The sequence below is a fragment of the Streptomyces sp. NPDC057307 genome, assembly GCF_042667665.1.
Taxonomy (GTDB): domain Bacteria; phylum Actinomycetota; class Actinomycetes; order Streptomycetales; family Streptomycetaceae; genus Streptomyces.
Genome location: NZ_JBHUZM010000033.1, coordinates 1 through 57,323, shown reverse-complemented (window position 1 = coordinate 57,323; position 57,323 = coordinate 1). Strand labels below are relative to the sequence as shown.

Sequence of the window (57,323 nt, the reverse complement as noted above, 5' to 3'; positions counted from 1 at the left end):
TCGGCCCGGTGGGGCATGTCCCGTCGGCCCGCAAACTCGCCGGCTACCAGACGTTCTGCGAACAGCGGACGAGCGCGGGGTCCGCCGGGCCGGGGGAGGACTGGCGCCAACTCGTCTCCCATGGGCTGTTCTCGATGGAGGGCGGCGCCACCGCACTGCCCCGGCTCCTGGCGCACGGCGCCACCGCGGTCGTCTGCGCAAGCGACGCACTCGCCCTTGGCGCGATCCGCGCCGCGCGGCGGCAGGGGCTGCGTGTACCGGAAGACCTCTCGGTCGTCGGATTCGACGACTCTCTGTACATGGTGGCGACCGACCCGCCCCTGACGACGGCGCGTCAGCCGGTCCAGGCGATGGCCGCCGCAGTGATCGCCTCGCTGGCGTCGCAGATGAAGGGGCACGCGACGGAGGGCGAGATGATGATGTTCGACACCGAACTGATCGTGCGCAGCTCAACGGCCCCTCCGCCGTCCGTCGCGAGGGGCTCCCGGGCGTCGTGAGCGTCTGACGGGCAACGCCGAAAGAAGAAGGGGTCCGGCCAACGGCCGGGCCCCTTCCCGTCGTTCGCGACCGGACTGGATCGCCTGCCCTGTCGCCCTGTCCGGTGACAATCCGTCACGCCTGCCTCCGGACCACCCCTCCCCCCAGATTTAGTTTTTGCGCACGCTCATTGACTTCTTGCGTATCCCACTTTTACTGTCGGCGCCGACGAGACGACGCAGAGGCCGAGCCGCTGCAAGTCACGCAAACCCTTTGCAGACTCCGCCAGGAAGGCATGGGATCCCCATGGACATGGATGGCATCGCACGACGTCGCGCGCTCGGCCTGGCCCTGGCCTCGGCGCTGATGCTCGGTCCTGCCGCCTGCGGCAGCCCGTCCGAACCGTCGGGCGTCGGAAAGGACGGCGTCGTGACCATCAGCGTCAACGACATGCCGCCCAAGACGCAGCCGGTGGACCGCAAGATCTTCGAGCAGGACGTCAAGGACTTCGAGAAGGCTCACCCGAAGATCAGGATCGAGCCCCACGAGGGCCAGATGGACCCCAAGACCTTCGCCGCCAAACTCGCGGGCGGCCAGCTGGAGGACGTGTACTACGTCTACTTCACCGACCCGGCCGGTCTGATCCAGCGCCGCCAGGGCGCCGACATCACGCCGTACCTCAAGGACGTGCCGTATCTGAAGGACATCCGTCCCGAGTTCCAGGACGTCTTCAAGGGACAGGACGGCAAGATCTACGGCCTCCCGAACGGGCAGTACTCACTCGGCCTGGTCTACAACCGAGCGCTGTTCGAGCGGGCGGGACTCGACCCGGACAGGCCGCCGACGACCTGGGACGAGGTGCGGACGGCCGCGAAGAAGATCAGCGCCCTCGGTGACGGCACGGTCGGATACGCCGACTACAGCAAGAACAACCAGGGCGGCTGGCACTTCACCTCCTGGGTCTACTCCATGGGCGGCGACATCGCGGTGAAGGACGGCGACCGGTGGAAGGCCGCGTTCGACGACGAGGCCGGCCGCGACGCTCTCCAGATGCTCCACGACATGCGCTGGACCGACGGCAGCATGGGCACCCGCCAGCTCCTGGAGATCGCCGACGTCCAGAAGATGATGGGTTCCGGCAAGCTCGGGATGTACATGGCCGGTCCGGACAACGTCCCCACGATCGTCAAGCAGTTCGAGCGCGAGTACGACGACTACGGCGTGGCCGCCATGCCCGGGACCGCGACCCTCGGCGGGGGCAACGGCTTCATGTTCAACCCCAAGGCGTCGCCCGAGAAGATCGAGGCGGGAGTGCGGTGGGTCCAGTGGAAGTATCTGAACCCGGACCGCACGGCCTTCAACGACCAGCGCATCGGTGGCCAGGACGTGCCGATCGGGCTGCCCCTCGACCGGCTCTACACCGACGAGGTGCAGAACAAGGTCGACGGGATCCACGCGAAGTACGCCAACGTCCCGCAGAAGAACTTCGCGCCCTTCATGGCCCGCAACGGCGAACTTGAGCAGAAGGTCGAGCCGCCCAACGCGCAGCAGATCTACACCGTTCTCGACGGCGTCATGCAGTCGGTCCTGACCAAGAAGGACGCGGACCTCGACCGGCTTCTCGGCGACGCGGCGAAGAAGGTCGACTCCCTCCTCGCCACGGTCAAGTGACATGGGCGCCACGCCACTTCACACAACGTCGCAGTCGCAGTCGCCGGGGTCGGGGCCGGCCGCCGGCGGCGGCGAGGGGGCCGGGGCGCACGCGGACGACGCGCGAGCGGTCGCGAAGACCGACGACGACCGCTCGTCCCGTTCGATCCGTTCGATCCGGTCACCCGGCTCGCCCCGTCAGGTCCGCGCGGACCGCCGGCGCCGCCGACTGCGGGAGAACCTCACCGCGTACCTCTTCCTGACCGCCGGAGTGCTCTGCTTCGCCGTCTTCTCCTGGTACCCGATCGTCCGGGGCGGGCTGCTCGCCTTCCAGCAGGTCAACTTCGCCGAACCCGCCACCTGGGTGGGCCTCGACAACTTCCGTCGCCTCTTCGACGACCCGCTGTTCGCGACGGCCTGGAAGAACACCGGCTACTTCACCCTGCTCGCGCTCGTCCTCGGCTTCGCCGCCCCCTTCGCGACGGCGGTGATACTGAACGAACTCCGCCACGGACGCGGCTACTTGAGGATGACCGTCTATCTGCCGGTGATGCTGCCGCCGATCGTCACCATGCTGCTGTGGCGCTGGTTCTACGACCCCGGCCCCGGACTCTTCAACAACACCCTGGAGATCTTCCAGCTGCCCGCCCAGCAGTGGCTGGAGTCCGAGCACCTCTCGATGATCTCCCTGGTCCTCGTCTCGACCTGGGCCAACATGGGCACCACCACGCTGATCTACCTGGCCGCGCTCGGCTCGGTCCCCGGTGATCTGTACGAGGCCGCGGAGCTGGACGGCGCGTCCATCCGGCAACGGCTGTGGCACGTGACCATCCCGCAGATGCGGTTCATCCTGATGATCACGCTCCTCCTCCAGGTCATCGGCACCATGCAGGTGTTCATCGAGCCGTACATCCTCACCGGCGGCGGACCGGACGACGCGACCGTCACCGTACTGCTGCTGCTGTTCCGCTACGCGTTCGTCTACAACGACTTCGGCCTGGCCAGCGCGATGAGCTCGCTGCTCTTCGTGGTCCTGGGCCTCTTCGCCGCCTGCTATCTGCGGCTGACCCGGAGCAGGGACTGAGAGAGCCGGGAGCACCGAGAGGACCGAGAGAGCCCGAGAGGACCGGAAAGGACCGAGAGGCACCGACATGGCCGCCGACACCCCCGTACGCACCCTGATCGCCCCCACCGAGATGACGGGCCGCAAGAGCCGGTTCCTCTACCGCTTCGTGCTGACCATGACGCTCATCGGCTTCACGCTCGCCTTCGTCTTCCCCCTCTACTGGATGGCGACCGGCGCGCTCAAGTCCTCCTCCGAGCTGGCCGATCCCGACATCACCCTGCTGCCGCAGTCCTGGCACCCGGAGTCGTACACCGGCGCCTGGACGAACGTCGGGCTCGGCAAGCACTTCCTCAACACACTCGTACTGGCCCTCGGCGCCTGGCTGTTCCAGCTGCTGGTCGCCGTGTCCGCCGCGTACGCGCTGTCCAAGCTGCGGCCCCTGCTCGGCAACGTGATCCTCGGCATGATGCTGGCCACCCTCATGCTGCCGGTGTCCGCCCTGCTCGTGCCCACGTACCTCACCGTCGTGGACATCCCCGTCCTCCATCTCAACCTGATCAACACCCCTTGGGCGATCTGGCTGCCGGCCGCCGCCAACGCCTTCAGCATCTTCATCCTGAAGCGGTTCTTCGACCAGATACCGGCCGAACTGCTCGACTCAGCCCGGATCGACGGAGCCGGACCGCTGCGGGTCCTCGTCTCCGTGGTGCTCCCGCTCTCCCGGCCGGTGCTCGCCGTGGTGTCCATCTTCGCGGTCGTCGGCGTCTGGAAGGACTTCCTCTGGCCGATGCTCGTCCTGCCCGATCCCGCCAGACAGCCCATCACGGTCGCGCTCAACCGGCTGTCCGAGTTCATGCCGGCCAATCAGCTGCTCGCGGGCATGGTCATGGCCAGTGTCCCGCTGCTCGTCCTCTTCCTGATCTTCCAGCGCCACATCATCGCCGGACTCACCGCGGGCAGCCTCAAGGGCTGAGCCCACCGCACCCCCACGGGGCCCCCGCCCGCCACGCCCCATCGCGCCCCCACCCGCTCCGTGACGACAGCCGTCGTCGCGGTAGTCCCCCCATGGCACCCCACTGCCTCATCGGTGCTCATCCCGGAAGGACAGACCGCTGTGACACCCGTACCCATAGCGCGTTCGAGAGCCGCCCGATCCGCCGTGATCCCCCTTCTCCTCGCCCTCCTCTGCACACTGACCCAGTGGTACGGAGCCCCCGGCGCCGCCGCCAGCACCTCGGTCACCGGCACGTCGGCCGCAGGCACCTCGGCCGTCGAGGCCGAGTCCGGAACCCTGTCCGGCGGCGCCGTCCGCTCCACCGAGCACGCCGGCTACACCGGCTCGGGCTTCGTCGGCGGCTACACCGACGGCAACAAGGGCAGCGCCTCCACCTCGTTCACCGTCCCCTCGGCCGCCGCCGGGAACGGGTCGCTCAAGATCCGTTACGCGAACGGCACCACGGCCACCATGACCCTGAGCCTGTACGTCAACGGCGCCAAGGTCCGCCAGATCAGCCTCCCCGCCACCGCGAACTGGACCACCTGGGCCACGCGCGACGAGCCGGTGCCGTACAAGGAGGGCAGCAACACCGTCGCCCTCACCTTCACCACCGCCGACAGCGGCAACGTCAACCTCGACAACTTCACGGCCGCCACCCCCGACGCCCCGACCGAGCCGCCCGCCGACGCCCCCGCCCAGGACGCCGAGGACGCGTACTTCTCCGGCGGCTCCGGTATCGCCAACTCCGCCTCCGGATACGGCGGAAGGGGCTATCTGACCGGCTTCACCAAGGCCGGCGCGCGCGCCGTCTTCGCGGTCGACGCGCCCGCCGCCCGCACCTATCCGGTCGCCGTCCGCTACCGCACCACCGCGTCGGCGGCGGCGAGCGTGAGCCTGACGGCCAACGGCACGAAGATCCGCCAGGTCCAACTGCCGGGCACCACGGGCGAGTGGCGGACCACCACCACCGACGTACCGCTGCGCGCCTCCCTCAACACCCTTACCCTGCGCACCGAATCCGGCGACGCGGGCGACTTCCAGCTCGACGGCATCACCGTGACCGGCGCCGGCGCGGGCGTGAGCCGGGGCGCGACCGTCCCGTACACCGCGTACGAAGCCGAGAGCGGCACCACCAACGCCACCACCATCGGCCCAGACCGCACCTTCCTCAGCGTTCCGTCAGAGGCGTCCGGCCGTAAGGCCGTCGTCCTCGACAGCACCGGCGAGTACGTGCAGTTCACGCTCACCCGGCCCGCCAACGCGCTGACCCTGCGCTACTCGATCCCCGACAACGCGGCGGGCACCGGAACGTCGGCGACGCTCAGCGTCTACGCCAACGGCACCCAGGTCAAAGACCTGGACCTGTCGTCCAAGTACGCCTGGGTGTACGGCGGTTACCCCTACAACAACGACCCCTCGCAGGGCTCCGCCCACCACTTCTTCGACGAGACACGCGCCACCGTCGGCAACTTCCCCGCCGGCACCGTCCTGAAGTTCCAGAAGGACTCCGGCGACACCGCCGCCAACTACACGCTGGACTTGGTGGAGACGGAGACCGCACCGGCCGCCGCCACCATGCCGTCCACCGGTTTCGTCTCGGCGACCACCCTCGGCGTGACCCCGGACGACGGCAGCGACGACACCGCCGCGCTCAACTCGGCGGTGGGGACGGCCAAGTCGCAGGGCAAGGGCCTGTGGCTGCCGGCCGGTACGTACAACATCTCCGACCATGTGAACCTGACCGGAATCGCCCTGCGCGGCGCGGGGGAGTGGTCGACCGTACTGCGCGGCAAGGACGGCAAGGGCGGTCTCTTCGGCCGGGGCGGCACGAACACCGTCCAGGACCTGACCATCGCCGGCGACGTCTCCTACCGGGACGACGCCAATTTCCACGCCGCGATCGAGGGCGACTTCGGGACCGGATCGACCATCCAGAACATCTGGATCGAACACACCAAGGTCGGTCTGTGGATCGACGCGCCCACCGACGGCCTGTACGTGAGCGGCCTGCGGATCCGCGACACCTTCGCCGACGGCATCAACCTGCACAAGGGCACCGCCAACACCGAGGTGTGGAACACCAGTGTGCGCAACACCGGCGACGACGGACTCGCGATGTTCTCCGAGGCCCAGGCCGTCAGCAACAGCGCCTACCGCTTCAACACCGTCCAGGTCCCGCTGCTCGCCAACGGCGTGGGGATCTACGGCGGCAACGCCAACCGCGTCGAGGACAACGTCTTCGCCGACACCGTCACCGGATCGGCCGGCATCGCCATCAGCAGCCGCTTCGCCCCCGTGCCCTTCAGCGGCACCACGTCCGTCCAGCGCAACACCCTTCAACGGACGGGCGGTTACGAGCCCAACTGGCAGAGCGAGTTCGGCGCGCTGTGGATCTACGCCGACTCCTCCGACATCACGGCGCCCGTGCTCGTCCAGGACATCGACATCATCGACAGCACCTACAGCGGTGTCCTGGTCTCGTGGCAGAAGACCGTCAGCAACCTCACCCTGAAGAACATCAAGATCCAGAACACCGGCACCCACGGCATCGAGATCAACGCCGCCGGAGCCGGCACGTTCTCGGACGTCACCGTCACGGGCGCGCCGGACGGCGGGCTCGACCTCGTGGGCGGCTTCGCCATCACCCGGGGCCCCGGCAACAGCGGCTGGTAGCCCGAACGGCGGCACGATCGCCGGTACTTCGCCCCGCACGGCGCACCGTCACCACCTCCATGATCCGGCCCCGCCCCACCCGGCGGGGCCGGACCCCTCATCCCACAAGGAGTCCCCGTGACCGACACCGCCACCCCGTCCACGACCGCCTGGTGGCGGCACGCCGCGATCTACCAGATCTACGTTCGGAGCTTCGCCGACGCCGACGGAGACGGCACGGGCGACCTCGCCGGCGTACGCGACCGGCTGCCGTACCTGCGCCAACTGGGTGTCGACGCACTCTGGTTCACGCCCTGGTACACCTCCCCGATGGCCGACGGCGGCTACGACGTCGCCGACTACCGGGACATCGACCCCCGCTTCGGCACCCTCGCCGAGGCCGAGGCCCTGATCGCCGAGGCCCACACACACGGTCTGCGCGTCCTGGTGGACCTGGTGCCCAACCACTGCTCCGACCAGCACCCCTGGTTCCGGCAGGCACTGGCCGACGGGCCGGGATCGCCCCTGCGCGACCGCTTCTGGTTCGTCCCCGGGCGCGGCGCGCACGGCGAACTGCCCCCCAACGACTGGCAGTCGTACTTCGGCGGCGCGGCGTGGACACGGGTCACCGAGCCGGACGGCACCCCCGGCCCCTGGTATCTGCACATGTTCGCCCCCGAACAGCCCGACCTCAACTGGGAACACCGCGACGTACGCGCCGAGTTCGAGGACATCCTGCACTTCTGGCTGCGCAAGGGCGTCGACGGCTTCCGTATCGACGTCGCGCACGGCCTCGCGAAGAAGCCGGGCCTCCCCGACGTCGGCCCGGACCCCGACCTCACCGACCTGCCCTACCAGGACTGCGACGACGTCCACGAGATCTACCGTGACTGGCGCAAGATCCTCGACAGCTACGACGGCGAGCGCACCTTCGTCGGCGAGGTGTGGCTGCCGACGCCCGACCAGTTCGCCCGCTATCTGCGCCCCGACGAACTGCACTCCGCGTTCAACTTCGAGTTCCTGTGCTGCGCCTGGGACGCGGCGGCGCTGCGCGACGTCATCACGGGCACGCTCGCCGCGCACCTGCCGGTCGGCGCGCCCCCGACCTGGGTCCTCTCCAACCACGACACCATCCGCCACGTCACCCGCTACGGACGCGAGGACACGTCCTTCGAGATGGGCGACAAGCGCCTGTCCGACCCGAGCGACCCCGTACTCGGCCGCCGCCGGGCACGCGCCGCGGCCCTGCTGACCATGGCCCTGCCGGGCGGTGTGTACGTGTACCAGGGCGACGAACTGGGCCTGCCCGAGGTGCAGGACATCCCCGACGCACTGATCCAGGACCCGACGTTCGCTCGTTCGCTGGGGACGGACCGGGGCCGGGACGGCTGCCGCGTACCCCTCCCGTGGACCGGGGCCACGGCCTCTCTCGGCTTCTCACCGGACGGCGCGCCGGCCGCCCCGTGGCTGCCCCAGCCCGCCGACTGGGCCGCGATGTCGGTCGAGGCGCAGCTCGACGACCCGGACTCGGTCCTCACGCTCTACCGCGAGGCGCTGGCACTGCGCCGCGCGCGGCTGGTGGGCCTGCCCGAGACCCTGGCCCTCGCGGACGCCGGCGCGGACACGGTGTGCTTCGACCGGCCGGGCGGCTTCCGCTGCCTGGTGAACATCGGCACCGAGGCGGTGGCGGTGCCGGCCGGGGCCCGCGTCCTGCTCAGCAGCGGACCTGTGGCGCGGGACGCAGACGGGGTGCTGCGGGTGCCGGCCGACACATGCGTGTGGCTCGACCTGGGTGCGGCCGGCGTGTCGTGACACGGCACGTGGCGACGTGACGCGGGATCGAGTCCGGCGGGCCCGCCGGACGGGCACAGCCGGACTCGATCCCGGGGACCGGCCTTCGTCAGGCGTCGGTACGGACCGTCCGCAGGGCCTTGGTCCAGCTCACGAGCTGGTCGAGCGTGGTGTTGAGGGCTTCCTTCTGGTGGTCGCCGGGCTTGAACGTGGAGAAGTTCTCGAAGTCGGTGAAGAGGGAGAGGGCGACCTGCGCCCGTACGGTCGCCACCTGCAGCTCGGACATGATCAGACGCAGGTGCTCGACGGCGCGGGCGCCGCCGACGCTGCCGTAGCTGACGAAGCCCGCGGCCTTGTTGTTCCACTCGCCGTACAGGAAGTCGATGGCGTTCTTCAGGGCGCCGGAGGTCGAGTGGTTGTACTCGGGAGTGACGAAGAGGTAGCCGTCGAAGGAAGCGATCTTCTCCGACCACGCCACGGTGTGGGCCTGCGCGTACTGCCCCATGGTCGCCGGAATGGCCTCGTCCAGGTGCGGAAGCTTGAAGTCGGCGATGTCGACGAGTTCGAACTCCGCGTCGCTGCGCTGGGCGGCGATCTCCTGAGCCCACTTGGCGACGGCCTCGCCGTTGCGGCCCGGACGGGTGCTGCCCAGAATGACCGCGATCTTCAGCGTCATGGTCTGCTCCTGACTTGAGATGTCAACTTACGGCCATCCTGCCCACGCTTGAAGTCTCAAGTCAAGCGGCTACGATGGTCCCATGACAGACGAGACGACCCCGGCCGGCGACACGCCGTGGCTCTCCGCGGCCGAGCTGGAGTCGTGGGTGCCGTTCAGCGGCATGCTCCTCGGTCTCGTCAGCGCGCTGGACGCGCAGCTCCAGAGCGACGCCAAGGTGAGTTTCTTCGGCTATCTGGTGCTGGCGGGTCTCTCCGAGGCCCCCGAGCGCACTCTCCCCATGAGCGACCTCGCGGTCCTGGCCCACGGCTCCCTGTCCCGCCTCTCGCACGCCGTGTCCACGCTGGAGAAGCGCGGCTGGGTCCGCCGCAGCCCCTCGCCGGAGAACGGCCGCGTGACGGTCGCGACCCTCACCGACGCCGGTTATGCCAAGATCGTCGCCACCGCGCCCGGCCATGTCGAAGCCGTCCGCCGACTCGTCCTCGACCCGATCGGCGCGGACCAGCTACGGGCGCTCGGCGAGATCTCGACCGTCATCCGCGACGCGATGGGCTCTCCCTGCGTGTGGCCGGCCCGCCCCGCCGCCGGGTAACTATCAGCCACTACAGGGTATTTGTGCACCGAACTTCATGCTTTTTGGGTCATGAGGGTTGTAATTCAGCCATGTGAGCGCCTACACATCATCTCCACAGGTGTGAGGGATAGGGGCGCAGCGCATGCAAGGCACGGTTGACGGGTTCAGCTACGGGGTCATCACGCCGATCGCGGCATTCGTGATGGCCTGTCTCGGGAGCGCGCTGGGTCTGCGCTGCGTCACCCGGTCACTCCGGGCGGAACAGTCCTTCAAACCCGGGTGGTTGTCGCTCGGCGCGGCGTCCATCGGCTCCGGCATCTGGACGATGCACTTCATCGCCATGATGGGCTTCCAGGTACGGGAGACACCGATCGGCTACGACGTCCCGCTCACGGTCGCCAGCCTCGCCGTGGCGGTCCTCGTGGTCAGCGTCGGAGTCTTCATCGTGGGCTACCGGGGCAGCGCCCCGGCCGTCCTGATCACCTCCGGAGTCATCACCGGTCTGGGTGTCGCGGCGATGCACTACCTGGGCATGGCGGGCATGAGCCTGGAAGGCCAACTCCACTACGACACCACGATCGTGACGATCTCCGTGGTGATCGCCGTCGTCGCCGCGACCGCCGCGCTGTGGGCCGCCGTCTCCGTCCACGGCTTCTTCCCCAGCCTCCTCGCGAGCCTCATCATGGGCGTGGCCGTGACCGGAATGCACTACACGGGAATGGCGGCGATCAGCGTGCACCTCGCCGGCGGCGCGCCGCGCACCGGGGCCTTCGCCGAGTCGCCGCCCTCGATCATGTTCCCGATGCTGCTGGGGCCGCTCGTCTTCCTTCTGCTGGCCGGTGTGATCGTCATGTTCGACCCGCTTCTGATCCTCGGGGACGGCGAGTGGAACGAGACCCCGGCCCGCAAGCGCGAGACGAACCGTCCGGAGCTGACGGAGGGACCGGGCGGACCCGGGGTACCAGGTGCGGCGGGCGGGACGGGCGGCGCGCGTACGGCTTCCGGTCCGCCGACCTGGACGGGGGCGGGAACGGGGACGGCTCCTGGCCGGACGGCGAATCGCGACACCGGCACCCCGCCGCCCGGCCAGGAGCCCCCGCGCTCGTACGGCTGGTGACAACCCGCCAACTCGCGGCCCCTGTGTGCCTGTTGCCGACCGCGTCAGCTGCTCCCGATTCCTTCGGTGCCCCCGGCCCCCGGCTCCAGCGTCCAGACGCGCTCGGCACGCAACGGCCCGGTGCGCGCGATCACCATGCCGTGGTCGGCTGCCAGCGCGGCGAGTTGGGAACCGTAACAGAGCACCGCGTCGCGCTTCAGGGCCCACTGGTCGTCCGTCAGTGTGAGGTCGTGTGCGAGGCGTAGCTCATGACGGCTTGTCAGGTCCTGGTAGGCGAGCCCGTACAGGTAACTGCGACTGAGCGCGTCATCGGTCTCGGGGGATCCCCACTCGTCCAGATGGCCGGTGTAGGGAAGATCCGCGTAGACGAGCGGGGGTCGGCGGCCGAGCTTCCCGAGCACCGCCAGGGCGCGGTCCCGAACCTTCTGATGGTCCGACTGATTGGTGGCGACGGGGATCAACAGCTGTGTCTCCGGCGCCAGTTCGGCCAGGAAACCGTCGATCGCCGTCAGTTCCGCCCCGTCGATGTAAGGGCCGTCGGGATGGTCCAGAACGACGCTCTCGACCCCGAGGAGTTCACAGGCCCGCGCGTCCTCCGCGCGACGGGCGCGGTACGCCTCCCGCGCGGTGGAGAACCCGCAGACGGTGTCCCACCAGGAGACGGGGTGGTGGGACCCGGGCTCGCCGCCGTACACCGTCACGATCGTGACAGGGCCGGGGAGTTGTGGAATGAGCCCCGCGAGTGAGAGCACGGCGTCGTCGAAGTGCGGCGAGAGGATCACGGTGGCGGGGGGTGGGGGAGTCATGCGAGGTCTCTCCTCGGTTGTGGGGTGGGCCAAAGAGGATCGGGCGACATCTGTACGGCGCTGAACACCTCGTCCCACTGGGCGTCGTCGCCCTCCCAGCGGCCGGGCGCCTCCGCCACCGTCCCCCACGAGATCCCCGGAGCCAGGTCCGCGGCATCGACGGGCGGCGTACGGCGCAGCCACAGCAAGGAGAACCGCTGCCCGGGGTGCGCGGTGGCGATCACATGCCGCAGCCTGGCCAGATCCCTCGCCACGGATTCGTCGAAGGCGTCGTGGTGGACGTACAGCACATGGGCCGGGGACTTGGCCAGGGCGCGCCAGCGCTCCGCCAGAGCCTCGAACTTGGCCCTGACACCGTCGAGTTGGCGGTCGATGTCGTCCTGCGTGAGGAGATGTCCGTCGGCCGGCCGGAAGTCGTGGAAGAAACGGATGTCCGAGGCGCGGTCGAGGGCGCAGAGCCCGTCGCTGAACGGTTCCACCTGCCCCGGACGCAGCACGTGGGCGAAGTCCTCGGCGATGATCTCGACCACCGCGTCGAAGTCGAGGTCGAGCCAGTCGAAGAAGTGCGCCGACTCGTTCCCGGTGATGCGGCGGAGCTGGTAGGTCGTCTCGCAGTGGTAGCCGAGCCCCACGCAGACGTCGTACACGTTCGCCCCGAGAGCCGGAACGGCCGGATTCATGTGCGTCATGGGGGCGTTCAGCCGGCGGTGCGCCGGAGGAGGAGCCCGTCACTGCCGCGTTTGATGAGATAGGCGCGGCCCGCGCAGACGGTTTCGACACGCGGCGGGACCAGACGGACGCTCTCCACCTCCCGCCAGGTGGCGGACGCCGCGAGCCAGGGCCGTACATGGCTGTCCATGGCGCCCGGTTCGAGGGCGACGAACACGTGGTCGGTGGGCAGCCGGTCCAGCAGGGCGAGATCCTGGCCGTAGTAGAGCATCTCGATGAGCAGATGGGCTCCGGCGCGCGGCCGGCCCTCCTCCTCGGTGTGCTCCGCGAGTTCCGTGTGCTCCGAGAGTTCAGCGAGTTCCGCGAGATCCTCGGCGGAGACGCGTACGGTCTCCGTGCCTCGTACGGCCTCCGCGAGACGCGCCCGGAACAGGGGATTGGGCTCGGTGGCGTGAACGGTCCGGCCCGCCGCGACCAGACGGTGCGTCAGAGCACCTTCGCACGCGCCCACTTCCACCAACGACTCGCCGGTCTCCGCGCGATGGCCCAGTACCCAGGCGGCGGTGGCGTCCAGCCGGTCCTTCTCGTACGGGGAACTGCCGAACTCCCAGGGATCCGGGATGGAGGCGGCCTCGTCGTCCAGGCTCGCCAGCAGCGCGAAGAGCCGTTCGCGCTCGTCGGCATCGGTGTGGAAGAAGCGCTCGGTGGCGGGTATGCGGGGTGTCTGGACCACGTACTCCGCCGACGGCTCCGTGAGCAGGTGCTCGCACGCCCGATTGACGAAGTCGAGCTTGGCGCCGATCAGTTCGCGGTCCAGCGAACGGTCGAGGTCGCTCACGACCTGGAGAAACGGCGAATAACCGACGGCGTGCCGCACCTCGCTTCCCACACAGCCGATCGCCGTGTCCCGGCCCACCTTTCCCCGGCTGCGCCGGTTGTCCGCCGGTGAGTGCGTCCATACGCGCGCGTCGCGGTCGCCGGCCACCTCGCGTACGAGTTCCGCCAGGGCGACGGGGCCGGGTGACGCCGACCCGTCGTCGGCCGGACGCACGTGGTGCGCGATGTCGGCGAGCCGTTCGGCGGGGCTCCGCCCGGCGGGGAAGGCGAGTGCCCGGCCGTGATCGGCGAGGACGAGTGCGGCCTCTCCGTCGGTGAGAACGGACAGGAAGTCGAGTACGGCGTCTTCGGCGCGGAGCACAACAACGATGTCGATCACAGGATCGGTCCTCTGTACGAGACGGACGGGCTGTACGAGACGGACGAGCCGCAAGTGGCACACGTTAGGTCTAGACCACTGCGCGGTGCAAGGGACGGCGACCCCTAAGGTCGTGTCTCGGCCGTCTCGGCCCCCGGCCGCTCCCGGGACCGAAAGCGGGTACTTGGCGCGCGGCGCGGGTGGCGACCAAGTGCGCCGCGCGCTCGGCGATGCCCGGTACGGCCGCGTTGGTGTTCGCCGAGACGATCGAGGGCGTCACGGAGGCGTCGGCGATGCTCAGGCCGTCGACACCGTCGACACCGTGGACGCGCGGGGCCGTGTCGACCACGGCCTCGCCGTCCGTGCCGATACGGCAGGTGCCCACCGGGTGGAAGTAGGTGCCGGCGGATGCCTTCCATGTTGACAGGCGGCGCCCGGGTGAGAGCCTTGAAGTGGTACGAGAGGAGGAGCCGCCCATGGGACCGGCACACGACGTCCGCACCGTCCCGCTCCCCTCGGGCGAACACGTCCCCGCTCTGGGCCAGGGCACCTGGGGCTGGGCACAGGACCCCGGGCGCCGGGCGAGCGAGAAGGAGTCCCTGCTGCTGGGACTGGACCTGGGGATGACCCTGGTCGACACGGCCGAGATGTACGGCCAGGGCGCAGCGGAGGAACTGGTCGGGGAAACCCTCGCCGGCCGCCGCGACGAGGCATTCCTGGTGACCAAGGTGCTGCCGTACAACGCGGGCCGGATGGACACCGTCAACGCCTGCGAACGCAGCCTGAAGCGCCTGCGTACCGATCGGATCGACCTCTACCTCCTGCACTGGCGCGGCGCCGTACCGCTGGAGGAGACCGTCGACGCGTTCGACGAACTGCTCCGCGCGGGCAAGATCCGCCACTGGGGAGTCAGCAACTTCGACCCGGCCGACCTGCGGGAGTTGGCCGGGGTGCCGGGCGGCGACGCGATGGCCACGAACCAGGTCCTGTACAACCTGACCCGGCGCGGTATCGAGTACGACCTGCTGCCCCACTGCCACGAAAACGGCATCCCGGTCATGGCCTACTCACCCGTCGAGCAAGGACGGCTCCTGCCCGCACCGGCACTCGAAGCCGTGGCCCGCCGCCACGACGCCACCTCGGCACAGGTGGCCCTGGCCTGGGTCCTTCGACGGAACGACGTGATCGCGATCCCCCGGGCGGGCCGGACGGAGCACGTCCGCGAGAACCGCGCCGCGCTCTCACTCACCCTGACCGACGACGACCTCGCCGCCCTCGACGACGCCTTCCCACCCGTCCGTGGGCCGGTGCCGCTGGAGGTGCTCTGAGCGGCGCGGACCAGGATGGCTCGGGTCGGCCGGGCGGCGGCGGCCCACAACAGCGGAGGTAGTGATGGCGGACGACATTCTGCACACGATCGACACGCTGGTCGCGGAGGAGCACCGCCTCCGCGCACAGGCTCCCGGCAAGGGCCTCGGCCCGGAGGAACGAGAGCGGCTCCAGGTGCTGGAACAGCGGCTGGACCAGTGCTGGGACCTGCTGCGCCGGCGAAGGGCCGAGGCGGACTCCGGCGCGGATCCGCAGCGGGTCGAGGCCCGTCCGGTGGCCGAGGTGGAGTCGTACGAGCAGTAGACCTACGCAGGGGCCGGACCGGCGTCCCGGGGAGGGACGTCACCCCTGTCTGCGATGATCGGCCCGAAGCCGGGACAAGCGTTCCGGGCGAGCGTGGTCAGGGGTTCTCATGCCGTACGACGACACCGACACCGATATTGACATCGACGCGTTGCGTGCGCGGTTTCCGGCGCTGCGCGCGGGAGTGGCGCACTTCGACGGTCCCGGCGGTACGCAGATGCCCACCCCGGTCATCGAGGCCATCACGAACGCGCTGAGCGCCCCTCTGTCGGTCCGGGGCTCCGTCGCGCCGGGAGAGATCAACGCCGAGACGATCGTCCGCGACTTCCGGCGGGCGATGGCAGACCTGCTGGGAGCGGACGAGGCGGGCATCGTCGTCGGGCGCAGCGCCACGCAGCTCACGTACGACTTCTCCCGCGTACTGGCCCGGAGTTGGGCCCCCGGAGACGAGGTGGTGGTGAGCCGGCTGGACCACGACGCCAACATCCGCCCCTGGATCCAGGCCGCCGAGCGGGCCGGTGCCGTGGTGCGCTGGGCGGACTTCGACCCGGCCACCGGCGAACTGCCCGTGGCGTCCGTCGGCGCCCTGCTGACCGACCGCACCCGCCTGGTCGCGGTGACCGCCGCCTCGAACCTGATCGGGACCCGGCCGGACGTACCGGCCATCGCCGACCTGGTCCACCGGGCGGGCGCACTGCTGTACGTCGACGGTGTCCACCTCGCCGCGCACGCTTTCGTGGACGTCGTGGAGCTGGGCGCGGACTTCTTCGTCTGCTCGCCGTACAAGTTCTTCGGCCCCCACCACGGCGTACTGGCCGCCTCCACACGGCTGTTGGAGACCCTGCGCCCGGACAAGCTCATGCCGTCGACCGACGCGATCCCGGAGCGCTTCGAGCTGGGCACCCTGCCGTACGAGGCCCTCGCCGGCACACGCGCCGCCGTGGACTTCCTCGCGGACATCGCCCCCGGCGCGGCGCCGGACCGGCGTGAACGCCTCCGCTCCGCCTACGCGGCGATCGAGGTCCACGAGACGGCCCTGCGCGAGAGCGCCGAAGAGGCGCTGTCCCAACTCGACGGCGTGACACGCCACTCGCGCGCAGCCGTACGGACCCCCACGATGCTGCTCACCTTCGACAACAGGGCCGCGACGGACGCCTACCACTTCCTGGCCCGCTCCCAAGTCCACGCCCCCGCAGGTTCGTTCTACGCACTGGAGGCTTCCCGCCACCTCGGCCTGGGAGCCGCGGGCGGCCTGCGCGTGGGCCTGTCCCCGTACAACAACGCGGACGACGTCGAACGCCTGACGACGGGCCTGTCGGCGTTCCTCCGCTCCTGAGACGCCGCCGGTGGGTCCCCGGCCCGGGAGGGAGGAGTCCGGACACACACCGGAGGCCGGTAAGTTGCTCCGGACCGGCCGCGCCGGGGAGTGGAGTCGCTGTGGATGCCCCTCGCTGTGGGGGCGGTTGGGGGTGTCGGGCGGGTGTACGGCCAAGAGGTGCTCGTCTGGTGGTGCGTGGCGTTCGGTGGCATCGCCGTCGTGGGATACGGGGCGTCGTTGGCCGGGGTGGCCCGGGGGCGGCGCGCGGTGCGGGTTCTCGGGCGGATGGTGGAGTTCGACATGCCCGTGCACGGCGGCAGCGACGGGAACGGCATACCGGTGGTGGTCTCCTTCCAGGACCCTTCCACCGGCGAGGAGTTCACCCTCCCTTACGAAGGCAGGTCCGGTGACTTGGTCGAGACCGCCTGGAAGGGGCGGGAGATCGGGATACGGTACCGGCCGGGCCGGCCCCAGGAGTTCGCGGTCACCCACGATCTGTCGTACGGCCGGTACGGGGTCTGCCTGCCGAACCTCGCGGTCCTCCTGGTGTATGCCGCACTGGTGACCAGTGCCGCGTTCACTTGGGGCTACCCGTGGGCGCTGCTCGGCGTCGGTGTCCCGTGGACCGTCGCGACGATGATCGCCTTCCACCGCGAGGTCCTGGTGACGAGGCGCCGGGTCGCCGAACTGACCGCCGCGCCCACCGTTCCTGGCCGTATCGTCGCCGTGACGAAGTCCGTCCACACCGACGACGACGGCACCTTCGTCGCCTTCAACCCGGTTGTCACGTTCACCACCCGCGACGATACGGCCGTCACCGCCTTCTGCCCCTTCGACCTCGCGGACCCGAGCCGCTCGCGTGGGCGCGACGTGACGGTCCACTACCTGCCCACCGACCCGGCGGTCTTCACCCTGGACCTCGCGGACAACCGCCGCGACCTCCGGTCGACCGTCCGTTTCGACGGTTCACTGCTGCTTGCCGGAGTGGCGGCGGTCGTCGTGGGAGTCCTCCAGCTGTGAGTGGCGGGTCACCGCCCGACACCCTCGGGGACCGCCGTCGCGGGGGACACCGGCCCAGATCCGCCTCGAACGAGCTGTCCGCAGACGACGAACGCGACGGCGGCCACCAGCAGGTACAGCGGGATCAGCAGGACGGCGTCCGGGCTGCTCCGATCGGCCGACCAACCGGCGTTCCGGTCCTGTCCTTCGAGGGTGATCCGGTTGACGGTGAGGAACGTCAGGTGAGTGCCGACGGCCGTCCAGAGAGGCGCCCCGCGCAGCGCGGTCCGGGCGGCGACGAGCGTCAGCCCGAACAGGAACAGCAGGATGAGGTAGTCCGCCGTGTGCTGCCCCGGCGGTGCGAGACCTACGGGCAAGGGCTCGCCGCCGGTCAGCCGCCGGATCGCGGCCGCGACCAGGCTCGCGGCGCCCGGAACCAGCATGAACACCAGGGTCGTTCCCGACGCGGCGACCGCGGCTGAGCGGTGCTCGCGCAGTGACGTCCAGGTGAGGCCGCGCAGCGTGGTCTCCTCCGGCAGGGCTTCCAGCAGGAGCGCGACCAGCCCGTTGACGGCGACGAACGCGACCAGGTCCGACAGGTCGGGGCGGCTCCAGCTCAGCAGGCCCACGGCTGTACCCGCGCCCAGCACGAGCGCGGCGGACACGGCGGTGATGCCCACGCCGACCAGCAACGCCCGTACGCTCGCGGCCGTTTCGCCGAATCCGAGGGACGTCCAGGAGCGTCGGCTCCGCCGCAGGGTCATGAGTACGAGGACGCCCGCCACCCCGCTGACCGGTATCGCGGCCACGAGTTGGGCGCCTCGGCCCGACGCGCCCACCGCGTCGGCGAGCGGGGCACCGAGCGCCACCCCGCTGCCCAGCGCGAGGGCCATGATCGCCCCGCCGGCCACCGCTCGGCCCAGCACGGCACCCCACGACGGCACTCGACCGGCCCGCCGGGCATCCTCCGTACGGCTCACCTGGCTCACCTCGAAGTAAGGCCGTCGACCGGCCGGAACGTGTGACGGAGACGCAGATATCGTCTCCTCCACGTGCGCCGCTGTTCCTCCTGACTGGGAAGGACAATGCACTGCATCGTTCGATGTACCGGCCCCGGACGAAACCCCAGCCGACCTGACCCCGCGTCAGGCGCGGCGCTGCCCAGGTCCGCCGCTCGCGGCGCGAAACTGGGCGAAGGCACCGCGCCGACCGACCGACGGACCCACTGACCCCGACTGACTGACTGACCGACCGCACAGAACGGACACCGTCGTGACCATGCCCTACCTCGCACAGCCGGATCAGCAGCAGAAGCTCGAATGGCTGGACGGCGGGCAGTTCGCCGTACTCCTGGACAGCGCCGCCACCGACGGGCAGTTGACCGTCGGACGGTTCACCGTGAACAAGGGCGAGGCGCCCCCGTACCACATGCACACCCGTGAGGACGAGGTCTTCATGCTGCTCAAGGGCACCGCCCTGCTGTGGTGCGACGACCAGGAGATGGAACTGTCGGAGGGCGGCATCGTCTACCTGCCCCGCAACGTGCCGCACGGATACCGGATCACCTCCGACACCGCCGACCTGCTGATGATGTGCACCCCGGCGGGCATCGAAGGCATGTTCCGCCACGCCGGACGCGACAAGGCGTCCCCCCGCCCCGAAGGCTTCGAGATCTCGCAGGAACGTCTGGCGGAAGCCGCCGACATGTACGGCCAGATCGTCGTCGGCCCGCCGCGCTGACGGCCCGCCGGGCGAACGGCCCGCCGGGCGAACGGCGACGTCCCCACCGAATGCCCCGGCCGACGTTGATTCTCCTCTGCGGGCTCCCGGGCTCGGGAAAGACGACGCTGGCCAAGCATCTCGCCCGGGTCGTTCCCGCCGTACGGCTGTGCCCGGACATCCTGGAGTACGGCTTCTGGGACCGCCGGGAACGCGACGAGAATCGACTGACCGCACGCGCGCTCGGCGTCGCGGTCGAGTTGCACCACCTCACGGCGTCGCTCGACGAACTGGGCGCACGGATCGAATCCCGCACGGCGGAAGGCCGTTGGGGAAGCGTCCCGGTGACCCGCGACCTGCTGGAGGAGTACGCGGAGCAGTTCGAAGCCCCGGAAGCCGATGAACTCGACCTCTTCGACCGGCCTCCCGCCGAACGCGACGCTCAAGGGCCGTCCGGCAAAGGCTAGTTGCGTCATCGGCCCCCGGGCCGTGACGTTTCCCTGACGGCGCCCGCGGCCGGGCCCGAGGCGCGGAAGGTGCGCCGGTACGCCGACGGGGCGACTCCCGCCTCCGCCGCCAGATGCCGCCGCAGCGAGGTGGCGGTGGCGAAGCCGACCTCGTGCGCGACCCGTTCCACCGGCAGGTCGCTGGACTCCAGCAGGTGCCGCGCCCGCCGCAGCCGCTGCTGGGTCAGCCAGCGGCCGGGGCTCAGCCCGGTCTCCTCCCGGAAGCGCCGGGCGAAGGTACGGGTACTCATCGCCGCGTGCGTGGCCAACTCGTCCAGCGACAGCGGCAGTTCCAGCCGCCGCAGCGCCCAGTCGCGGGTCGGCCCGGTGCCCGTTCCGCTCGCCGGCGGCAGTGGCCGCTCGATGTACTGAGCCTGGCCGCCGTCCCGGAACGGCGGCACCACGCAGCAGCGGGCGACGTGGTTGGCCACATCGCTGCCGTGGTCCTGGCGCACCAGATGCAGGCAGACGTCGACACCGCTCGCCGCCCCCGCTGAGGTCAGCACGTCACCGTGGTCGACGAAGAGCACGTCCGCGTCGAGTTCGACCTGGGGGAACAGCTCCCGGAAGTAGGCGGTGAGCGCCCAGTGGGTGGTGGCCCGCCGCCCGTCCAGGAGACCTGCGGCGGCCAGCAGGAAGGCGCCGGTGCAGATGGACACCAGACGGGTGCCGGGGCGGACGCGGGACAGGGCGGCGAGCGCCCTCGGGTCCGGGGTCGCGGCCGAGGCCGGCGAGAGCGCGTACGGCGGAATGACCACGGTGTCCGCCTCGGCCAGCACCTCGGGACCGTTCCCGGGGGTGACGGTCAGGTCGGAGTCGGTACGCACGGGCTGCCCGTCCACGCTCGCGGACAGCACCTCGTAGCGGCCGTCGGCGGACCCCAGGACCCGGTGCGGGATGCCGAGTTCGAAGGGGTAGACACCGTCGAGGGCAAGGACGACGACCTTGTGGGCGCCGGGCCGCGGGGCGGGGTGGAGCCATCCGTCCAGCTCGGCCGCGCGGGCGGCGAGGTCGCGGGCGGTCCGGGAGGGCGCGCCGGACGCGCGGCGGGCGGCGAGGTCGATGGGCATGGCCAGAATGTATCGGAGGCTGACCTTCTTGCCATCGCCCGGGGCCGGACCGTACGACCAGGATCGAGGCATGACTCCGACGGACACTCCTGAGAACACCCTCAATTTCCCGACCTCCGCCGCCCCGACCTCCGACTCGCTCGACTCCGACTCCCCGACCTCCGCCGCCCCGGACGGCCCGCCCGTGATGCTCGCCCTGCACCAGACGGCCCTCGGCGGCCCCGAGGTCCTACGGCTGACCGAGCTTCCGCGGCCCGTGCCCGGCCCCGGCGAGATCCTCGTCGCCGTGCACGCGGCCGGACTCAACCCCACGGACTTCAAGCACCGCGCCCTGACCATCTTCCTGCCGCCCCCGCCGCTGACCCTCGGCTGGGACGTCTCCGGCACCGTGGTGGAGACCGGCATCGGTGTCACCCTCTTCCGGCCCGGCGACGAGGTGTTCGGCATGCTGCCCTACCCGTACGGCGCCGGCTCCCACGCCGAGTACGTGACCGGCCCCACCCGCGCCTTCGCCGCCAAGCCCGCCGGGATCGACCACGTCCAGGCGGCCGCCCTGCCGCTGGCCGCGCTCACCGCCTGGCAGGCCCTCGTCGAGACAGCGGACCTCCGCGCCGGGCAGCGGGTGCTGATCCACGCCGCGGCCGGCGGCGTCGGGCATCTCGCCGTACAGCTCGCCAAGGAGCGCGGCGCGCAGGTCACCGGCACGGCGAGCGCCCCCAAGCACGACTTCCTGCGAAAGCTCGGCGCGGATGTCTGCGTCGACCACCGCTCGGAGGACTTCGCCGACACCGACGAGCGTTACGACGTCGTCCTCGACGCCCTCGGCGGGCAGACCGCCACCCGTTCCGTGGGCGTGCTCCGCCCCGGCGGCGTGCTCGTCTCCCTGCTGCCGGGAGCCGAGGACACCCGGGCCGCGGCCGAGAAGGCACAGGTCCGCGCCGTCTTCCTGCTCGTCGAGCACGACCGGTCCGGGATGCGAGCCATCGCCGAACTGGTCGACCGGGGCAGACTCCGCGCCCACGTCTCCGCCACCTTCCCCCTCGCCGAAGGCGCCCGCGCCCACATCCAGGGGGAGACGGGCCGCACCACGGGCAAGCTCGTCATCACCGTGCGCTGAGGAGCGCCGACGCGGAGGGCCGCACCCCGGCTGGCTGCGAAGCGTGATGTTCCGGTTCAATTCCCGGAGCGGAGCAGAGCAGAGCGGGGTGACGGAGAGCGAGGGGGGCCGGGATGATCGCGGTACCGGACGTGTTCGCGCGGAGCACTGTCGAACGCGAAGGAGAGCCTGGCGCGGCGTGGCTGGCCGAACTTCCCGGGATTGTCGGCGAGTTGCTGGGGCGCTGGGGATGCGTGCCCGACGGGGAGATCACGCACGGGGGTGTCGGAGTCGTTGTCCCGGTACGGCGGCGTGGCGAGGGGGCCGCGGTGCTGAAGGTGTCGTTTCCGCACCCCGGCAACGTCCATGAGCCGGACGCGTTCGCCGTGTGGGGCGGGCGCGGGGCCGTACGGCTGTACGCGCGGGACGACGAGAGCTTCGCGATGCTGCTGGAGCGCGTCCGCACATCGACCCTGGCGGAGGTCGAGGACGCCGACGAGGTCGTGACCGTCGCGGCCCGGATCAGTCACCGACTGGCCGTCCCCGCGCCGCCCGGCCCACCCCGCCTGCCCCGCTTGTGCGAACAGGCCGACGCCTGGGAGGAGCAGCTGCGCAGGGACGCCGAGGAACTGACGCACACCATGTCGCCCTACGCCCTGGACGCGGCTGTCGCGACCGTACGCGAACTGGGACGCGTCCAGGCGGACAGCCTCGTCCATGGCGATCTGCACGCCAGGAACATCCTGCGGGCCGACCGTGAACCATGGCTGGCCGTCGACCCCAAGGGCCGTGTGGGCGACCCCGGCTACGACGCCGGCACGCTGCTCAAGTCACGCGCGCTGACCCTCCTCGAAGCACCCGACCTGCGCAAGGCCGCCCACCGCATTCTCGACATCTTCAGCGAGGTCGCGGAACTGGACCGCGCACGCGTCCAGCGATGGTCCCAACTCCACGCCGCCCAGGCCGCGTTCTGGGCACGGCGGTACGGCTTCCGAGTCGCCCGTGGCGGACCGCGGCTGGACCGGCTCACCGATTTCGCCGACCACTTCGCGGAGTTGCTCGCGGAACGCGCCTAGCCACCGGACCTGGCGCCGCTGCACCTGCCGCTGCCGGTCTCTCCGCCCCGAACCCCCCCAACCCCCCGCCCCCGGACCCCGCCGTCGCCGAACGCGCTCAACTCGGCACATAGGAACGAACCGGATCGGCCCACCCACCGAGCCGCCGGCAGACCCCGAAACGCGGCAGGAGCCACCAGCGTCTCCGGGCGGCTCCCTCCGCGACCGCCGACCACTGAGGGCCCGACAGATCCTCCACACCCCACCATGTCTTCACCGCCTTCCGGCCCCGCAGTGTCAACAGCGGCCAACGCGGCAGATGCAGACCGACGAAGAACATCGACACGTCATCGCCGCATTTGGTCGTGTAGAAGTACCTCTCGACGTCCGTATAGCTGGCGCCCAGTCCACAGTTCAGCCCCATGGTTCCGCCGAGCCATGTCAGCGCGAGCTTGCCACCCGCCGGAATCGACGGAATGAGTACGGGGTTGAACCACCGCTCGCGGTCCGCACCACGGGTGAGCCCCGTCCGTACGGCCTGGGCCACCACGATATTGGTCGCGGGGCCGGTCCCGACGTTGACCAGCGACCACCGCGGCTCCCCGCCGCCCTGCCCGCTCTCCCACATGAACTGGAGTACGGGCATGTGGGCCCGGCGGCTGGACGCGTACGCGAGGATCAACGATCCGAGCGACACGAGCGCCGCCAGGACCGAGATCAGCAGAGCCAACACCGCGTTCCCCCCCAATGCCCACCCGCGCCGAGATATGTCTCCAGACGTACCCGCGAAGCAGCGGCCCGAGTCCCGGTCCGAGTCCCGTTCCGTGTCCCGCTCGGAGTCCCGCTCCGGTGCCCCCGCCTCGCGCGGTCCGCGGCCCGGCGCGGTGCCCTTAAGGTGACCTCCATGTCTGTCACGTTGAGTTCAACCAAGACCCGCGCCGCGCTTCGTACAACGGCCCGTGTCTCCGGCGAGACGCTGGTCGTCCTCGTCATGGCCGCGGTCGCTCTCTGGCTTCTGGGACGCATGTGGTCCATCGTCTGGCCGCTCATAGTCGGCCTGCTCCTGACCACGCTGACCTGGCCGTTGGCCCGCTTTCTGCGCAATCACGGCTGGCGTCCGGCCCTGGCCGCCTCAGTCGTGACGGTGTTGTTCCTGGTGGCCGCCGCCGGCGTTGTCGCGCTGATCGCCGTTCCGGTCGCGTCCCAGTCGGGCGAGTTGACGACGGGAGTGACCGACGGTATCGACAAGGTGCGGGATTGGGCGGCGGGGCCGCCTTTGAACATCGACGACGACGAGATCACCGGTGCGCTGGACACCGGGATGGCCCGTCTCCAGGACAGCGTCGGCAGCATGGTCACCACGGTCATCACGGGCGTGAGTACCATCGTCAACGGTGTCGTCACCGCCGTCCTGGCGCTCTTCCTGATGTTCTTCTTCCTCAAGGACGGACCGAGGTTCCTGCCGTGGCTGACCCGTCAGCTGCCCGGCCGTCTCGCCACCGACATCCCGGTGGTGGCCGCCCGCAGTTGGGACACGCTGGGCGCGTTCGTGCGTTCCCAGGCGTTCGTCGGCCTGCTCGACGCCGTCTTCATCGGGCTCGGCCTGTGGATCGTGGGCGTACCACTCGTACTCCCGCTGGCGGTACTGACGTTCGTCTCCGCGTTCGTACCTGTCGTGGGCGCCCTGTTCGCCGGACTGGTCGCGGTGCTCATCGCGTTGGTGTCGAACGGCCTGACGGACGCGCTGATCGTGCTCGCGATCATCATCGTGGTGCAGCAGCTTGAGGGCAACGTGTTCCAGCCCATGATCCAGAGCCGCGGGCTCGGCCTCCACGCGGCGGTGATCCTGCTGGCGGTGACGCTGGGGGCCAGCCTGGCGGGCATCGTGGGCAGCCTGCTCGCCGTACCGGTCGTCGCGCTGATCGCGGTGGTCTGGAACTACGTACGCGAGCAGCTCACCGACCCGCCGGAGGAGCCGGACGCCGACCGGACGCCGCCCGCCGGGGCCACCGCCCCGTCCCCGGCCTCGTAGAACCGCCGCACGTTCCGACGGCGACGGTTCCGGCGGCCAAGGCGGCCACGGCCAAGGCGGCCACGGCGGCCACGGCGCGGACGGTCACAGCCAGCCGCGCCGGGCCGCCTGCCAGGCGAGCTGCATCCGGGTGGTCGCCCCGGCGAGATCCATCATGTGCTGGATATGGCGCTGCACGGTGCGCCGGCTCAGTCCCATCTGGGTGGCGATCGCCTTGTCGGCGACACCCGCCACCAGCAGTGACAGCAGCCGCCTGTCGATGGAGGAGAGCGGGTCGGGCGCTCCGGCGCCGTCGGTCCCGGTGACCGCCCCCGAATCGTCCACGTCCAGCGGGACGGCGTCCTCCCAGTACCGTTCGAACAGCGCGATGAGGGCGGCCAGGAGGCTGCTGTCCCGGACCAGCGCGGTGGTCGGTTCGTTCGGGCTGCCGTGCGGACCGCCGGGAACCAGCGGGCAGATGGCGATGGCACGGTCGGCCACCGCGAGGCGCAACGGCAGATGGGGCACGGATCTGGCCATCTCCCCGGCGCGTACGCCCTCCACGACGTTGTCCACCGCGCCCTCGTCGTCGAAGAATGCCTTCTCGTACAGCACCCGGTAGGTCACACCGCGGCCCAGCGCGTCGAACTCCGCGTTGTTGCTGCCCGAGGGCATCGCCACGTACTGGGCCTTGCAGAACCAGAGCATCTCGTCGCGCGCGCTCGCCTGTATCTGCCGCAGGTGCTGGCGCAGGGCCTCGCCGCCGGTGATGACCTCGATGAGCCGGCCCGGGTCCTGACGGCGCGCGGTGTCCCGGTAGGTCTCCAGAAGACTGGTGACCTCGATACGCGCGAGGTCCAACGCGTCCGCGTTGCGCTTCAGTTGGGGAGTGAGCGCCACATCCGGGGGAGTCGGCCGGTACCGGCGCGGCAGTCCGTCGGTGTGGCTGGCCATCCCCTTGGCCGTGAGACCGGTCAGTACGTCACGGGCGTCCGCGACGTCCAGTCCGAGCCGGTCGGCGACATCGGCGGCGGTGAGCGGACCGGTCGTTATCAGCAGCCGGTACACGGCTTCCTCGGCTGCGGATACCCCGGCGGCCTCCAGCGCCACGGCGCCCTCCTGAGACCTCGGCCCCCATGCGCTCACATCCACGCACCTTCGAATAATTCATACCGTACTGCATCGTGTGTACCGCACACCGGTGGGCGGGTGCTTCCCGCCGCCCGCCCACCGGTGCTCAGAACAGAACCCCTCTCCCGCTATCCGCGCTGCAGGTAGGCGCGTTCGACCGTCTGCCGGACACGGTTGCCCGAGGAGTCCTCGGCCGTGACGCGCAGTGTCACGTACGCGTCGCCGCGCTGCCGCTCCGGCCTGGCGATCTTCGCCGAGAAGCCGCCGTCGCCGCTGCTCCTGACCGTGGCCCGCTCCCAGCTCTTCCCGTCGTTGTAGCTGGCCTCGACCTTGACGTTCACACCGCGTGGCGCGGGCAGTCCGTCCTGGGCGCGGACGGTGAGTCCGACCGTGTGCGCCCGGCCGCGGCCGACCGCGTTGTACGCGTCGACCGGTACGTCGTAGTCGAGTTGGAGCAGCGGCAGCGTCGCCGTCCTTCCGGTGGCGCCGGAGCGGAACGACCACGAGGTGTCGGTGGCCGTCCCGTACGCCCATTCCGGCGAGGTCCGGGACGTCGTCAGGTCCAGCCGGTAGTCGGCCGCGCCGGACGGCACGGTGAAGTCCGTCCAGGCGCCGTCGGCCTCGGCGGTCTTCTTCCCGTCGCGGTACAGCACGGCTGCCGCAGTGTCACCGGGCTCACGGGCCCCCGCCGTACCGGAACCGCCGATCCCGCCCCCACCGAGGAGCAGCCGCGACCGGTGCCCGGCCGTCGAGTCGGTGAACTCCGGGATCCGCAGCGAGAGTACGTTCCCCTCACGGACCGACGGGGTCGCGGTGCCGCGCGGAATGGACGGCCGGGCGACGGCCCCCTGCCAGGTCTCGGCCACGCGCTCGCCCGGCCGGTAGGTGCGGGGCGTGTCGCCCAGGCCCACCTTCAGCGGCGTGTCGATGTCGAAGGTGGTCTCGTAGTGAACCAGATGCTGCCAGCTGGTGTCTCCCGCGCTGACGTACTCGGTGCGTTCGAGGCCGGTCGGCACATGGCGGGTGTACTGGTTCCAGACGAAGTCCTGGTACGGGCGCCGGGCGAAGCGCTGTTCCGCCGCCCACGGCGAGCCGCCGTTGTCGGCGTACGTGCTCCGTACGACCGCGCTGTTGCGCTCGGACACCGTGTGAATCACACGCTCCGGGATCCGCTGCGAGGACACCTGCATCACGTCGTAGAAGTACGGGCTGCGCGAGGTGCCCGTGAACCGCACCGTGGTGGAGCGCTTGTTGATCCGCTTCAGCAGCTCGGCGCCCTGGCTCGCGCCGATCCGTACGGTGGGCAGGGCCAGCCGTTCCCCGTCGGGCCGCCAGCGGGTCCAGGCGATGTCGGAGGAGTGGACGACCATCAGACCGCGGGCGCCGGCGGCCGCCGCCTTCGCGACGAGGTCCCGTTCGTTGACGCCGTCCTCGTCGGTGAGGACGGCGAGCTTGCCACGCACCTTGCCCTTGCCGAACGCCGGTGCCCGCGCGTCGCCCGCGTCGACGGCCGTCAGGCGCTCGCCCCGCTCGTCGAACAGGGCCGAGGACGGCATGTAGTAGGCGCCGAGAGCGAGTTCGGTGCCCGGCACGGTCGCTTCGAGGAGAGGCGCGGTGAGCTGCCAGCGGGAGGCGAACTCGAATGTGCCGTCCGTGACGGCCGGAGTGGGGCTGACGTACAGGCGTTTGGCGACGTCGAAGTACATCGTGCCCTGGATCAGACCGTGTCCGTCGATCTTCCGGTACGTCTGGTAGCTGAGGATGCCGCGCTGCTCGGCGGGACGGGGTGTGCGGATGTCGACCAGGGTGGTGCGGCGTGCGTCGAGCGTGACGGCCATGTCCTTGGTGACCTTCACCTCGGGCAGGACGATCTGGCGCAGTTCCTCGCCGTCCCGCGCCGTGTCCAGGGTGGCGTGGTCGAGCTGGTACGTGCCCTCCTCGACCTCGGCGACGGCCGGGTCGAGGCTGGTGTACTCGACGAATCCGTCGGCGCCCCAGATCGTCGGCAGCGCCTGGACCCGCTTGCCTTCGCGGTCGTAGGTGTTGACGGTCAGCTTGTGGGTGGGGCCCTGGACGACCAGGCTCAATGTGGTGTGGACGGGGGCCGAACCGTCCGACGGCGTCGCGGTCACGTGACCGAAGTAGTCACCCCGCGCCGCACGGACGGGGTCCGCGGTGAGGGGCACCTCGGCCGTCGAGCCCGCCGGGACGCGTACGGAGTCCGCGCCCGGACGCACCGCGCCGTCGGCGGGTTCACGGCCGCCGCTGGTGGCCAGCTTCACGGCGAGCGCGAGCGTGACCTCCTTGTCCGAGGTGTTGGTGTAGCGCAGTGTGCTGGTACGGGTCTGGTCGTCACCCGCCTCGAAGGGGCCGAGGGCGACGGTGCCGGTGGCGGTCACGGCGCCGAGCGCCGCGGCGGCCACGTCGATCCGCCCGCCGCCCTGTTCGGTGACCTGCTGGCCGGCGATGACACGGGCGGTGCTGATCAGCGCGTCCTTGATCCGCGCCGCCGACCAGTCGGGATGCCGCTGCGTCAGCAGGGCCGCCGCACCGGCGACATGGGGAGTGGCCATCGATGTGCCCGAGGCCGCCGTATAACGCTCGTCCACCGGGTCACCCATGGTGGTGCCCGCCGCGCGCGCCGCCACGATCCCGACGCCCGGAGCCGTCACATCGGGCTTGACACCGTAGTTGCCGGGCCGGGGCCCACGGCTGGAGAACTCGGCCAGCGAGTCGTCCCGGTCCACCGCGCCGACCGTCAGCGCGGCATCCGCGGCGCCGGGTGAGCCGACGGTGCCCGGCGCCGGGCCGGCGTTGCCCGCGGCCACGACGAAGAGCGCGCCGCTGCTCTCGCTCAACTCGTTCACCGCGAGGCTCATGGGATCGGTGCCGTCGCTCGGGGCGTCCGAGCCCAGACTCATGTTGACGACCTCGGCACCCTCCGCCGCGGCCCATTCCATCCCGGCGATGACCTGCGACTCGCTGCCGAAGCCGTCGTCGCCGAGGACCTTTCCGATCATCAACTCCGCCGCGGGGGCGACTCCCTGGCGGGTGCCGTCCGACGCCTTTCCGCTGCCGCCGACGATCGAGGCGACGTGCGTACCGTGTCCGAACCCGTCCCCCGTTCCGGAGCTGCCGGAGAAGTCCTTGGCGGCGGCGATCCGGCCCGCCAGGTCGGGATGGGTCTGGTCGGCGCCGGTGTCGAGGACGGCGACCTTGACGCGCTCGCCCCGCAGACCGGTCTTCCATACGTCAGGGGCGCCGATCTGGGCCGTACTGCGGTCCAGATCGGCGCTGACGCGTCCGTCCAGCCAGATCCGGGGCACCGCGCCGACGGCGGCGCTGTTCATGCCCGACCCGGTACGCGTCCCGGCGGGCGCCAACTGCTTCCAGAACGCGCCGAGGTCAGCGCGGGGCACCCGTACCGCCTGGGCGTCGATGCTCGCCAGGCGCCGGGTGGGAGAATCCTCGTCGGCGAAGTCGGTGAGCCGCCGCACCGCGGCGCCCGCCTTCCCGTCGCCGCCGCCCACGATCAGCGGAAGCGCGGTGGTGTGCGCCTCGTCGTACCGCTGGGCGACGAGCGACGTCACGTCGAACAGCTTGGGGTCCAGACGGCCGGCCGAGACCAACTCCCCGGCGTCCGAGGGCAGAACGCTGAGTCGGCCGTCCTGCTCAAGAGTCCGGAAGACGACGCCCCGACGGCCCGCTCCCGGCTCGACCGAGACGATCCGGCCGCCGTCACCATCCGTACCGAGAGTGACCCGGTCACCGGTGATCAGGCGCACGGAGACGCTGCCCGAGCCGGCCGCGCCGCCCGCCGCCGACCTGTCCTGTGCATCACCGGGAGCGGCCGACACGGGCGCCACGGCGCCGGCGGCCAGGGTCAGTCCCACCGATATTGCCGCCACGAGGCGGATCCGTCTCATCTGGTCCCATGCCTTCCGTTGTGCGAAGCGAGAAGTTCATCTGCTGCACAGAATCCGTTGACGGCGCATGGGTGTCACTGAATTCCGGTGGCACAGGTGCGACATGTCCCAACCACGACACGTGCCTCGACAGCACCACAAGCCCCAGGAGTTCCTCGAATACCGCGGCCCTGGGGAGGCGTTCCGGTGCCGTCGGGTCAGTGCTCCGGGGCGGCGGGAGCCGGGGACAGCCGGCGCAGGAAGTTGTCGACGAGCAGGTCGGTGAAGGCCCGGTCGACGGGGTCCCCGGTGACCAGAACGCGGTGGTAGATCGGCCCCACGAGCTGGTCCACCTCGGCCGCCGTGTCGAGTCCGGCGGGGAGTTCGCCGCGCCGCACCGCGTTCTCCAGCGGGAGCCGGTCGCGCCTGCGCTGCTCGTCGAGATAGCGGTCGCGCAGGACGGCGGCGAAGGCGGGGTCGTGCTGCGCGTGTCCGAGCAGGGCGGTGAAGACCGCGCCCGCGTCGGACCGGGTGAGGAACTGGGCCAGTTGGTGCAGATGGGCGCGCAGGTCCTCGGCCAGGTCGCCGTGGTCGGGCGGGCTGAGGGCTTCGGCCGCGTCCTGGAGGAAGGCGTCCAGCAGGATGTCGGTCTTGGTGTTCCACCAGCGGTAGATGGTTTGTTTGGCGACCCCGGCGCTGGTGGCGATGCCCTCGATGGTGACGCCGGAGAAGCCCTTCTCGACGAGGAGGTCGTCGGCGGCTTCGAGTACGGCCTGCCGCGCCCGCTCGCTGCGGCCGTGCCGGTTGCCGTGGTGCTGCCGCGCCGCGCGGCCCGCGCTTTCGCCAGCGCCGTTGTCTGAGCCGCTGCCTGCGCCTTTACCTTCGGCGACCGTACGTCCTCGGTCCATGTCTGCGTCCACGGGGCAAGAGTAGGCCAGTTCCTTCTAGACGCAACGCAACGGTGCGTCTAGTCTAGATTTCATGACACAGACCAGCACGCTCCACGACCCCCGCGTCGTATCCGCTCTCGACTCGATGTTCGCCCGGGCCGCCGAGGACGAGGTGACCGGCGCCCGGATCGAAGCAGCACGGCCCGGCGGCTTCGCCCGCGCGACCCCGCAGGAACTGGCGGACGTCAACGCCGAGGTGTACATGCCGATCTCGGCCGAGGGCGGGAAGCTCATCTACAACCTGATCCGGGCCGCGCGACCGGCCACCGTCGTCGAGTTCGGTACGTCCTTCGGGATCTCCACGCTCCACCTGGCCGCCGCCGTACGGGACAACGGCACGGGCAGGGTGGTCAGTACGGAACTGAGCGCGGACAAGGCCGCCGCCGCCCGCCGCACCTTCGCCGAGACCGGCCTGGACGACCTGATCACTGTCCTCGAAGGCGACGCCCGCGACACCCTCGCCGGAGTGGACGGCACGGTGGACTTCCTGCTCCTCGACGGCTGGAAGGACCTCTGCCTGCCCGTACTGCGCCTGCTCGAACCGCGCCTCGCACCGGGCACCCTCGTCGTGACCGACGACGTGGACCTGCCGGCCCTGGCGCCGTGCCTCGACTATCTGCGCGATCCGCGGAACGGGTACCAGAGCGTCACCTTCCCGGTCGAGGACGGCATGGAGATCAGCTGCCGGCTCTGAGCGTGTGCTTCGACCTCGCTCCGGTAAGCAGAGCGCGGTGGGTCGCCATCTCGACCACCGGGCCTCCGACCTGCTGACAGAACCTCAATTCGCCACCTGGGCCCAGACCATGGTCAAGCCCAACTGGCTTGGTCCAGACGGCCGGTGTCGCCAGGTTCGAGATCACCTGCACCCGGGATTCACGTGTTCAGGTGGGCGAGCGCGGTGATGATCCGGTCGGCGATGTCGGTGGGCCAGGGGAGGGCCTCGGCCAGGGCTCGCTGATGTGCGAGTCCGTGCAGTCCCAGCCAGAGCGCGACGGCGTCGCTTGACGGGTCCGTGCTGGTGGACTGCCCGCCGGCGGCGCAGTCGGCGAGGGTGTCGATGAGGATCCGCATGGTTTCGTCGCCGAGAGCGGCCAGATCCTCTTTCGTCACGGAACTGTCGTCCGGATCCGGCATCCAGAGGCCGCCGAACATCGTGCGGTAGCGCTCGGGATGGACCTGGGCGAAATCCAGATAGGTGTCGCACACGGCGTACATCCGCCGACGAGGGTCGTCCCCGGCGTTCTCCACCGCGGAGCGCAGGCCGTCCCGCAGGTCCGCGAACTCTCCTTGCATGACGGCGAGCATGATGGCCGGCTGGTCGGGGAAGTGCGGGTAGATCGAGGGGGCGGCGATCCCGACCCGGCGGGCGACCGATCGCAGGGTGATGGCGCGTTCGTCGCCCGCTTCGTCCAGGAGTTCCACCGCGGCGGTGATGATCTCCTCACGCAGGCGCCCGCCCTCGCCGCGACGGTTGCGGGCGCGGCCTTGTCTCGGTGCGGCCGAGGCCGGCGTTCCGGTGGCTTCCATGCCATCACCTTACGCCGTGAAGGTTACGCTCGTATCCCTCATGTGCGTCGAGACATACGCTCGTAGTCCTCGATGCCGGCCGCCCTCGACCACGCCCACGCCGCCGGAACACTCGAACGCCGCGCAGTTCCCCGGACTGGGACGCCCGAGCGCACCTCCCGGCAAGATCGTGCTCATGACCACATCGTGCTCACGACCACCCGGAGGAGCGCCGTTCGCAGGAGGTCCGGACGGACCATCCCCGCGCCAACGGGGATGGTCGCTACGAGCGCCGGGCGCCGGGCACGGCACACGCCCGGCGCCCGGTGAAGCCGGCGGTTGTGTCAGTGGCCGGGCTGTCTGGCTCCTCGGCGCCACACGTCGCGGATGGACAGAGTGTCCGAGATGTTACGAGTGGGGTCGCCGTCGACCAGGAGGAGGTCCGCGCGCAGGTTCTCCGCTATGCGGCCCCGGTCCTTGAGGCTGAAGCGGCGTGCGGGGACGGAGGTGGCCGCCCGCAGGGCCTGGGCGGGGGTGAGTCCCGCCCGGACCAGGAGCTGCAGTTCGTGGTGGACGCTGGCGCCGTGGGCGAGTCCGCCGAGGTAGCGCACGGCCACCGAGACGTCGGTGCCGACCAGGATGTCCACCCCCGCCTTGTGGAGCGCGAGGACGCTCCCGAGGACGTCGTCGAAGTTTCCTTCCGGGTAATGGTTGAGGCTGCCGTGGCGCAGGGTGTCCAGCCACTCCTTGCTGAGCTTGGAGCTCACACGCTTGTCGGCGGCGAGTTCGGCGCCCGTCTCGCCCATGATCGACCTGTTGAGACACAGGCACGCGGTGACGAACACGTCGGCGTCCGCGATCTTGCGTACGATCTTGGCGTCGGCGGGCTGGTCGATGAAGAGATGGACCAGGCCGTCGATCTTCGCGTCGATCGCCTGCTCGAAGGCCCGCACGGACAGTGCGTGTGCCACCGCCATCTTGCCGAGCTTGTGCGCTTCGGCCACGCCGGCCACGATCGTGTCGTTGCTCAGGGCGGGCAGGTTGGGCGCGCCGAGAGTCGAACCGTCCTCAATCATGATCTTTACGTAGTCGGCTCCGTCCGCGACGACCCGGCGGACGAGCTTGATCGCCTCCTGCGGGTTCGAAACCCCCTCGTCCGGCGGCGGACCGGACCCGTCCTCCGTGTCCGCACCGGTCGGGACACCGGGCGGACCCCCTTCGGGGAAGAGTTCAGCCGGGTGGCCGCCGGGCGCCCCGAGCCCGGTGCCGGCCGACCGGACGTCCGCGAGGTCGTCGCGGTTGTCGATCTTCTTGGGGTCGTGGCCCCCGCCCTGCATTTCGAGTTCGGTGGTCACGCCGAAGAGCAGCGCGTTCTTCAACCCGTCGTCCGAGGTGTGCGTGTGGCCGTCGATCAGGCCGGGCATCAGCGTGGCGCCGGAACCGTCCACGACGGTGGCGCCGTTCGGGGTCTTGCCGCCGACCTGGACGATCTTGTGGCCCTCGATGACGACAGTACGTGCGCTGATGACGCGCTCTCCGTCGAAGATCCTCACGTTTTCGATGGAGGTCATCCCGGAGCTTTTCCGGCTTGGCGCCTTGGTGTCGTTCTCGCTGCTGCAGCCGGACGTCAGCGCCGACGCTCCGGCGACCGCGGCGCTAGCGCCGACGGTTTTCAGCAAAGTACGGCGATGGATCCCGCACATAGGACAGCCCTTTCGCTTGAGACCCCCGGCCGGATCGGGCCGGCGCCGTTCCACGCCCGGGTGGTGTGGGAACGGTGACCCGTCGGTGGGGGCGGGGGAGCATTGCAGACGCGATCGCAAGCTCTCGTGGTGAGGCATGTTCGAGCGTGTGTCCGCCCGCGGCCTTGCCCTCAGCGTAAGAAGAGGAAGCGGCCCAACCCTCGGTACCACGGGGCTGATTCGGGGCTGGGCAAGGTACCGGGGTACCGACCGCGAGGGGACTTGGGGATGACGACCCGCCGACACCGGCGGGCGCCGGGGGGACGCCGGGGGACGCAGTGCCTGAGGGTGTACGTGGGCGGAGACCGGCCGTCGTACGGGAAGGGGCGACGGGTCTCCCGGCTGCCACGGGCCGGCGCGGGAAGCGGCGGGGCAGCGGGCCGTGGGTCAGCGGGCCGTCAGGTGAACGGGCCGATGGGCCGGCGGCCCGTCAGGTCAACAGGCCGACCGGTCAATAGGCGCGCCCGGTCAGCGAGTTCCTACGAGTCCCGCCTCGTACGCGATGATGACGGCGTGGACACGGTCGCGCGCGCCGATCCTGGCGAGGACTTTGCTGACGTGCGTTTTGACGGTGGATTCGGCCAGCACCAGCCGGGCGGCGATCTCGCTGTTGGTGAGGCCCTGTGCCATGGCCAGCAGGACCTCGCCCTCCCGTTCGCTGAGTCCGGCCAGCCGGGGGTCGCTGTCCGTGCCACCGGCCCGGTCGCCCGGTTGCGGGCCTTGCCGGACGAAGGTGTCCAGCAGCCGACGGGTCAGTGCCGGCGCCGCGACGGCGTCTCCCTCGGCGACCGCGCGGATGCCGGCGGTGAGTTCACCCGGCAGGGCGTCCTTGAGGAGGAACCCGCTGGCGCCTGCGCGCAGCGCACCGTAGGCGTACTCGTCCAGGTCGAACGTGGTCACCACGAGGACACGGGACCGGCCGCCGGACGCCATGATCCGGCGGGTGGCCTCGATACCGTCCACGCCGGGCATGCGGATGTCCATCAGCACCACATCGGGGCGCAGTTCGGCTGCCTGTCGTACGGCTTCGGCACCGTTCGCGGCCTCCCCGATGACGTCCGTGCCGGGGTCGGCATTGAGAAGCATGCGGAATCCAAGGCGCTGCAGCGCGTGGTCGTCGACGACGAGGACCGTGGTCATAGGGGGTTCTCTCCGAGTGCGGGCGGCGGCAGAAGGGGCAGGGTTGCGTGCACGAGCCAGCCGCCGCTCGCCGTCGCCCCGGCGCCGGCTCGGCCCCCGCAGAGGGCTGCGCGTTCGGCGATGCCCACGAGCCCGCGGCCGGTGCGGTGAGCGTGACCGTCGCGGTCGGTGCGATGAGTGCGGCCGGCACGGTCGGCGCGGTCGGTGGTGGCAGCCACCGGTCTCGGCGCCGGGGGACCGCTGTCGAGTATGCGCAGATCCACCTCCTGGCCGGTGACGCGCAAGGCCACCTGGACGGAGGTGTCGGGTCCCGCGTGCTTGAGACAGTTGGTCAGGGCTTCCTGCACGATGCGGTAGACGGCCAGTTGGACCCCGGGCGACACGACGTGGTGATCGCCCTCCGTGCGGTAGGAGATGCGCGGACCGGCGGCTTGGGCGCGCTCAAGCAGCCCCGCGAGATCGGCGGTTCCCGGCTGCGGAGCCAGGCCCTCGGTGGCCTCCCGCTCGCCGGGGCTCTCACACCGGGCGCCGAGCGCGCGGCGCAGCTCGCTCAGCGCCTGGCGCCCGGTGCCGGCGATGATGGGCAGGACTTCCGCCCCGCGACCGGTGTCGGAGCCGGCCGCGGCGCCGTCGGCGAGGGAGATGATCACAGCGAGATGGTGGCCGACGATGTCGTGCATCTCCCGTGAGGCGCGGGCGCGTTCGGCGAAGACGGCGAGTTGCTCGCGCTGCTCGCGGTCGACCTCCCGTTGCGCGGCCCGGTCGGCCAGGGCGGTGAGTTGCCCCTCCCGTACGCGGAAGACCAGGCCGACGGCGAGGGCGGCGGTGGCGGCGCAGTACGAGAAGAAGAGCGCGTACAGGGTCTGCTCGGTGAACGGCTTGACCCAGAGGGTGATGACGCCGAGAGCTGCCGTGGCGCACAGGGCCGACCACGGCAGTCTCCTGATCCGGCCGTAGCGGGCCGTCGAGTACAGGGCGATCATGAGACTGCCGATGGCGGTCCCGAAGTCGGAGGACAGGAACCACTGGAGCAGGCAGCAGAACAGCACCGTCGCCAGCACGGCGGACGGGGCCCGGCGACGCCGGACAAGGGGGAGCGCCTGGCCCGCCATCGCGCCCGCGACCAGTACGGAGGTCCCCGGGCCCAGGGACTCCACGGACACGTCCGGCACCGGCCCGGAGCTGGGGTCGTACAGATCGAGGAGCCCGCTCGCCAGCACGAGCAGTGCCAGCAGGACGTCCAAGTGCACCGGGTGTTCGCGGCTCACCTTGCGCAGGGCGCCGGCCCAGCCCGCGGCCCGCCGCACCAGGGCACTGCCACGCAGTACGTCGAGTTCGGGCGGGAGCAGATCCCCCCGCCGTGCGTGGGCCGACTCCATCGCTTCCCGCTCTCTGTGAAGGTGACCCGCCCAGGCGGCCGGCCGCCGCGACCGCGGGGAGCGGTCGTGGCGGCCGGGATCTGTTCGCGCTCCCGCGCCGCTCACACGTCGGAACGCTTGAGTCGCCACGCGGCACAGGCCGCCGCGACGGCCACCCAGCCCACCAGGGCCACCAGGCCGATTCCGGGGCTGAGGCTGTCACTTGCCGGGTGGAGGGTGAACATCGAGGCCGCCGCGTTGCCGGGCAGATAGGGACTCACCGTCTCGTTCAGGGCGGTGGGCAGCAGATCGGAGAAGAACGGCAGCAGCATGAGGAGACCCACCAGCAGACCGATGCCACCGGCGACCGAGCGGAGCAGGGCTCCCGTCGTCACGCCCAGCACACCCATCAGGGCCAGGGACACCCCGGCGCCCAGGAGACTGCGTACCACTCCCGCGTCGGACAGGCCCACCTCGATCCCCGAGCCGCTCAGCATGGACTGGGCCGGCAGGAACGCCACGAACGCGGCGACCGTGCTGACGACGAAGGCGAGCACACCGAACACGGCGATCTTGGACCACAGGACGGGCAGGCGGGCCGGGACCGCCGACAGGGTGGAGCGGATCATGCCCGTGGAGTACTCGCCCGCCATGACCAGGACGCCGAGCACCCCCAGCGTCAGCTGCGCGAAGTTGATCCCGCCGAGAGCCACGGCGACGCCGTCGCCGATGTCCGACATCGGCCCCTCCTCGTCCGGCGCGTACGACGAGGCGAAGATCAACGCGAAGGCGATCAGGACCACCAGTGTCAGTCCCAGCGTGACCCAGGTGGAACGCAGCGAGCAGAGCTTGGCCCATTCCGAGTGCAGCACGCGGGTGCCGGTGACCCTGTGGGCGGCGGGTCGGGGCCCCGCGGGAGCGGTTTCGGTGACCAGGGTGTTCATACGGTGCTCCTGAGGGGGGTGCCGGCGGTGGTGCCGTGGTACTCGACGGCGTCACCGGTCATGGCCATGAAGGCATCTTCGAGGGAGACGGCCTGTGGGGTCAGTTCGTAGACCGGGATCGCGTACTCGAAGGCGGTCGTGCTGATCTGCCGCGCGTCCAGGCCGGTGACACGGAGTTCCCCCGAGCCCGTGGCGCCGGTGATCTCCACGTCCGGTCCGAGCAACAGGTCCCGCAGCCGGTTCGGTTCCGCGGTGACGACCTTCACGCTGTGGCCGCCCGCGTCGAGGATGAACTGGTCGACCGTGGTGTCGGCGAGAAGCCTGCCCCGGCCGACGACGATGAGGGCGGTGGCCGTCTGTGCCATCTCGCTCATCAGGTGCGAGGAGACGAAGACGGTACGTCCTTCGGCCGCGAGCCCGGTGAGGAGGTTACGGATCCACTGCACCCCTTCGGGATCGAGCCCGTTGACGGGTTCGTCCAGCATTACCGTCTGCGGGTCACCGAGCAGCGCCGCGGCGATGCCCAGGCGCTGGCCCATGCCCAGGGAGAACGCGCCGGCGGGCTTACGGGCGACCGGGGCGAGGCCGGTCAGCTCGATGACCTCACGCACCCGGCGGCGGGAGATGCCGTGGGTGAGCGCGAGGGAGTTGAGGTGGTCGAAGGCGGAGCGGCCGGGGTGGATCGACTTGGCCTCCAGCAGGCTGCCCAGCTCCCGCAGAGGTGCCCGATGCGCCGCGTAGGGACGGTCGTTGACCTTCGTCGACCCGCTGGTGGGCGTGGACAGACCCACGATCATGCGCATGGTGGTGGACTTCCCGGCGCCGTTGGGCCCCAGGAATCCTGTGACCACGCCGGGTTTGACGGTGAAGTCCAGCCCGTCGACGGCGGTCTTCTCCCCGTACTTCTTGCTCAGCCGCTCTACTTCGATCATCATGCTTCCTCTGTCGTCCGACGCGTGGACAGTCCCGGGAGTACTTCGTCCGCCGGTCCTTCCCCGACAGTAGGAAGGGCGAGCGGCCCGGCACCCGGTACCACGGGCTGATTCACGGCCGGTCGCGATACCGGGGTACCGCGGCCCAGGGGGACTTCGGGATGAGCCGCCGGCCCGTTCACACGATCCACGGCGCACGATTCGGGTCGCCGATTCAGGTCGGACGGATCAGGTCGCCGGTTCAGGTCGGACCATCAGGCTCGAACCATCCGGCTCGGTCGATCCAGGACGGTGGCCGGCGGCGTACGACCAGTGGTCAGGCGGCCAGCCGGACCCCACGACGCCAGACCGCCCGGGTGTTGAGGGTGTCGCCGATGGTGGTGGTGGGGTCCCCGTCGACCAGCAGCAGGTCGGCACGTAGCCCCACCGCGATGCGGCCCCGGTCGCTCAGGCCGAAGCGCCGGGCGGTGGTGGAGGTGGCCGCGCGCAGCGCCTGCGCCGGGGTCAGGCCCGCCTGCACGAGGTACTGCAGTTCGTGGTGGACGCTTGCGCCGTGGGCGAGCCCGCCGAGGAACGGCATCGGCATGGACACATCGGTACCGGCGAGAAGGTCGACGCCGGCGTCCTGCAAGGCGCGCACGGACCCCAGTACGTCGGTGATCCTGCCCTGCGGGTAGTGGTTGAAGCTGCTGCGCAGGGTCTTCATCCAGGCGTCGTCCAGGCGGTCGGCGACACGTGTGTCGTCGGCCAGCCGGTCGCCGGTGATGCCCATCATGGAGGCGTTCAGCACGACGCACGGTACGACGAAGGCACCCGAGTCCCGGATCAGGGTGATGATCTCGTCGGTGTGGGGGCCGTCCATGAACAGGTGGACCAGGCCGTCGATGCCGGCGTCGATCGCCATCCGGGTCGCCTCGATCGTCAGGGCGTGGGCGACGGTGAGCTTGCCGTGCCGCTGGGCTTCGGCGACACCCGCGTTCAACGTCGCCCGGTCGAGCATCGGCAGGCCCGGGTGGCCCTCGACGGAGCCGTCGTCGACCATGAACTTGATGTAGTCCGAGCCGCGTTCGATCAGCTGCGGGATGAACGAGACCGCCTCCTCGGGGGTCGTGGAGAACGGCATCAGCGGCGCCGGCCCCGACGGCTTGGCTCCGGCGTTCGCACCGGGCGGCGGTCCGGGGCGGAAGCCCTCGGGGAACAGTTCGCTGGGGTGGCCTCCCGGCGGGGTGATGCCGAATCCGGAGGAGCGTACGTCCGCCACGGTGTCGTCGTCGGTGATGTGCGCGCGGTTGTGGGCGGTGTGCGTGCCCTGCATCTCCAGCTCGGTGGTCACCCCGAACCGCAGCGCCAGGGCGAGGGATTCGGCATTGGTGTGAACGTGGGCGTCGATCAGGCCGGGCAGCAGTGTCCCGCCCGCGGCGTCGACCACCTGCGCACCTTCGGGGGCGTCCCCGCCCACCGCGAGGATGCCGGTGTCGTCGAAGACGACGGTGGTCGCCTCCAGGGTCCGGTCGCCGTCGAAGACTCGCGCGTTGACGACGGCGACGGTCGTGGCTGCTTCCCCGATACGGGGGGTGGAGGAGGTGTTCATGGTGGTGCTCCGTTCATATCTCGCGGCGCATGTCTTGTGGTGCACGTCTCGCGGCGCATGCATTGCAGCTCATGTCTCGCGGCACTGTGCTGCCGTGCGCGGGGGTGAGGTCAGTCGGCCGTGGCGACGGTGACGGTCTCGGGGGTGTTCTCGTGGGTCGTGGCGGGTGCGGGAGGACCGGCCTTCTTGAGCGGGACCTCGATGACGACGAGCGCGGCGATGAAGGCGAGGGCGCAGACGATCGCGGCGGTGAGGAAGATGTGGCTGGTGCCGTCCGTGACCGCGGTGAGGTAGGCGTCCCTGGCGCCGGCGGGCAGGTCGCGCGAGGCGTTCGGGTCGGGGTCGGCGCCGGTGGGCAGGCCCTGCTGGACGGCGCGGGTGAACAGCGAGCCGAAGACGGCGACGCCGAGGGATCCGCCCAGGCTGCGGAAGAGGTTGGCCGAGCTCATCGCGGCGCCCATGTCGCGCAGGGAGACGCTGTTCTGCGCGATGGTGCCGGCCATCTGCATCGTGAAGCCCAGGCCGATGCCGACAAGGACCATGTACAGGCCGGTCAGCGCGAATGAGGTGTCGGCGTCCATGGTGGCCAGCAGGCCGAGCCCGACGGTGAGGAACACGGTCCCGACGACGGGAAAGATCTTGTACTTCCCGGTGGCGGACATGATCTTTCCGGCGATGGTGGAGACGATCACGACGGGGATCATCATCGGCAGCATCAGCAGGCCGGAGTCGGTCGCCGAGGCGCCCTGGACGTTCTGCTGGAACAGCGGCAGATAGAGGCCCGCGCCGAACATGACCACACCGGCGGCGAGGGTCATGACCATCGCCAGCGGGTAGTTGCGGTGGCCGGTGAACACACTGAGTGGCAGCAGAGGTTCACTGACCCGCTTCTCCACGCCGACGAACGCGGCGAGCGCGATCACGGCGAGGGCGCCGAGCGACAGGATCTGCCAGGAGCCCCACGCATAGGTGCTGCCCGCCCAGGTGGCGGCCAGGACGATCGCGGTGATGGAGAGGGTCAGCAGACTGATGCCGGCCCAGTCGATCCTCGCCTTGATACGCGTGGCGGGCACGTGCAGCTTCAGCCACAGCCACACCAGGGCGACCAGGCCGAGCGGCAGGTTGATGTAGAAGGCCCATCGCCAGTCGAAGTGGCCGGTGACGAACCCGCCCAGCAGCGGCCCGCCGATGGTGCCGATCGCCATGACCGAGGCGGTCATGCCCTGGTACTTCCCGCGCTCGCGGGGCGGTACCAGCGCGCCGATCAGCGCGAAGGCGCCCGCGCCGATGCCGCCGGCACCGATGCCCTGCACGACGCGGAAGGCGATGAGCTCGCCCATGGACTGGGACGCCCCGCAGAGGGCGGACCCGACCATGAACACGGCGATGGACGCCAGATACATGGGCCTGCGGCCGAACAGGTCACCGAACTTGCCCCAGACCGGGGTGCTGACGGCGGTGATGAGGGTGTACGCGGTCACGACCCAGGAGATGTGCTCCAGGCCGCCGAGTTCGCCGACGATCGTGGGCATCGCGGTGCTGACGACCATGTTGTCGAGCATCGACAGCAGCATCGCGAGCATGACGCCGAGCAGCACCCAGCGCACGTTCTTCGGCACGGCCGGCGGGGCGGAGGGGAGGGATTCGGCCTTGGACATGGCTGATCACTCCTTTCAGGCAACAGGGAGGAGGAAGACGGGGAGCGAGGAGCGGGACGTTGTGCCGTCGACCGCTTCCCCAGAAAAGCACACCGACTCACTAAGTGCAACCGATGCACTTTTGAAGTTGCGCAACCTTTGAGGTAAAGTCGTGCGCATGCCCCAGACAGACTCCTCCACCCCGGCGGCGCCGATGGGCCGCCGCGAGCGCAAGAAGGCCGCCACCCGCCAGGCCATCGCCGACGCCGCGCTGCGCCTGTTCCTGGAGCGTGGGTACGACGACGTCGGCATCCGCGAGATCGCGGACGCCGCGGACGTCTCCACCACCACCCTGTTCAAGCACTTCCCCGTGAAGGAAGCCCTTGTCTTCGACGAGGACGCCGACCAGGAGGCCCGCCTGCTCGCCGCCGTGCGCGAGCGGCCCGAGGGCCGGTCGATCCCCGCCGCGCTGCGCGAGCACGCACTGCGCCATCGCATGGCCGCCGCGGAGAGCGACCCCCGTTTCGCCCCGTTCTTCGAACTGGTCAACACCACGCCGGCCCTGCGCGACTACGTCCAGACCCTGTGGCTGCGCCACACCGACGCCCTCTCCCGGGTCATCGCGGAGGAGAGCGGCCTGCCCGCTGACGATCCCGTCTGTACGGCCCTGGCCTGCTTCGCCCTCGAAGCCCCCCGCACCGCCCGTGGCAGCGAGGACCCCCGCCAGGCCGTCATTCGCGCCTTCGACCTCCTCGAAAGCGGCTGGGCCGCTCTCGCCTCCGACCGCTGAACGGGACCGGACTCCCGACAGCCAGGCGCGACAGCCAGCCCCGAGAGCCGTCCGGCCCGTACGGCGATCGTCACTCGCCTCGGGCGCCGAGCGCCCTGCGCGTGATACTGGCGGCGTAGTTCGGCGTCTCCCGATGGTTGTGCGCGTCCGAAGCCTCCTGACGCGCCGCCGCGGCCTGCTCGAACGTGATGCCGTTCGCCTCGTAGAAGTCCATCCCCTCCGTGGTCGGATGGGCGAGAATGCTGTTGCTCAACCGGCAGGTGCCGTCACCGTTGTCCGTGACGCGCAGTTCCCAGATCCCCTGCGACGTGGTCCAGCCGTTCGGCGTGAGCGCGTCCGACAGTGACACTAGACGCAGGTGGTGCCTCTCGAAGATGTCGTGCACGGCGTGCTGGATCGTCAGGGTCGTGCCGATCATCTCGACGTTCAACGTCTCCCGACGGCCGTCGTCGGTGATGCCTTGCGCACACGCTTTGTGCTCGCCCGGCGCGCAACGCTGGTACTCCTCGTCGGACAGATTCCCCAGCCAGTCCGCGAGATCGACCCGGTCGATGGGCGCGCTCACGGTGGCGTGAACCGTCGAGTCCGAAAGGACGAGATCTGCCAGAACCTTGTTCTCATTCATGGGGTGTTTTCCCTTCTCCGCGTTCATTGACGTCCAACTCGGCTGCTTCCGCTGGGAGCCCTGGCTTTGTGGGCGCTGCGAGGTCAGCCGCCCGGGAGCAGGACGGACGGGTCGCCGGAGAACCACGCGCTGTCGATGACGAGGCGGCTGATACGCCACGCCTCGCCGTCGCGGACCAGATCGGCGTCGTAGCGGTTCATCATCAGGGCGTGCCTGGTCCGTTCGGGCTTGGGGCCCTCACCCGCCGGGAAGTGCTGGGCCATCGCGTAACAGCTCAGTTTCGCGGTGTCGCCGTCCACGGTCGTACGGATGTTGCTGATCACATGGCTCGTGTCCAGCGGGCCCACCGTGGGGATCAGCGCCTCCACCACGGTCCTGCGGGGCGTCAGGACGGGGAACTCCAGGCCGATTTTGGTCGTGGCCGGTGTCAGGTCGACCGTGGCATCCTCGGTCAGCGACGAGACGAACAGGTCGGCATCGCCGTGATCCAGGCCGGCGGCGTAGCGGTGCACCGCGTCCGCGATGGCGGCGCGGTCGACGATGAGCTGGAGTGTGTCGTCGTTCATGGGGTCCTCCGCGGGCGGGATGTTGTGGTTGAGCCGGAACAGGTTGTGGGGGTCGAAGCGTCGCTTGACCTCGCGCAGGCGGTGGTAGGCGGCCTCGTCGTAGGAGGCGCGGACCTCCCTCGCCCCGGTGTTCTGGGCGGCGATGAAGTTGAGGTAGCGCCCGCCGGTGGACCAGGGGCGTACGCGGGCCAGGAAGGCATCGGCGTACGCGATCTGCGGTCCGAGGTCGTCGGGCATGCCGATGGCCACGATCCACAGGGCGAACAGGGCGTCCCGGTTGCCGACGGCATTGTCCGCCGGCCGCGCGAGCGCGCCGCCGAGGTGGCGCAGTTCGACGAACTGCGCCGGGCAGTCCGCGGCCGGTCCGGCCGCCGCCAGGATCTCGTCGACGGCGCCGGGTGCCATCGACGACAACAGCGCGGTGTGCTCCGAGAACGGCGCGGGGTCGACCGGGTCGGAGTGGATCCGGGCGAAGTCCTCGTACGGCATCGGGCCGAGGGTGTCCAGGAGCACCGGGGCGGCCGCGCGCAGCGGCGCCACCAGTCGCTCCCCTTCCTGGTCCGGCCCCAGGTACGAGATCCGGACGTGCACGGTGAAGTGACCGGCGAGCAGCTCGGGAACGCCCGGCAGAGGCGGCAGTCGCAGGAACGCCATGGAGGAGCTGAGGGCGTCGGGGGCCGTGGCGGTGAGATCGGCGTACGCGCGCAGGACGGCCGCCGCGTCGTCACCGGCGAAGAACAGGCCGCCGGCCCACAGCCGGGCGACGGGAAACAGCGCGAACTCCATGGCTGTGACGATGCCGAAGTTGCTCTTGCCACCGCGCAGCGCCCAGAACAGGTCGGCCTCCGTGGCGGCGTCCACGTGCCGCAGTACGCCGTCGGCCGTCACGACGTCGAGGGATGTGACGTGGTCGCTCGCCCAGCCGTGCGCCCGGCCCATGGTCGGGCTCAGTCCGCCGCCGAGCGTGTAGCCGACGACGCCCACCAAGGGGGAGGAGCCGTTGAGCGGGGCGAGCCCGTGCGGGGCGGCGGCGTCGACCACCTGCTGCCAGATGGCGCCCGCCGCCACACGCGCCGTACGGGCCTCGGGGTCGACACCGACCCCCGCCATCCGGCGGGTGGTGACGAGTACGGACCCGTCGGCCGGCACGATCGCCTGGTGACCCGTGGCCATGACGGCGACGGGCAGACCGTGCGCCGCCGCGAACCGCACCGCGGCCTGGACATCGCCGCTGCTCTCCGCGCCCACCACTACGGCGGGACGGTGCGTCACAGCGAGATTGAACGGCGCGCACTCGGCGGCGAACCCGTCGTCCTCCGGCCCCAGGACAGGGCCGGTGACCTGGGCGGCCAGTGAGGCACGCATCGGTGAACTCAGCATGGGGCCATACGACAGGAGCCCTATCGGCATGGCGCGGATGAACCGCCGACGAGTGTCAGGACGGCCGGAGAATTTTCCGGCGATCCGCCCGCCGACCACCGGGTCTGCCGCGTTCGAGCCGCGTGACGACATGGCCGGCGGCGGGTTGTCGGGCGGCGGAGCCGGAACGGTGGTCATGGTGATCCTGCCGGGGTGGGCATTCCCTTCACGCGTGGAGGAGCTGACGCGGGCGTGGCGCGGGCGGTGGAAGCGGTCCCGGTACGCGTCGCGGCGCGGGCCGCAGTGCGTCCCGCCTCAGGTCATGACGGACGGGTAGTCGGTATAGCCGTCGGCGCCGCCCTGGTAGAACGTGTCGCGATCGCTCTCGGCGAGGGGGAGCCGGCGTTCGAACCGGCGGGGAAGGTCGGGGTTGCTGATGAACAACGCCGCGAAGGACACCAGGTCGGCGAGCCCCTCACGAACGATGGTGTTGCCGGATTCCTGGTCGAGACCGGCGTTCGCGATGAGCGGTCCGCGATACAACGGCCGGAAGAGTTTCAGGGAGTCGAGCCGCTGCGCCTCGGTCACCCGCACATTGGGCCGCCGCGTCATCATCAGGTGCAGATAGGCCGGCGAATGGTCGTCGAGACGACCGGCCACGTACTCGTGAACGGCCAAGACCTCGGGCGAAACCTCGTCCGACTCGCCCAGCGCCTGGTGCGGGGCGAACTTGACGCCCACCCGATGCGGCCCCCAGACACCGACCACCGCGTCAAGCACCTCGAACAGAAACCGTGCCCGGCCCTCCGCCGAGCCGCCGTAGGCATCGGTACGCAGGTTGAGTGCCGGATTCAGGAACTGGGCGATCAGATACCCCCGTTGCGCGTGCAGCTCCACACCGTCGAACCCCGCGAGTCGCGCGTTGACGGCGGCCGACCGGTACTGCTCCACAACGTCCGCGATCTGCCGCGTACTCAGCGCGCGGGGCGTGATCGTGTCGGTGAGCCCGTTCGGTGTGAAGACCTTCCCGCCCGGGTTCACCGCCGAGGGAGCGACCGGCAGTCGTCCATGCTGGAAGTCCGGATGCGAGGCGGCCCCGGTGTGCGCGAGCTGGGCGAAGATGGCTCCGCCCTCGGCGTGCACGGCCGACGTCACCGCCGACCAGGCCCGGATCTGCTCCTGGCTGTACAGGCCCGGGACATTCACCGCGCCGATCGCCTGGGGGCTGATCCAGGTCCCTTCCGACACGATGAGTCCGGCGCCGGCGCGCTGCCGGTAGTACTCCGTGTGCAACTCCGTCGGGGCCAGCGCCGCATTCCGCGCACGGGCCCGTGTCATCGGGGCCATGACCACGCGGTTGCGCAGCCTCAGGCCGGCGCCGAGATCGTAGGGATCGAGGAGCGGCTGCTCCTCGATCCGCTGCGGGAGAGACATGCCCGCCTCCTTGGTCGTGACTGGTGGTTCAAGCTGCTCCCACCACTGTCACGCCAGGAATCCATCACGTCCAACGATACCTAGTGCTGAATGTCAGCACGGCAGGTGATAATGAGAGGCGTGGAACTACGCCATCTCGAATACTTTCTCGCGGTCGCCGACACCGCCAGCTTCACCCGAGCGGCGAAGAGGCTGAACGTCGTCCAGTCAGGGGTGTCCGCCACCATCAAGGCACTGGAAAGGGAGTTGGGCTCGGCCCTGTTCGACCGAAGTCCCCAAGAGATCGCCTTGACCGTGGCCGGACGGGCGTTCCTGCCCCGGGCGCGGGAAACGCTGGACGCCGCGCGCGCCGCCAAGGACGCCGTCCAGCGAACCCAGGGCGCCCTGCACGGCACGGTCACGGTCGGCACACTCACCTCGATCGACCTCGTCGACCTTCCAGGGCTCCTGACCGCGCTGCACGCCAGACATCCCGCGGTCACGGTCCGGCTCAGGGTCGCGGTGGCGGGATCGGCGGGCCTGCTGGAGCACCTGCGCGACGGCCGGCTCGACGTGGCCTTCCTGTCCCTGCCGGGCCCCTCACCCACCGACCTGAACACCCGCCCGCTCGCCGTCGCCCCCCTGCTCCTGTACGTGCCCAGCACCCATCCACTGGCGGGAGCGGGCCAGGTTTCGCTGACACAACTGGCCGAGTTCCCGTTCGTCGACTCCCCGCCGGGCTTCGGCAACCGCATCGTCGTGGACCGGGCCTTCGCCTCCGCGGGAGTGGAGAGGGAGGTGACTCTCGAAGTCGCCGACATCGGAACCGCCGTCAATTTCATCCGGGCAGGGCTGGGGATCGGCTTTCTCAGCGGCTTCCTTGTCCACGACCACGCGGGCCTGGACGTCCTGAGAGTCGCCGACCACGAACTGACCTGGCAGCTCAACGTCGCCACCGCCGCGACCCGCCGCCCCGCCGCGCCCACCGAGGCGTTCCTGGAACTGCTCCGCGAACGGCATCCGGCTTTGCGGCGGTTGGCGGAGAATCTGTGAGGAACGGTGGCGGCGCGCCCGAACTCGGGTCTCCCGGCGGGTCGCCCTCCGCTGTCGTTCAGCGCAGGCCGGCCCGCCGGGCCTCGCGTGTGGCGGCGCGGAAGTCGCCGGTGACGGGCCGGCCGTGGCCGGGCAACAGCAGGGCCACGTCGGTCAGCTCGTCCACCTGGTCGTGGGTGACCAGGGCGTCGCAGGTGAGAAACAGTCCGCCTCCATCGAACGCATGATGTGCGCCTGATGTACGGCGAACGCACGCGATCCGTACGCTTCATGGGATAGTGTCCCGGCCAGGAGGTGCTCCATGTCCGAGCTGTTCGACGCGGTCGACGCACTGCTCGCGTCCCGCGCCACGCTGCCGCCCCCGGCGGAGCGCAAGCGGCTGCGCGTCGCGCACGGCCTGACGATCGACGAGGTCGCCACCGCGCTCAAGGTGCGCCGGGCCACGGTGTCGGGCTGGGAGTCGGGGAAGACCGAGCCCCGCCCCCCGGAACGGGACGCCTACGCCCGGCTGCTGGAAAAGCTCGGGGAGCTCTATCCCGCCCCCGCCGACGCGGCCGCGGCCCCGCCCACCCAGGACAACGCGGAACCGTCAGCTCCGCCCACAGAGCCCACGCCTGAGCCCGTGCCTGAGCCCGCGCCCGAGGCCGTAACCACGACCACGACCCCGACCGCAGCCGAGAACACCCGCCCCGCCCCGGCCCCCGTCACCGCACCACCTGCGGCAAGCACCACCGGACCGCACTCGACATCGCGACGGCCGGTCACCAAGAAGGTGGCCCCGGCCAACACCCCGTCGGCCACGACCGACCCGCGTTTCGAGAACGGCCCGCTCGCGGTCATCGATGCCCAGGACGGGCACGTGCTGGCGTACTGCACCGGCGGTCTCGTCCTGGACGTGCCCGCCAAGTCCATTCCGGCCCTGGTCGAGTGGACCCTCACCGACGCCAAACTGGGCGCGCCGAAGCTGTCCGGTCCGGGCAAGCCGGCCGACCCGCTGCTCGTGCTCACCGAGGCCGCGCTTGAGCGCTACGGTCTGCCCGTCGTCCTCACGGACGAGGAGCGGCTCGCGGGCAGACTGCCGGAGGGCCACAAGGTCATCAAACAACTGGTCCGCGCGGACTGGAAGTTGACGAAACGCGGCCTCGGGCCGTGGGCGCGGATCTACCGCCCCGCCACCGGCTCGGAGCGGGCCTGCGTCCAACTGTGCGTCCCGTCCTGGCAGGCGCTCGACACCCGCCACTGGGGCGCGGCCGGCCAGCTTCCGCCGGCGGAACTCGCCCGGCTGCTCGGCACGTACGCGTCGAGGGTGATGACCCCACGCGGCTCCACCGCCGTCACCGGTCTGGAACTGATGACCGCACTGCACCCGCCGACCCGCGCCTCCGAGCCCGACGCGACGGGGAAACGGCACTCCGAACACAACCCCGGCAGCCTGGGGAAGGACCCGATCGACCCGGCTCCGTGCGAGGCCCCCGACGGCCACCCGCTGCTCGCGGACCTGCCGCGCTTCCACATCCGCGGCCCGGGGGAGAAGCTGTTCGAGGAGGCGTACGACTGGGCGCGCCCGTTCACCGACGCCGACTACCTGCGCCGCCACCTGGTGGGCCTGGACGTCAACATGGCCTTCGCCGCCGGCGCCAACGGGCTGGTCGTCGGCCTCGGGCCACCGACGCACGTCAAGGAGCCGGTGTTCGACCCGAAGCTCCCGGGGAGCTGGCTGGTCGACCTCTCCCATGTCGACCTGTCGCGCGTGAAGTCGGGCAAGGAGTGGGTGGAGCTGGACGGCAACCTGCTGCCGAGCCCGTTCACCCCCAAGGGCGAGCGCCCCGAGGGGCCGGCCTGGTACGCGACGCCCACCGTCGCCTACGCGGCGGAGCTCGGCTACGACGTCACGCCGATCGAGGCATACGTCCGCCACGAGAACGGCCGCTACCTGGACGCTTGGTACAACCGGCTGCGCGACGCCTACCTCGCCACCATGGCCGACCTCGGCGTCGGCACGGACCTGTCGCCGCAGGACTTCCTCACGGCGATGGACGGCTACCGCGGCCGTGACCCGGAGCTGGCGATCGTGGTGTCGGCGGTCAAGGCGACGGTGAAGGGCGGCCTGGGGAAGCTGCGCGAGCGCCCGCGCGGTGAGGGGTGGAAGCCGGGCCAGCCGTGGCGGGCGCTCTCCCGCCCGACGTGGAACCCGCACATCCGCGCGTCGGTCATCTCCCGCACCCGGATCAACCTGCACCGGAAGCTGATCAAGCACGCGGCGTTCACCGGGCAGTACCCCGTCGCGGTCCTGTCCGACTGCGTCGTCTACGCGGTCGACGGCGAGTCCCCGCTGGACTTCCTGCCCTACCGGGAGGGCAAGCCACTGCCGGGCGGCTTCAAGCTCGGAGTGAACCCCGGTCTGGTGAAGCACGAGGGCACGCAGACCGTGCTGTGGGGCGAAGGCGTACGGGAGCAGTTCGACGCTCCCGAGCTGAACCTGGCCCGGTACATCAAGGACGGCACCGTCACCGGCCAGGACAACGGGGAGTAGGTAGACGATGACCATCATCGGGGACGGCCTGGACGCGGCGGTGCAGAAGGCGTTCACCCGCCCGACGCCGAAATCGGCCGGGGCGCAGATGCGTTACCTGGTCCAGCAACTCAAGGGCACGAAAGCGGTCGCCCAGATGCTGCGGGTGTCCCAGCGCACCGTCGAGCGATACGTGAAGAACCAGATCAAGAAGCCCCGCCCGGACCTCGCCGCCCGCCTGGAGACCGAGGTCAGGAAGCGGTGGCAGCCGCAGATCCGGGCCAGGGCCAAGGAGAAGGCGGCGAGCACCGGCGGAATCGTCATCGACACCCGCGCCCGCCTCGGCTACACGGCCCCGATCGGCTCCACGGACCAGGACCGGATCCGACACCTGACCGTCGCCCTGCCGCCGCAGTACGCCGCCCGCCTCTTCGAGGCCCAGGAACAGGGCGCGTCCGACCAGCGGCTCCAGGAGATCGCGGCCGAAGCGCTCAAGGAGACCTACTTCCAGGACGGCGGCACCCGCGCCGGCTCCCTGGAGGAAGTCCGCTTCACCGACATCGAACACCTGGAGTTCGACCTCTAGCAGGCCGCGCCCCGGACGGCTGCCGGTCCGGGCGCGCCCCGCACGGTGGCCCCGCCGATCAGGCGGGACGACGGGAGGTGTCAGGATGGCTGCATGACAATCAAGGTCTACTTCGATATCACCATTGACGACGTGCCCGCCGGGCGCATCAACTTCGCCCTGTTCGAGGACGTCGTCCCCAAGACTGTGGAGAACTTCCGCGCTCTCGCCACCGGCGAGAAGGGTTTCGGTTACGCCGGATCCAGCTTCCACCGGGTCATCCCCGCGTTCATGCTGCAGGGCGGTGACTTCACCCGGGGTGACGGCACCGGCGGCAAGAGCATCTACGGCCAGAAGTTCGCCGACGAGAACTTCACCCTCAAGCACACCAAGCCGGGACTGCTGTCGATGGCCAACAGCGGCCCTGACAGCAACGGCTCGCAGTTCTTCATCACCACCGTGGTGACGCCGTGGCTCGACGGCAAGCACGTGGTCTTCGGCGAGGTCACCGACCAAGCCGGGCTCGACCTGGTCGCGAAGATCGAAGGGCTCGGCAGCCAGAGCGGACGCACCAAGTCCAAGATCACCATCGAGGCGTCCGGCCAGCTCTGACGCCCGACTACGCCCCTCACGGGAGGATGACACCCCGTGAGGGCCCCGGTCCCGGTTGACCGGCGCGGCGTGGTCGGGGTCGCGGCCGGACCGCGACGGACGTCGCTCACGGTTCGCTCACGAAGACGAACCGCTACCGCGGAGCGTGGCGTCGTAGAGCAGATCGCGGACGCACTGACCGCCGCCCGGAGTGCCGGTCCGGAAGAGACCCCGGACGCCGAAGTCGCCCGTACAGAAGGCGCGGGAACCTCGATGGGCGGGTGGTTTCGGGGCGAAGTCCGTTGCGTGCTCGGGGCGTTGGCCTACTCTGCGGTGACATGGACATCAAGCTGACTGACGATGAGCACCTGCGGGCCCTGGCCGCGCTGGAGGCCGTCGTCGGCAACGACGACGACGGCCTGGCGGTTCTGGCGGGCGGTGCGGACGAGCGCCCGCTGCCGGCCCTGCTGGCCGCGTACGGGCAGCACACGCTCCACCGCATCCTGATCTCCGCATTCGGCATCGACGCCACCACGGACTACGACGAAACCGGCCGTCTCCTCTCCGCGATCAGCTCCGATCCGATGGCCCGTATCGTCTTCCTCCTGACCGACGCCCTGCACAATCAGGCCGAACTCGCCGGCGACGACCCCGCCACCGCCGAGCGGATCGCCCGGTCCACCCTCCTGGCGATCGACGCGTTCACCGACGCCGACAACAACGACGCGCTGACCCTGCTGCGCGCTCTGCGCAACGAGGTCCTGGGAGTCGAATGAACGGGGAACTGTGCGCGGACCCGCTGAATGCCACGGCGCACAGTCAAGGACACCGACTGACACCAGCGTCAGTGTCGCCATCCACTTGACGATCGACTCTCGCTCCTCGCTCCTCATTCGGTTGCTGTCGGCAACGAGGGGCGAGGGGTGAGCTGCAGGCAAGAGGTGGTGGGCTGTTCGAGTGGCGCTGCGGGGGCGTCGGGCGCGGCGCGGACCTGCCGGTACGGAAGCGGATTCGATTCTCTCGTTCGCCCCATCCCAGTTTGGAACGAGGCCCTCACGTGCGTAGTCCATTCATTTCGGCGGCGGTTGCCACGGCCGCGGTGATCGCTCTTGCCCCTCTCGGCCCGGCCGCTGCCGCCGCCCCGTCCGGCATCGGTGACATCGTCTGCAACGGCGGCTCCCTCAACGTGCAGTACGACCCCGGCATCACGTTCAGCAAGAACACCGTGCGGCTCGCCGCCATCGGCGAGATGGGCATCTGCCGATCCGAAAGCCACCCGGAGATCACCGGCGGCACGGTCCGGGTCGAATCCGCTCTCACGGGTGCCTGCCCCGGACCGGTGGGACCCGGCTACGCCAAGGTGACGATCAACTGGAACGACGGAAGTCGCTCCGTCATCGACCAGTCGACTTTCCGCGGCGACGCGCAGTCCTTCTCCCTGGAGGGCGGCTCGATCGCCACCGGCAGCTTCGCTGGCGGCACCGCACGTGCCAACGGCCGCACCACCAGCAACCTGATCGAGCTCGGCGCCGGATGTGTCCTCGGCGGCGTCACCAGCTACGCCGCGACGATCGACCAGTTCGCCGTCGGCGACATCTAGGCCGACAGCCGCCACGCTCCGCGGCGGCCGCTGACCGACCTGGAGCCTGCCGCGCGGGCCCGGCCCTTCCCGGCCCGGGCCCGCGCGTACTTGTGCCGGTCTACAACCGGCATGGTGCCCTTCATGCCCATTGCATGCCGATGTTGGTGAGTTGCTCCACGCGTTCTGGTGTGAGTGTGGCAGCTCTGCTGCGTTGGTTGCCGACCCACGCGCCCAGGCGGAACTGCAACTCCCGGCCGTCGCTGGAGAGCACGGTCTCGATGTGTTTGCGTGGGACCTTCAGGTGTCCTTCGCGTTGGAAGTACTGCCTGGCGGCGGTCAGGTTGGCGGCCCATTTGTCTGCCTGCGTACGGCGCGGCTCCGGTTTCTCCTCCTCGGTGGCGGGTGTGATGCCGAGGACCTGTTCGCACATCCACTGCTGTACGCCGGTGAGCTGGTCCCACCCGTGCCGCACCGACGTCACCCACCGCCCGAGGTCCTCGCCCTGGCGCACGACTTCGCCGGGCGCGCTGGGCAGCGTCCCGCCCTCCTCCAGATGGAGCCGGACGAGGTGGAAGGCGCGCTGCCATGTCACCGGCCAGGGTGGGCACCAGGAGGGGTCGATGTCCTCAAGCTGTTCGCGCCGGTGTTCCGGCATGGCCCATGCCGATGACTGGACCGGCAGTCCTTCGGCGCGCCGCTGCTCGTTCTCGGCAGTCTTCCGGGCGGCGGCTCTGGCGTTCTTGAGCCAGATGCCCACCTTCGCACCCTGGTAGGTGGCGTCCAAAGGGGCCAGGAGGTGACCGTGTTCGGCGGCCCATCCACGGGCGACATCCAGGCCTTCCTCCCACGCGACATCGAGATGGCTCCAGACCATCCCGAGCTTCTCCAACTGCTCGACGCGGCCCTCGTCCATGTCACCGCGGGCGTAGAAGCGCCGGGCATCGGCGATCCACTGCCCCAGCGGAAAGTCGGCCAGGGAGGCCGGCCACCCTCGGGCTTCCACCTCCTGGTCGTCGCCGCGGGGCACGCGGTACGTGAACGGCACCTTCAGATCACCGTGTTCGCGGACGTAGACGACGGCGGCCTCGATCCCGCGCCTCCAGTGCTGATGCTCGGGGTTGACGATCCGCAGGCTGATGAACGCGGCCAGGGCGGCCGGGTCGCGCGGTGTGCTGAACTTCAGCAACTGCCGGGCAGGCTTGGACGGTTCATCGGCTCCGTTGCCCTCGCTCCGGCTTCCCTGCCCTTGCGCGGCCTCCTGGACGGGCGTGTAGGCGCTCGGGGCCTGCCGCTCCGCCAGTGCTTCTACGACCCGGGTGTCGTGTGCCCTGAGAGCTTCCAGCAGCTTCGCCAGTCCGCCGTACGCGCGGGAGGTGAGCATGTTGTCGGCCGTTTCGCCGGGTCCGAGCAGGACCGGGACGACGAGGGAGGCGGTCTTGCCCTCACCGGGCCGCATGCGCAGCGCCCGGCCGACGGCCTGGACGAGGTCGGGCATGGATCCGCGTACGTCCGCCCAGTAGACGGAGTCGCAGTTACGGGTGTCGATGCCCTCGCCCAGCACCTTCACCGAGCACAGGACGCACTTCTCGACGACCGTGCCGTCCGTGGCGACTCCGTCGGTGAACTCCCCGATGACACGCCGCCGGTGCAGGGGCTTGTGTTCACCGCACAGCCAGTCCGCCCAGATCCTCTCCGGATACAGCTCCGGGGCACTGGCGTGCAGTTGGACGGCGATCCCCGGCAGGCCGGCCGCGAACGCCTCGGCCTCCTTGACGACATGGTGGAAAACGAGCGTGCGCCGGAAGTTCTCCTCCGAGGACGCCTTGAGCAACGCGGTCTGAAGCGCGGCGAGCCGGGCTCCACGCACCTGGTCCGAGCGTCCCTCGGCTCCCAGGAGCTGCGCGGCCTGGAGCTGGGTGTCGGTGATGTCCACACACACCACCTGGTACGGCGCACAGATACCCCGGTCGATCGCCTCCGACAGCGTCAACGTGAACGCCCGGCTGCCGAAGGAGGAGTCCGGGTCGTCCTCCATGGACGCAACCAGCTCACCGGGAGCCCCACCCTGCTGCTCCTGGTCCTCGTCCACCTGCCACAGCCGGGGTGTGGCGGTCATGTACAGCCGGCGCAGGGACGGGATCTTCCGGTTGTCGTGGATCACCGCCCACGGCTTCCCGATCCGGCCGGACGTCCGGTGCGCCTCGTCCACGACGATCAGGTCCCAGCCCGCGAGACCGGCGGCGTGTGCCCGCTCCAGCGTGCCGAGCCCGAGCGAGGCGTACGTGGCGTACACGGTGACCTTCTCCAGTCCCCGCGTCCACTCCACCAGCTCGTCCACGTCTGTGGTGTTGGGGAAGGACACATCCTCGCCCCGCAGCGAGGACACCCCGATCACCGGCCCCCGACGGCCCGCCTCGCGCCACGCGGACTCGGTCTGCGTAAGGAGGTCCAAGCTGGGGACGAGGACCAGCACACGGCCCGCACGGAGCTCTTCTGCGCTGCGGGCCGCGACCCTGGTCTTCCCGGACCCGGTCGCCATGATCACCTGTGTCCGAAGCCCTCGTTCGGGAACAAGTGATCTTGCGGGGATTTCGAGGGCGCGGAGTACCGCATCAATGGCCTCTCGCTGAGCGGCCTCCCGCTGATCGGCGCGGCTAGTGGTCGACATATCCGTCTGCCTTCCCCAGGGCTTCGTCTGGTCGTTCAAGTGGTGAGATACGAGAAACCTGCATGTTCGCCCGCAGGACACCAGTAGACCCTTCGATCGCCACGACATTCCTCGACAGAGTCCTGGAGTGGTGGACTCTGAATCCAGAGTCTATCTCGATTCCAAAAAGAAGCACGTGCACCAATGGTGCGTCACGTTTGCTGAGACCCCGTCAGGGCACTCGGGGTGCATGACTCGCAATGCGGTAGTGCAGGCCGCGTCCGACGGCGGCGGCAATCCAGCTCTCATCCCGGTCCTGTGCCTCTTCCTGATCATGGGACTGATCCAAGTGCTACGCCCACAGTTGCTCTGGAAGCTGAACAGAAACCTGCAGCGGGGTTGGGTGAAGAACCCGGATGCGACCGAACCCACCAGCAAGGGTTACGCATTGCAGCGAGTAACAGGAGTGCTCTTCCTGGGATTCGCGACATGGATGCTGGTACAGCAGATTTGACGGGCAGATGATTCTCCGGCCATTCACCCGCCCCCGGCTGCCGCTTGATCCGCCCTGTGTCGCCGGCCTGCTTTGAGTGGCTGGAGCGAGGGCCCTGATCCGCGAGATCGGCCGAAGGGCGCTTCATGTACTGCTTCCGGGTGGAGGGGCAGTCGACAGTGGCGCTGCCGTTCGAAGATGAGAAGGAGTAGCGATGGAAGCGGCTAAGTGGTCGGCGGATCGCGAACGCCTGGTGCAGTGGGTTCCCGAGGGTGAGCGGATGACGGCCGGCTGTGCGGTGACATACGGGCGCACGCTTTGGGGCCTGGCGCCGCGACGGGCTTCACTCCTGCTGACCGACCGCCGGGTACGAGTGCTGCGTCACCGAGGTAACGACCTCCGGTACGGAATACGCGACATCTGGTTCGAGATGATGCGTGGCGAGGCCGAAGCGGTGTGCGTGAATCCGCAGGTGCGGGTGGAGTTCGACAAGGGACAGGAAATCGAACTACGCAGACATGACGCCGGAGCGGAGCGCCTGCTGATCAGTCAGTGGGACGCGGTGCATGCCGAAGCCCTGTACGAGGCGTTCCCTTCCCGGGAGCCGGACCCGCAGTAATGGCGGACTGAAGTCTCCGCGCCAAGGACTGTCCCGTAACGGCTGGCCACAGGTGAGATGATCTTGATGTGGCTGGTGTGATCAGGGCATCGGAGCCGTCTTTGATAGGCCCGTTCACCGGCTTGAGCCCGCGCTGTTTTTGTACGTTGGTCACAGCGCTGCGCCGCGAAGGGGCTGATGCAGTGCGCCGAGGTCGGCCGTGGAGCCTGTCGCTGGAAGACCGGGTGTTGCTGGTCACGACATACTGGCGAACAAACTTGACGAATGTGCCAACTGGCCCCGTTGTTCGGGATTTCGAAGTCCGCGGCTGACCGGGTCATCGATCAGGTTGGCCCCCTGCTCGCGCTGCGGCCCCGACTTCGCTTCGCCAAGGACACCGTGCTCATCGTGGACGGCACCCTGGTCCCCACCCGCGACCACACGGTGGCCGAACAGCCCAAGAACTACCGGTACTCCACCAACCTCCAGGTCGTCATCGATGTCGACACCCGCCTCGTCGTTCTAGGGCCTGTCTGACAATTCCCGTCGGATCAGCGAGCGTCCGCCGAGCCGGTAGTCCGGAGGTACTCCGACCGACCGGCGGGTATTGCCAGGCA

Annotated in this window: 50 protein-coding genes and 1 pseudogene (1 of these 51 running past the window's edge); 28 read left to right on the top strand and 23 right to left on the bottom strand. The window is 70.1% G+C overall.

Going from position 1 to position 57,323, the window contains the following annotated elements; translation table 11 throughout:
• The 6 genes from ACFUN8_RS15310 to ACFUN8_RS15285 form a co-directional block, all read left to right on the top strand.
• A protein-coding gene (locus ACFUN8_RS15310; RefSeq protein WP_383636500.1) for a LacI family DNA-binding transcriptional regulator crosses the window boundary here: on the top strand, positions 1-497 show its final stretch. It extends 550 nt beyond the left edge of the window; the window shows 497 of its 1,047 coding nt (coding positions 551-1,047); the start codon falls outside the window, past its left edge; its stop codon occupies positions 495-497.
• Positions 498-789: 292 nt separating this feature from the next.
• On the top strand, positions 790-2,148 hold the full coding sequence (locus tag ACFUN8_RS15305) for an extracellular solute-binding protein (protein WP_383636497.1): 1,359 nt from the start codon (positions 790-792) through the stop codon (positions 2,146-2,148).
• Position 2,149: 1 nt separating this feature from the next.
• Positions 2,150-3,211, top strand: coding sequence for a carbohydrate ABC transporter permease (locus ACFUN8_RS15300; protein WP_383636493.1), 1,062 nt, complete (start codon positions 2,150-2,152; stop codon positions 3,209-3,211).
• 67 nt (positions 3,212-3,278) lie between these two features.
• Entirely contained in the window at positions 3,279-4,166 is an 888-nt protein-coding gene (locus tag ACFUN8_RS15295; RefSeq protein ID WP_383636490.1) for a carbohydrate ABC transporter permease, read from the top strand.
• Positions 4,167-4,352: 186 nt separating this feature from the next.
• The gene (locus tag ACFUN8_RS15290) at positions 4,353-6,863 is read left to right on the top strand and encodes a carbohydrate-binding protein (RefSeq protein WP_383636487.1); all 2,511 of its coding nucleotides are present in this window, start codon (positions 4,353-4,355) and stop codon (positions 6,861-6,863) included.
• Between the two features lie 117 nt (positions 6,864-6,980).
• Positions 6,981-8,654, top strand: a complete 1,674-nt coding sequence (locus ACFUN8_RS15285; RefSeq protein ID WP_383636484.1) for a glycoside hydrolase family 13 protein — start codon at positions 6,981-6,983, stop codon at positions 8,652-8,654.
• An 88-nt stretch (positions 8,655-8,742) separates the two neighbouring features.
• On the opposite strand, the gene ACFUN8_RS15280 is transcribed toward ACFUN8_RS15285, so the two are convergent.
• Positions 8,743-9,309 (bottom strand): NADPH-dependent FMN reductase, encoded by a 567-nt coding sequence (locus ACFUN8_RS15280; RefSeq protein WP_383636481.1) that lies wholly within the window; start codon positions 9,307-9,309, stop codon positions 8,743-8,745.
• Positions 9,310-9,391: 82 nt separating this feature from the next.
• Here ACFUN8_RS15280 and ACFUN8_RS15275 point away from each other — a divergent pair, with 82 nt between their 5' ends.
• Positions 9,392-9,901 carry a MarR family winged helix-turn-helix transcriptional regulator gene (locus ACFUN8_RS15275; protein ID WP_383636478.1) on the top strand — a complete coding sequence of 170 codons (510 nt, stop codon included), beginning with the start codon at positions 9,392-9,394 and terminating at the stop codon, positions 9,899-9,901.
• Between the two features lie 124 nt (positions 9,902-10,025).
• Positions 10,026-11,000 carry an MHYT domain-containing protein gene (locus ACFUN8_RS15270; protein WP_383636475.1) on the top strand — a complete coding sequence of 325 codons (975 nt, stop codon included), beginning with the start codon at positions 10,026-10,028 and terminating at the stop codon, positions 10,998-11,000.
• Positions 11,001-11,044: 44 nt separating this feature from the next.
• On the opposite strand, the gene ACFUN8_RS15265 is transcribed toward ACFUN8_RS15270, so the two are convergent.
• The 4 genes from ACFUN8_RS15265 to ACFUN8_RS15250 form a co-directional block, all read right to left on the bottom strand.
• A complete protein-coding gene (locus ACFUN8_RS15265; RefSeq protein WP_383636472.1) occupies positions 11,045-11,806 on the bottom strand; it encodes a PIG-L deacetylase family protein in 762 nt (253 codons plus the stop codon).
• Positions 11,803-12,486 (bottom strand): DUF1796 family putative cysteine peptidase, encoded by a 684-nt coding sequence (locus ACFUN8_RS15260; protein WP_383636469.1) that lies wholly within the window; start codon positions 12,484-12,486, stop codon positions 11,803-11,805. The genes ACFUN8_RS15265 and ACFUN8_RS15260 overlap by 4 nt, the downstream gene beginning before the upstream one ends.
• Positions 12,487-12,503: 17 nt before the next feature.
• Positions 12,504-13,691 carry a hypothetical protein gene (locus tag ACFUN8_RS15255; protein WP_383636466.1) on the bottom strand — a complete coding sequence of 396 codons (1,188 nt, stop codon included), beginning with the start codon at positions 13,689-13,691 and terminating at the stop codon, positions 12,504-12,506.
• 70 nt (positions 13,692-13,761) lie between these two features.
• Complete coding sequence (locus ACFUN8_RS15250) at positions 13,762-14,148, bottom strand: GMC oxidoreductase (RefSeq protein WP_383636463.1); 387 nt, start codon at positions 14,146-14,148, stop codon at positions 13,762-13,764.
• On the opposite strand from ACFUN8_RS15250, the gene ACFUN8_RS15245 reads away from it, so the two are divergent.
• From ACFUN8_RS15245 to ACFUN8_RS15230, 4 genes are all read left to right on the top strand, one after another.
• Complete coding sequence (locus tag ACFUN8_RS15245) at positions 14,147-14,998, top strand: aldo/keto reductase (protein ID WP_383636461.1); 852 nt, start codon at positions 14,147-14,149, stop codon at positions 14,996-14,998. The two genes, ACFUN8_RS15250 and ACFUN8_RS15245, sit on opposite strands and share 2 nt — an antisense overlap.
• 64 nt (positions 14,999-15,062) lie before the next feature.
• Positions 15,063-15,302 (top strand): DUF2630 family protein, encoded by a 240-nt coding sequence (locus ACFUN8_RS15240; protein WP_382567003.1) that lies wholly within the window; start codon positions 15,063-15,065, stop codon positions 15,300-15,302.
• A 109-nt stretch (positions 15,303-15,411) separates the two neighbouring features.
• On the top strand, positions 15,412-16,638 hold the full coding sequence (locus ACFUN8_RS15235) for a cysteine desulfurase-like protein (protein WP_383636458.1): 1,227 nt from the start codon (positions 15,412-15,414) through the stop codon (positions 16,636-16,638).
• 105 nt (positions 16,639-16,743) lie between these two features.
• On the top strand, positions 16,744-17,640 hold the full coding sequence (locus ACFUN8_RS15230; RefSeq protein WP_383636455.1) for a DUF3592 domain-containing protein: 897 nt from the start codon (positions 16,744-16,746) through the stop codon (positions 17,638-17,640).
• A gap of 8 nt (positions 17,641-17,648) precedes the next feature.
• Here the strand turns inward: ACFUN8_RS15230 and ACFUN8_RS15225 are convergent, their stop codons facing one another.
• Positions 17,649-18,599: a type II CAAX prenyl endopeptidase Rce1 family protein gene (locus tag ACFUN8_RS15225; protein ID WP_383636452.1), complete on the bottom strand. Its 951-nt coding sequence runs from the start codon at positions 18,597-18,599 to the stop codon at positions 17,649-17,651.
• Positions 18,600-18,897: 298 nt separating this feature from the next.
• Between ACFUN8_RS15225 and ACFUN8_RS15220 the strand changes: the two genes are divergently transcribed.
• Positions 18,898-19,359 (top strand): cupin domain-containing protein, encoded by a 462-nt coding sequence (locus ACFUN8_RS15220; protein ID WP_383636449.1) that lies wholly within the window; start codon positions 18,898-18,900, stop codon positions 19,357-19,359.
• 50 nt (positions 19,360-19,409) lie between these two features.
• Positions 19,410-19,805 (top strand): AAA family ATPase, encoded by a 396-nt coding sequence (locus ACFUN8_RS15215; protein ID WP_383636446.1) that lies wholly within the window; start codon positions 19,410-19,412, stop codon positions 19,803-19,805.
• A gap of 5 nt (positions 19,806-19,810) precedes the next feature.
• Here the strand turns inward: ACFUN8_RS15215 and ACFUN8_RS15210 are convergent, their stop codons facing one another.
• Positions 19,811-20,914 (bottom strand): GlxA family transcriptional regulator, encoded by a 1,104-nt coding sequence (locus ACFUN8_RS15210; RefSeq protein ID WP_383636443.1) that lies wholly within the window; start codon positions 20,912-20,914, stop codon positions 19,811-19,813.
• A gap of 70 nt (positions 20,915-20,984) precedes the next feature.
• Between ACFUN8_RS15210 and ACFUN8_RS15205 the strand changes: the two genes are divergently transcribed.
• Both ACFUN8_RS15205 and ACFUN8_RS15200 read left to right on the top strand, forming a co-directional pair.
• Entirely contained in the window at positions 20,985-22,031 is a 1,047-nt protein-coding gene (locus ACFUN8_RS15205) for an NADP-dependent oxidoreductase (RefSeq protein WP_383636440.1), read from the top strand.
• Positions 22,032-22,144: 113 nt separating this feature from the next.
• Entirely contained in the window at positions 22,145-23,086 is a 942-nt protein-coding gene (locus ACFUN8_RS15200; protein ID WP_383636437.1) for an aminoglycoside phosphotransferase family protein, read from the top strand.
• 97 nt (positions 23,087-23,183) lie between these two features.
• On the opposite strand, the gene ACFUN8_RS15195 is transcribed toward ACFUN8_RS15200, so the two are convergent.
• A complete protein-coding gene (locus ACFUN8_RS15195; protein ID WP_383636435.1) occupies positions 23,184-23,798 on the bottom strand; it encodes a hypothetical protein in 615 nt (204 codons plus the stop codon).
• A gap of 171 nt (positions 23,799-23,969) precedes the next feature.
• Here ACFUN8_RS15195 and ACFUN8_RS15190 point away from each other — a divergent pair, with 171 nt between their 5' ends.
• On the top strand, positions 23,970-25,097 hold the full coding sequence (locus ACFUN8_RS15190; protein WP_383636432.1) for an AI-2E family transporter: 1,128 nt from the start codon (positions 23,970-23,972) through the stop codon (positions 25,095-25,097).
• 84 nt (positions 25,098-25,181) lie between these two features.
• Here the strand turns inward: ACFUN8_RS15190 and ACFUN8_RS15185 are convergent, their stop codons facing one another.
• The 3 genes from ACFUN8_RS15185 to ACFUN8_RS15175 form a co-directional block, all read right to left on the bottom strand.
• The gene (locus ACFUN8_RS15185) at positions 25,182-26,186 is read right to left on the bottom strand and encodes a helix-turn-helix domain-containing protein (protein ID WP_383636518.1); all 1,005 of its coding nucleotides are present in this window, start codon (positions 26,184-26,186) and stop codon (positions 25,182-25,184) included.
• Between the two features lie 149 nt (positions 26,187-26,335).
• Positions 26,336-30,133 (bottom strand): S8 family serine peptidase, encoded by a 3,798-nt coding sequence (locus tag ACFUN8_RS15180; protein ID WP_383636429.1) that lies wholly within the window; start codon positions 30,131-30,133, stop codon positions 26,336-26,338.
• Between the two features lie 197 nt (positions 30,134-30,330).
• Positions 30,331-31,032, bottom strand: coding sequence for a TetR/AcrR family transcriptional regulator (locus ACFUN8_RS15175; RefSeq protein WP_383636425.1), 702 nt, complete (start codon positions 31,030-31,032; stop codon positions 30,331-30,333).
• A 61-nt stretch (positions 31,033-31,093) separates the two neighbouring features.
• Between ACFUN8_RS15175 and ACFUN8_RS15170 the strand changes: the two genes are divergently transcribed.
• Positions 31,094-31,756: an O-methyltransferase gene (locus ACFUN8_RS15170; protein ID WP_383636423.1), complete on the top strand. Its 663-nt coding sequence runs from the start codon at positions 31,094-31,096 to the stop codon at positions 31,754-31,756.
• 179 nt (positions 31,757-31,935) lie between these two features.
• Here the strand turns inward: ACFUN8_RS15170 and ACFUN8_RS15165 are convergent, their stop codons facing one another.
• The 8 genes from ACFUN8_RS15165 to ACFUN8_RS15130 form a co-directional block, all read right to left on the bottom strand.
• On the bottom strand, positions 31,936-32,589 hold the full coding sequence (locus ACFUN8_RS15165) for a TetR/AcrR family transcriptional regulator (RefSeq protein WP_383636420.1): 654 nt from the start codon (positions 32,587-32,589) through the stop codon (positions 31,936-31,938).
• A 323-nt stretch (positions 32,590-32,912) separates the two neighbouring features.
• Positions 32,913-34,139, bottom strand: coding sequence for an amidohydrolase family protein (locus tag ACFUN8_RS15160; RefSeq protein WP_383636417.1), 1,227 nt, complete (start codon positions 34,137-34,139; stop codon positions 32,913-32,915).
• Positions 34,140-34,778: 639 nt separating this feature from the next.
• Positions 34,779-35,450 (bottom strand): response regulator, encoded by a 672-nt coding sequence (locus tag ACFUN8_RS15155; RefSeq protein WP_383636414.1) that lies wholly within the window; start codon positions 35,448-35,450, stop codon positions 34,779-34,781.
• Entirely contained in the window at positions 35,447-36,829 is a 1,383-nt protein-coding gene (locus ACFUN8_RS15150) for a sensor histidine kinase (protein WP_383636411.1), read from the bottom strand. Before ACFUN8_RS15150 ends, ACFUN8_RS15155 begins: the two co-directional genes overlap by 4 nt.
• 101 nt (positions 36,830-36,930) lie before the next feature.
• Complete coding sequence (locus tag ACFUN8_RS15145) at positions 36,931-37,752, bottom strand: ABC transporter permease (RefSeq protein WP_383636408.1); 822 nt, start codon at positions 37,750-37,752, stop codon at positions 36,931-36,933.
• Positions 37,749-38,684 (bottom strand): ABC transporter ATP-binding protein, encoded by a 936-nt coding sequence (locus ACFUN8_RS15140; protein WP_383636515.1) that lies wholly within the window; start codon positions 38,682-38,684, stop codon positions 37,749-37,751. The genes ACFUN8_RS15145 and ACFUN8_RS15140 overlap by 4 nt, the downstream gene beginning before the upstream one ends.
• Positions 38,685-39,000: 316 nt before the next feature.
• Positions 39,001-40,275: an amidohydrolase family protein gene (locus ACFUN8_RS15135; protein ID WP_383636405.1), complete on the bottom strand. Its 1,275-nt coding sequence runs from the start codon at positions 40,273-40,275 to the stop codon at positions 39,001-39,003.
• 110 nt (positions 40,276-40,385) lie between these two features.
• Positions 40,386-41,933, bottom strand: a complete 1,548-nt coding sequence (locus ACFUN8_RS15130; RefSeq protein WP_383636402.1) for an MDR family MFS transporter — start codon at positions 41,931-41,933, stop codon at positions 40,386-40,388.
• Between the two features lie 157 nt (positions 41,934-42,090).
• On the opposite strand from ACFUN8_RS15130, the gene ACFUN8_RS15125 reads away from it, so the two are divergent.
• Positions 42,091-42,702 (top strand): TetR/AcrR family transcriptional regulator, encoded by a 612-nt coding sequence (locus tag ACFUN8_RS15125; protein ID WP_383636399.1) that lies wholly within the window; start codon positions 42,091-42,093, stop codon positions 42,700-42,702.
• A 70-nt stretch (positions 42,703-42,772) separates the two neighbouring features.
• Here the strand turns inward: ACFUN8_RS15125 and ACFUN8_RS15120 are convergent, their stop codons facing one another.
• The 3 genes from ACFUN8_RS15120 to ACFUN8_RS15110 form a co-directional block, all read right to left on the bottom strand.
• Entirely contained in the window at positions 42,773-43,354 is a 582-nt protein-coding gene (locus ACFUN8_RS15120) for a hypothetical protein (RefSeq protein WP_383636396.1), read from the bottom strand.
• A 56-nt stretch (positions 43,355-43,410) separates the two neighbouring features.
• Positions 43,411-45,450 carry an FAD-binding protein gene (locus tag ACFUN8_RS15115; RefSeq protein ID WP_383636393.1) on the bottom strand — a complete coding sequence of 680 codons (2,040 nt, stop codon included), beginning with the start codon at positions 45,448-45,450 and terminating at the stop codon, positions 43,411-43,413.
• 117 nt (positions 45,451-45,567) lie between these two features.
• Complete coding sequence (locus ACFUN8_RS15110; protein ID WP_383636390.1) at positions 45,568-46,686, bottom strand: alkene reductase; 1,119 nt, start codon at positions 46,684-46,686, stop codon at positions 45,568-45,570.
• Between the two features lie 120 nt (positions 46,687-46,806).
• Here ACFUN8_RS15110 and ACFUN8_RS15105 point away from each other — a divergent pair, with 120 nt between their 5' ends.
• The 6 genes from ACFUN8_RS15105 to ACFUN8_RS15080 all read left to right on the top strand — a co-directional run bounded on the left by ACFUN8_RS15105 (position 46,807) and on the right by ACFUN8_RS15080 (position 52,986).
• Positions 46,807-47,718, top strand: coding sequence for a LysR family transcriptional regulator (locus ACFUN8_RS15105; protein ID WP_383636387.1), 912 nt, complete (start codon positions 46,807-46,809; stop codon positions 47,716-47,718).
• Between the two features lie 301 nt (positions 47,719-48,019).
• The gene (gene tap / locus ACFUN8_RS15100; RefSeq protein WP_383636384.1) at positions 48,020-50,251 is read left to right on the top strand and encodes a telomere-associated protein Tap; all 2,232 of its coding nucleotides are present in this window, start codon (positions 48,020-48,022) and stop codon (positions 50,249-50,251) included.
• A gap of 7 nt (positions 50,252-50,258) precedes the next feature.
• Positions 50,259-50,816, top strand: a complete 558-nt coding sequence (gene tpg, locus ACFUN8_RS15095) for a telomere-protecting terminal protein Tpg (RefSeq protein ID WP_383636381.1) — start codon at positions 50,259-50,261, stop codon at positions 50,814-50,816.
• Positions 50,817-50,909: 93 nt separating this feature from the next.
• Entirely contained in the window at positions 50,910-51,407 is a 498-nt protein-coding gene (locus ACFUN8_RS15090) for a peptidylprolyl isomerase (RefSeq protein ID WP_383636378.1), read from the top strand.
• Positions 51,408-51,724: 317 nt separating this feature from the next.
• Positions 51,725-52,162 (top strand): hypothetical protein, encoded by a 438-nt coding sequence (locus ACFUN8_RS15085; RefSeq protein ID WP_383636375.1) that lies wholly within the window; start codon positions 51,725-51,727, stop codon positions 52,160-52,162.
• A gap of 281 nt (positions 52,163-52,443) precedes the next feature.
• Positions 52,444-52,986: a hypothetical protein gene (locus tag ACFUN8_RS15080; protein WP_383636372.1), complete on the top strand. Its 543-nt coding sequence runs from the start codon at positions 52,444-52,446 to the stop codon at positions 52,984-52,986.
• A 121-nt stretch (positions 52,987-53,107) separates the two neighbouring features.
• Here the strand turns inward: ACFUN8_RS15080 and ACFUN8_RS15075 are convergent, their stop codons facing one another.
• Positions 53,108-55,636 (bottom strand): Helicase associated domain protein, encoded by a 2,529-nt coding sequence (locus ACFUN8_RS15075; protein WP_383636369.1) that lies wholly within the window; start codon positions 55,634-55,636, stop codon positions 53,108-53,110.
• Between the two features lie 229 nt (positions 55,637-55,865).
• Between ACFUN8_RS15075 and ACFUN8_RS15070 the strand changes: the two genes are divergently transcribed.
• The 3 genes and pseudogenes from ACFUN8_RS15070 to ACFUN8_RS15060 all read left to right on the top strand — a co-directional run.
• Positions 55,866-56,129, top strand: a complete 264-nt coding sequence (locus tag ACFUN8_RS15070) for a DUF6199 family natural product biosynthesis protein (RefSeq protein WP_383636366.1) — start codon at positions 55,866-55,868, stop codon at positions 56,127-56,129.
• Positions 56,130-56,322: 193 nt separating this feature from the next.
• Positions 56,323-56,727: a hypothetical protein gene (locus tag ACFUN8_RS15065; RefSeq protein WP_383636363.1), complete on the top strand. Its 405-nt coding sequence runs from the start codon at positions 56,323-56,325 to the stop codon at positions 56,725-56,727.
• Positions 56,728-56,795: 68 nt separating this feature from the next.
• Positions 56,796-57,231 (top strand): annotated as a pseudogene (locus ACFUN8_RS15060) (transposase family protein); the annotation flags it as partial.
• Between the last annotated feature and the right edge of the window lie 92 nt (positions 57,232-57,323).

Coding starts and splice junctions, on each gene's coding strand:
- ACFUN8_RS15305 (WP_383636497.1), top strand. CDS start 790: ATGGATGGCATCGCACGACGTCGCGCGCTCGGCCTGGCCCTGGCCTCG.
- ACFUN8_RS15300 (WP_383636493.1), top strand. CDS start 2,150: ATGGGCGCCACGCCACTTCACACAACGTCGCAGTCGCAGTCGCCGGGG.
- ACFUN8_RS15295 (WP_383636490.1), top strand. CDS start 3,279: ATGGCCGCCGACACCCCCGTACGCACCCTGATCGCCCCCACCGAGATG.
- ACFUN8_RS15280 (WP_383636481.1), bottom strand. CDS start 9,309: ATGACGCTGAAGATCGCGGTCATTCTGGGCAGCACCCGTCCGGGCCGC.
- ACFUN8_RS15275 (WP_383636478.1), top strand. CDS start 9,392: ATGACAGACGAGACGACCCCGGCCGGCGACACGCCGTGGCTCTCCGCG.
- ACFUN8_RS15270 (WP_383636475.1), top strand. CDS start 10,026: ATGCAAGGCACGGTTGACGGGTTCAGCTACGGGGTCATCACGCCGATC.
- ACFUN8_RS15265 (WP_383636472.1), bottom strand. CDS start 11,806: ATGACTCCCCCACCCCCCGCCACCGTGATCCTCTCGCCGCACTTCGAC.
- ACFUN8_RS15260 (WP_383636469.1), bottom strand. CDS start 12,486: ATGAATCCGGCCGTTCCGGCTCTCGGGGCGAACGTGTACGACGTCTGC.
- ACFUN8_RS15245 (WP_383636461.1), top strand. CDS start 14,147: ATGGGACCGGCACACGACGTCCGCACCGTCCCGCTCCCCTCGGGCGAA.
- ACFUN8_RS15250 (WP_383636463.1), bottom strand. CDS start 14,148: ATGGGCGGCTCCTCCTCTCGTACCACTTCAAGGCTCTCACCCGGGCGC.
- ACFUN8_RS15240 (WP_382567003.1), top strand. CDS start 15,063: ATGGCGGACGACATTCTGCACACGATCGACACGCTGGTCGCGGAGGAG.
- ACFUN8_RS15235 (WP_383636458.1), top strand. CDS start 15,412: ATGCCGTACGACGACACCGACACCGATATTGACATCGACGCGTTGCGT.
- ACFUN8_RS15230 (WP_383636455.1), top strand. CDS start 16,744: ATGCCCCTCGCTGTGGGGGCGGTTGGGGGTGTCGGGCGGGTGTACGGC.
- ACFUN8_RS15220 (WP_383636449.1), top strand. CDS start 18,898: ATGCCCTACCTCGCACAGCCGGATCAGCAGCAGAAGCTCGAATGGCTG.
- ACFUN8_RS15215 (WP_383636446.1), top strand. CDS start 19,410: ATGCCCCGGCCGACGTTGATTCTCCTCTGCGGGCTCCCGGGCTCGGGA.
- ACFUN8_RS15210 (WP_383636443.1), bottom strand. CDS start 20,914: ATGCCCATCGACCTCGCCGCCCGCCGCGCGTCCGGCGCGCCCTCCCGG.
- ACFUN8_RS15205 (WP_383636440.1), top strand. CDS start 20,985: ATGACTCCGACGGACACTCCTGAGAACACCCTCAATTTCCCGACCTCC.
- ACFUN8_RS15200 (WP_383636437.1), top strand. CDS start 22,145: ATGATCGCGGTACCGGACGTGTTCGCGCGGAGCACTGTCGAACGCGAA.
- ACFUN8_RS15190 (WP_383636432.1), top strand. CDS start 23,970: ATGTCTGTCACGTTGAGTTCAACCAAGACCCGCGCCGCGCTTCGTACA.
- ACFUN8_RS15180 (WP_383636429.1), bottom strand. CDS start 30,133: ATGAGACGGATCCGCCTCGTGGCGGCAATATCGGTGGGACTGACCCTG.
- ACFUN8_RS15170 (WP_383636423.1), top strand. CDS start 31,094: ATGACACAGACCAGCACGCTCCACGACCCCCGCGTCGTATCCGCTCTC.
- ACFUN8_RS15165 (WP_383636420.1), bottom strand. CDS start 32,589: ATGGAAGCCACCGGAACGCCGGCCTCGGCCGCACCGAGACAAGGCCGC.
- ACFUN8_RS15160 (WP_383636417.1), bottom strand. CDS start 34,139: ATGACCTCCATCGAAAACGTGAGGATCTTCGACGGAGAGCGCGTCATC.
- ACFUN8_RS15155 (WP_383636414.1), bottom strand. CDS start 35,450: ATGACCACGGTCCTCGTCGTCGACGACCACGCGCTGCAGCGCCTTGGA.
- ACFUN8_RS15150 (WP_383636411.1), bottom strand. CDS start 36,829: ATGGAGTCGGCCCACGCACGGCGGGGGGATCTGCTCCCGCCCGAACTC.
- ACFUN8_RS15145 (WP_383636408.1), bottom strand. CDS start 37,752: ATGAACACCCTGGTCACCGAAACCGCTCCCGCGGGGCCCCGACCCGCC.
- ACFUN8_RS15140 (WP_383636515.1), bottom strand. CDS start 38,684: ATGATCGAAGTAGAGCGGCTGAGCAAGAAGTACGGGGAGAAGACCGCC.
- ACFUN8_RS15135 (WP_383636405.1), bottom strand. CDS start 40,275: ATGAACACCTCCTCCACCCCCCGTATCGGGGAAGCAGCCACGACCGTC.
- ACFUN8_RS15130 (WP_383636402.1), bottom strand. CDS start 41,933: ATGTCCAAGGCCGAATCCCTCCCCTCCGCCCCGCCGGCCGTGCCGAAG.
- ACFUN8_RS15125 (WP_383636399.1), top strand. CDS start 42,091: ATGCCCCAGACAGACTCCTCCACCCCGGCGGCGCCGATGGGCCGCCGC.
- ACFUN8_RS15120 (WP_383636396.1), bottom strand. CDS start 43,354: ATGAACGCGGAGAAGGGAAAACACCCCATGAATGAGAACAAGGTTCTG.
- ACFUN8_RS15115 (WP_383636393.1), bottom strand. CDS start 45,450: ATGACCACCGTTCCGGCTCCGCCGCCCGACAACCCGCCGCCGGCCATG.
- ACFUN8_RS15110 (WP_383636390.1), bottom strand. CDS start 46,686: ATGTCTCTCCCGCAGCGGATCGAGGAGCAGCCGCTCCTCGATCCCTAC.
- tap (WP_383636384.1), top strand. CDS start 48,020: ATGTCCGAGCTGTTCGACGCGGTCGACGCACTGCTCGCGTCCCGCGCC.
- tpg (WP_383636381.1), top strand. CDS start 50,259: ATGACCATCATCGGGGACGGCCTGGACGCGGCGGTGCAGAAGGCGTTC.
- ACFUN8_RS15090 (WP_383636378.1), top strand. CDS start 50,910: ATGACAATCAAGGTCTACTTCGATATCACCATTGACGACGTGCCCGCC.
- ACFUN8_RS15085 (WP_383636375.1), top strand. CDS start 51,725: ATGGACATCAAGCTGACTGACGATGAGCACCTGCGGGCCCTGGCCGCG.
- ACFUN8_RS15075 (WP_383636369.1), bottom strand. CDS start 55,636: ATGTCGACCACTAGCCGCGCCGATCAGCGGGAGGCCGCTCAGCGAGAG.
- ACFUN8_RS15070 (WP_383636366.1), top strand. CDS start 55,866: ATGACTCGCAATGCGGTAGTGCAGGCCGCGTCCGACGGCGGCGGCAAT.
- ACFUN8_RS15065 (WP_383636363.1), top strand. CDS start 56,323: ATGGAAGCGGCTAAGTGGTCGGCGGATCGCGAACGCCTGGTGCAGTGG.